At 71.2% G+C, this 46118-nt stretch carries 38 protein-coding genes and 1 other RNA gene; 32 read left to right on the forward strand and 7 right to left on the reverse strand.

Annotation, left to right across the window (positions count from 1 at the left end):
• Nucleotides 1-1766 (reverse strand): FHA domain-containing protein (locus ACFVX6_RS15210; protein ID WP_389691530.1); only part of this gene is annotated, 1766 nt, incomplete at its 3' end.
• A gap of 495 nt (nt 1767-2261) precedes the next feature.
• On the opposite strand from ACFVX6_RS15210, the gene ACFVX6_RS15215 reads away from it, so the two are divergent.
• Together ACFVX6_RS15215 and ACFVX6_RS15220 are read left to right on the forward strand one after the other, a co-directional pair.
• Nucleotides 2262-4049: a protein kinase gene (locus tag ACFVX6_RS15215; RefSeq protein WP_389691532.1), complete on the forward strand. Its 1788-nt coding sequence runs from the start codon at nt 2262-2264 to the stop codon at nt 4047-4049.
• Between the two features lie 196 nt (nt 4050-4245).
• On the forward strand, nt 4246-5493 hold the full coding sequence (locus ACFVX6_RS15220; RefSeq protein ID WP_389691534.1) for a serine/threonine-protein kinase: 1248 nt from the start codon (nt 4246-4248) through the stop codon (nt 5491-5493).
• A 154-nt stretch (nt 5494-5647) separates the two neighbouring features.
• Here the strand turns inward: ACFVX6_RS15220 and ACFVX6_RS15225 are convergent, their stop codons facing one another.
• Nucleotides 5648-6694, reverse strand: coding sequence for an isopenicillin N synthase family dioxygenase (locus tag ACFVX6_RS15225; RefSeq protein ID WP_389691536.1), 1047 nt, complete (start codon nt 6692-6694; stop codon nt 5648-5650).
• Nucleotides 6695-7007: 313 nt separating this feature from the next.
• Between ACFVX6_RS15225 and prfB the strand changes: the two genes are divergently transcribed.
• Nucleotides 7008-8117 (forward strand): peptide chain release factor 2, encoded by a 1110-nt coding sequence (gene prfB / locus ACFVX6_RS15230; protein WP_389691538.1) that lies wholly within the window; start codon nt 7008-7010, stop codon nt 8115-8117.
• A gap of 119 nt (nt 8118-8236) precedes the next feature.
• On the opposite strand, the gene ACFVX6_RS15235 is transcribed toward prfB, so the two are convergent.
• Nucleotides 8237-8431, reverse strand: a complete 195-nt coding sequence (locus ACFVX6_RS15235) for a hypothetical protein (RefSeq protein ID WP_389691540.1) — start codon at nt 8429-8431, stop codon at nt 8237-8239.
• Between the two features lie 225 nt (nt 8432-8656).
• Here ACFVX6_RS15235 and ftsE point away from each other — a divergent pair, with 225 nt between their 5' ends.
• The 5 genes from ftsE to ssrA all read left to right on the forward strand — a co-directional run bounded on the left by ftsE (nt 8657) and on the right by ssrA (nt 12598).
• Nucleotides 8657-9346 carry a cell division ATP-binding protein FtsE gene (gene ftsE / locus ACFVX6_RS15240; protein ID WP_250741064.1) on the forward strand — a complete coding sequence of 230 codons (690 nt, stop codon included), beginning with the start codon at nt 8657-8659 and terminating at the stop codon, nt 9344-9346.
• Between the two features lie 17 nt (nt 9347-9363).
• Nucleotides 9364-10287, forward strand: coding sequence for a permease-like cell division protein FtsX (gene ftsX, locus ACFVX6_RS15245; RefSeq protein ID WP_389691542.1), 924 nt, complete (start codon nt 9364-9366; stop codon nt 10285-10287).
• Between the two features lie 67 nt (nt 10288-10354).
• On the forward strand, nt 10355-11578 hold the full coding sequence (locus tag ACFVX6_RS15250; protein WP_389691544.1) for a S41 family peptidase: 1224 nt from the start codon (nt 10355-10357) through the stop codon (nt 11576-11578).
• A gap of 18 nt (nt 11579-11596) precedes the next feature.
• Nucleotides 11597-12082 (forward strand): SsrA-binding protein SmpB, encoded by a 486-nt coding sequence (gene smpB, locus ACFVX6_RS15255; RefSeq protein ID WP_389691546.1) that lies wholly within the window; start codon nt 11597-11599, stop codon nt 12080-12082.
• 127 nt (nt 12083-12209) lie between these two features.
• Nucleotides 12210-12598, forward strand: a transfer-messenger RNA (tmRNA) gene (gene ssrA / locus ACFVX6_RS15260).
• 82 nt (nt 12599-12680) lie between these two features.
• On the opposite strand, the gene ACFVX6_RS15265 is transcribed toward ssrA, so the two are convergent.
• Nucleotides 12681-13943: an MFS transporter gene (locus ACFVX6_RS15265; protein WP_389691548.1), complete on the reverse strand. Its 1263-nt coding sequence runs from the start codon at nt 13941-13943 to the stop codon at nt 12681-12683.
• An 84-nt stretch (nt 13944-14027) separates the two neighbouring features.
• Between ACFVX6_RS15265 and ACFVX6_RS15270 the strand changes: the two genes are divergently transcribed.
• The 8 genes from ACFVX6_RS15270 to ACFVX6_RS15305 all read left to right on the forward strand — a co-directional run bounded on the left by ACFVX6_RS15270 (nt 14028) and on the right by ACFVX6_RS15305 (nt 24290).
• Nucleotides 14028-15014, forward strand: coding sequence for a LysR family transcriptional regulator (locus tag ACFVX6_RS15270; protein ID WP_389691550.1), 987 nt, complete (start codon nt 14028-14030; stop codon nt 15012-15014).
• Nucleotides 15015-15181: 167 nt separating this feature from the next.
• Nucleotides 15182-16552: a nitrate/nitrite transporter gene (locus ACFVX6_RS15275; protein WP_389691552.1), complete on the forward strand. Its 1371-nt coding sequence runs from the start codon at nt 15182-15184 to the stop codon at nt 16550-16552.
• A gap of 155 nt (nt 16553-16707) precedes the next feature.
• Entirely contained in the window at nt 16708-17868 is a 1161-nt protein-coding gene (locus ACFVX6_RS15280; protein ID WP_389691666.1) for a uroporphyrinogen-III synthase, read from the forward strand.
• Between the two features lie 47 nt (nt 17869-17915).
• The gene (locus ACFVX6_RS15285) at nt 17916-18458 is read left to right on the forward strand and encodes a GNAT family N-acetyltransferase (RefSeq protein WP_389691554.1); all 543 of its coding nucleotides are present in this window, start codon (nt 17916-17918) and stop codon (nt 18456-18458) included.
• A 266-nt stretch (nt 18459-18724) separates the two neighbouring features.
• On the forward strand, nt 18725-19294 hold the full coding sequence (locus tag ACFVX6_RS15290; protein WP_389691667.1) for a CGNR zinc finger domain-containing protein: 570 nt from the start codon (nt 18725-18727) through the stop codon (nt 19292-19294).
• A 128-nt stretch (nt 19295-19422) separates the two neighbouring features.
• The gene (locus ACFVX6_RS15295; protein ID WP_389691556.1) at nt 19423-21753 is read left to right on the forward strand and encodes a HelD family protein; all 2331 of its coding nucleotides are present in this window, start codon (nt 19423-19425) and stop codon (nt 21751-21753) included.
• A 499-nt stretch (nt 21754-22252) separates the two neighbouring features.
• Nucleotides 22253-23677: an NAD-dependent malic enzyme gene (locus ACFVX6_RS15300; RefSeq protein WP_389691558.1), complete on the forward strand. Its 1425-nt coding sequence runs from the start codon at nt 22253-22255 to the stop codon at nt 23675-23677.
• Between the two features lie 331 nt (nt 23678-24008).
• Nucleotides 24009-24290 carry an HU family DNA-binding protein gene (locus tag ACFVX6_RS15305; RefSeq protein WP_007264399.1) on the forward strand — a complete coding sequence of 94 codons (282 nt, stop codon included), beginning with the start codon at nt 24009-24011 and terminating at the stop codon, nt 24288-24290.
• Between the two features lie 242 nt (nt 24291-24532).
• Here the strand turns inward: ACFVX6_RS15305 and murA are convergent, their stop codons facing one another.
• Nucleotides 24533-25876 carry a UDP-N-acetylglucosamine 1-carboxyvinyltransferase gene (murA, locus tag ACFVX6_RS15310; RefSeq protein ID WP_389691560.1) on the reverse strand — a complete coding sequence of 448 codons (1344 nt, stop codon included), beginning with the start codon at nt 25874-25876 and terminating at the stop codon, nt 24533-24535.
• Between the two features lie 274 nt (nt 25877-26150).
• Between murA and ACFVX6_RS15315 the strand changes: the two genes are divergently transcribed.
• From ACFVX6_RS15315 to ACFVX6_RS15390, 16 genes are all read left to right on the forward strand, one after another.
• Complete coding sequence (locus ACFVX6_RS15315; RefSeq protein WP_389691562.1) at nt 26151-26711, forward strand: YqgE/AlgH family protein; 561 nt, start codon at nt 26151-26153, stop codon at nt 26709-26711.
• A gap of 72 nt (nt 26712-26783) precedes the next feature.
• Nucleotides 26784-27071: a DUF3039 domain-containing protein gene (locus tag ACFVX6_RS15320; protein WP_243337322.1), complete on the forward strand. Its 288-nt coding sequence runs from the start codon at nt 26784-26786 to the stop codon at nt 27069-27071.
• Between the two features lie 154 nt (nt 27072-27225).
• Nucleotides 27226-28875, forward strand: a complete 1650-nt coding sequence (locus ACFVX6_RS15325; protein WP_389691564.1) for a beta-N-acetylhexosaminidase — start codon at nt 27226-27228, stop codon at nt 28873-28875.
• Nucleotides 28876-29257: 382 nt separating this feature from the next.
• A complete protein-coding gene (locus ACFVX6_RS15330; RefSeq protein ID WP_389691566.1) occupies nt 29258-30190 on the forward strand; it encodes an FAD binding domain-containing protein in 933 nt (310 codons plus the stop codon).
• Nucleotides 30187-32163, forward strand: a complete 1977-nt coding sequence (locus ACFVX6_RS15335; protein WP_389691568.1) for a 2Fe-2S iron-sulfur cluster-binding protein — start codon at nt 30187-30189, stop codon at nt 32161-32163. Before ACFVX6_RS15330 ends, ACFVX6_RS15335 begins: the two co-directional genes overlap by 4 nt.
• Nucleotides 32164-32252: 89 nt before the next feature.
• Nucleotides 32253-34493 carry a xanthine dehydrogenase family protein molybdopterin-binding subunit gene (locus ACFVX6_RS15340; RefSeq protein WP_389691669.1) on the forward strand — a complete coding sequence of 747 codons (2241 nt, stop codon included), beginning with the start codon at nt 32253-32255 and terminating at the stop codon, nt 34491-34493.
• A 146-nt stretch (nt 34494-34639) separates the two neighbouring features.
• Entirely contained in the window at nt 34640-35140 is a 501-nt protein-coding gene (locus tag ACFVX6_RS15345; RefSeq protein ID WP_389691570.1) for a hypothetical protein, read from the forward strand.
• Nucleotides 35140-36609: a WXG100 family type VII secretion target gene (locus ACFVX6_RS15350; protein ID WP_389691572.1), complete on the forward strand. Its 1470-nt coding sequence runs from the start codon at nt 35140-35142 to the stop codon at nt 36607-36609. Before ACFVX6_RS15345 ends, ACFVX6_RS15350 begins: the two co-directional genes overlap by 1 nt.
• A gap of 48 nt (nt 36610-36657) precedes the next feature.
• Complete coding sequence (gene mycP, locus ACFVX6_RS15355) at nt 36658-37818, forward strand: type VII secretion-associated serine protease mycosin (RefSeq protein ID WP_389691574.1); 1161 nt, start codon at nt 36658-36660, stop codon at nt 37816-37818.
• A 55-nt stretch (nt 37819-37873) separates the two neighbouring features.
• Complete coding sequence (locus ACFVX6_RS15360) at nt 37874-38299, forward strand: hypothetical protein (RefSeq protein ID WP_389691576.1); 426 nt, start codon at nt 37874-37876, stop codon at nt 38297-38299.
• A gap of 16 nt (nt 38300-38315) precedes the next feature.
• Nucleotides 38316-40607: a hypothetical protein gene (locus tag ACFVX6_RS15365; protein WP_389691578.1), complete on the forward strand. Its 2292-nt coding sequence runs from the start codon at nt 38316-38318 to the stop codon at nt 40605-40607.
• Nucleotides 40607-41317: a hypothetical protein gene (locus tag ACFVX6_RS15370; protein ID WP_389691580.1), complete on the forward strand. Its 711-nt coding sequence runs from the start codon at nt 40607-40609 to the stop codon at nt 41315-41317. The genes ACFVX6_RS15365 and ACFVX6_RS15370 overlap by 1 nt, the downstream gene beginning before the upstream one ends.
• A 448-nt stretch (nt 41318-41765) precedes the next feature.
• On the forward strand, nt 41766-42680 hold the full coding sequence (locus tag ACFVX6_RS15375) for a hypothetical protein (RefSeq protein WP_389691582.1): 915 nt from the start codon (nt 41766-41768) through the stop codon (nt 42678-42680).
• A gap of 27 nt (nt 42681-42707) precedes the next feature.
• Complete coding sequence (locus ACFVX6_RS15380) at nt 42708-43244, forward strand: hypothetical protein (RefSeq protein ID WP_389691584.1); 537 nt, start codon at nt 42708-42710, stop codon at nt 43242-43244.
• Nucleotides 43245-43354: 110 nt separating this feature from the next.
• Nucleotides 43355-43801 carry a GntR family transcriptional regulator gene (locus ACFVX6_RS15385; protein ID WP_389691586.1) on the forward strand — a complete coding sequence of 149 codons (447 nt, stop codon included), beginning with the start codon at nt 43355-43357 and terminating at the stop codon, nt 43799-43801.
• Nucleotides 43802-43812: 11 nt separating this feature from the next.
• Complete coding sequence (locus tag ACFVX6_RS15390; protein WP_389691588.1) at nt 43813-44382, forward strand: HD domain-containing protein; 570 nt, start codon at nt 43813-43815, stop codon at nt 44380-44382.
• Here the strand turns inward: ACFVX6_RS15390 and ACFVX6_RS15395 are convergent.
• A complete protein-coding gene (locus ACFVX6_RS15395) occupies nt 44370-44843 on the reverse strand; it encodes an NUDIX hydrolase (protein ID WP_266970533.1) in 474 nt (157 codons plus the stop codon). The two genes, ACFVX6_RS15390 and ACFVX6_RS15395, sit on opposite strands and share 13 nt — an antisense overlap.
• On the reverse strand, nt 44840-45610 hold the full coding sequence (locus ACFVX6_RS15400; RefSeq protein ID WP_389691590.1) for a helix-turn-helix domain-containing protein: 771 nt from the start codon (nt 45608-45610) through the stop codon (nt 44840-44842). Before ACFVX6_RS15400 ends, ACFVX6_RS15395 begins: the two co-directional genes overlap by 4 nt.
• Nucleotides 45611-46118: the final 508 nt, after the last annotated feature.

Below are 46118 nucleotides of genomic sequence, written 5' to 3' on the forward strand. Positions count from 1 at the left end.
TGGGGCGCTCCGGCGTGCCGGCCCGGGGCTGCTCCGGGGTGTGCCGCGCCGTCGTAGGGGCCCGTGGCTCCCGGGGCTGCGCCCGGGTGTGCCGGTCCGCCGTACTGCGCGGGGGCTGCTTCGGGGTGTGCCGCTCCGGCGTGCTGTCCGGGGGCCGCTCCGGGGTGCCGCCCGGGAGTGCCGTCGGGGTGGGGCGCTCCGGCGTGCCGGCCCGGGGCTGCTCCGGGGTGTGCCGCGCCGTCGTAGGGGCCCGTGGCTCCCGGGGCTGCGCCCGGGTGTGCCGGGCCGCCGTACTGCGCGGCGCCGGAACGGTCGGGGACCGCGTGGTGTCCGGCACCCGGGGCGCCGGGCCCGGATGCGGGCCTGGCGATCCGGCCGGCGCGCAGCGGTTCGGCGTCGCCGTCCTGGTCGGCCCCGCCGTACGGCCAGGGGGCCGGGGAAGCGGGGCCGGACGCGGGCCGGCCGCCTCCGGTGTGGTGCTCGGTGCCCCGGGCGGCGGGGACCGCTCCGGCGCCGCCGTCCCGGTGCGCCGCGGGCACGCCCGGGGCTCCGTAGCCGGGCCGGACGGGGTCGGGGGCGGAGCCCCCGTTTCGGGAAGGGGCGGGGTGGGGGATCTGTCCCTGCGCTCCCAAGCTCTGCGCACCGGGGTACGCCCCACGGCTCCTGGCTCCGCCGTCGGAGTGCGACCCCGCCGGGCTGCCGGGCGTAGCGCCGCTCCAGGCTCCGCCGGAGGTGCCGCCGCCGGGGTGCGACCCGGCCGCGGTGCCCGACGTAGCGCCGGCCCAGGCTCCGCCGTCGGGCTGCGACCCCGTCGGGCTGCCGGGTGTAGCGCCGCTCCAGGCGCCGCCGGAGGCGCTGCCCCCGGGATGTGACCCGGTCGCGGTGCCCGACGTAGCGCCGCTCCAGGCTCCGCCGGAGGTGCCGCCGTCGGGGTGTGACCCCGCGGGGGTGCCCGGCGTAGCGCCGGCCCACGCTCCGTCAGGGGCGCCGCCCTCGGGGTGTGACCCCGCCGCCGGGGCCGGCGTAGCGCCGGTGTGGTCGGCATCGGGGTGGCCCGGGAGGGAGACGGAGAGGTGGCCCTCCAGGTCCGGGGTGAGGGGGAGGGGGGTCGGGGCCGGGCCCATGGCCAGGCGGAGCGTGGATTCGCCGACCCGCAGCAGCGCCCCCGGCGCGAGCGCCACCCGCTCCGCGCCGACCACCGCGCCGTCGAGCGTCGTACCGTTCGTCGACCCGAGGTCGGCCACCGCCACCCGCCCGTCGGGCAGCACCGTCACGGTGCAGTGCAGGCGCGATACGTCGGGATCGTCCAGCGGGACGTCCGCGTCGGCCGAGCGTCCGATCCGGATCGCCCCGGGGTGCAGCAGGTGCACGCCGCCGGCGTCCGGCCCGGCCACGACGTGCAGCTGGGGCCCGTCGCCGAGGGCGGTCGCGGCCGCGGTCCCGTCCGTCCGTACGTCGGGGCCGGGCACGTTCAGGGACAGCACCGCCCCGTCCACGAGCGGCGGCTCGCCGAGCGCGCAGCGCGCGGGGTCCAGGCGCTCCGTACCGGCGTACAGCACGACCGTGCCACCGGTGTCGGGTCCGCCGACGGTCGCCGCGAGCCCGGAGGCCACCGCGGACAGGGCGGTGCCGGCGGGCGCGGTGACGAGCACGTCACAGCTCGTCGGTGCGCCTCCTCCGCCGGTACCCCCGCCGGTGGCGGTCGCGGTGGCGGTCTGGTGGCCGCTGCGCGACCCCGACCCAAGGACGGTCAGCCGGATCTGCATCGCCGTCAGCGGTCCCTTCTGCGCGGTGCGCGGTGTGTGCGCCCGGCAGGGACCTGCTGGACGGATCGCCCATGCGGTTCGCATGCGCTGCCCGTCCGTCCGCCCCCACCCGGCACGGACGCGTCGTCCGGTCAGGTCTGCCCGGAAGGCGGGGCTCCCGTCCCGGCCGTTCCGTACGGGTGCATCCTCGCACCTGTCGTCCTCAACACGCCCGCCACCCACCGGTAAGTGATCTTGATCGGTCGCGGACCGGCGCCGGACCTGCAAGCGGGCCGATCGGATATCGACAGGATGGCGGGGAAAATCGCCCCCGGCATAGGCCGCAAACATCACCCTTCGTGCATATGTGCGGCAACCAACCTCCCTCACCCCGCGTCTTCCTTCGGGACAAGCCCTAGAGTGGGCCGGAAAACCATTTCGCAGATCAGGCCTGGATCACGCGCGAATCGTGCGTGGATCACTCGCCGGAATCGACGACAGCAGGGAGCGCGCGACGTGCGGCCAGTCGGCAGCAAGTACCTGCTCGAGGAGCCGCTCGGGCGCGGCGCCACGGGCACCGTCTGGCGCGCCCGCCAGCGTGAGGCGGCCGGTGCGGAGGCGGCGGTGGCCGGCCACCCCGGCGAGACCGTGGCCATCAAGGTCCTCAAGGAGGAGCTGGCCCAGGACCCGGACATCGTCATGCGCTTCCTGCGCGAGCGCTCGGTCCTGCTGCGCCTGACCCACCCCAACATCGTCCGCACCCGCGACCTCGTCGTCGAGGGCGATCTCCTCGCCCTCGTCATGGACCTCATCGACGGCCCGGACCTGCACCGGTACCTGCGCGACAACGGCCCCTTCAGCCCGGTCGCCGCGAGCCTGCTCACCGCCCAGATCGCGGACGCGCTCGCCGCCAGCCACGCCGACGGCGTGGTCCACCGCGACCTGAAGCCCGCCAACGTCCTCGTCGACGAGCGCGACGGCCAGATGAAGCCGATGCTCACCGACTTCGGCATCGCGCGCCTGGCGGACTCCCCGGGCCTGACGCGCACGCACGAGTTCGTCGGCACCCCGGCCTACGTCGCCCCCGAGTCCGCCGAGGGCCGCCCGCAGACCTCCGCCGTGGACATCTACGGCGCCGGCATCCTGCTCTACGAGCTCCTCACCGGCCGGCCGCCCTTCGCCGGCGGTACCGCGCTCGAGGTCCTGCACCGCCACCTCAGCGAGGAGCCGCAGCGCCCGCCGAACGTGCCCGAGCCGCTGTGGACGGTCATCGAGCGCTGCATGCGCAAGGAGCCCTACGAGCGCCCGAGCGCGGAGACCCTGGCGCGCGGCCTGCGCGTGGTCGCCTCCGGCATCGGCGTGCACTCCACGGCCGCCGAGGTCGAGGCAGCCCTCGGCGTCGGCGCGCTCCTCGCGCCCGACCCCTCGCCCGCGCCGGTGCCCGAGACCCCGGGCGCCGCGGACGCGACGCAGATGCTGCCCGGCGGGGCCGGAGTCTCCCCGATGGGGGCCTACGACCCCAACGCCATGACCAGCGTGATGCCGCCGGTCGGCGCGGCCGACGCCACGTCCGTGCTCCCGAGCACCGGTGCGCCCGGCGCCGACCCGACCTCCGTGATGCCGCCCGTGCAGCGGCCGGACCAGCCGCACCCGTGGCAGTCGCAGATGCAGGCGGCCCGCGACCGCAACGAGCAGACGCAGATGCACTACCTCGACCCGAGCGAGGACCCCCTGCGCCGCCGGCCGCAGCGCCAGGGCCCACCGCCGCAGCAGCAGCAGTACCAGCAGCCGCAGCGGCCCCAGCAGCCTCCGCAGCAGCAGCGACCGCAGCAGCCTCCGCAGCAGCAGCCGTACCGGCAGGCGCCGCCTCCGCAGCAGTACCAGCAGCCTCAGCAGTATCCGCAGCAGCAGTACGCGCCGCCGCCCCCGCCGCAGCACTATCAGCCGCCGCAGCAGCAGCACCCCCAGCAGTACCAGCAGCCGCAGGGCCAGCCCCAGTACCGCCAGCCGCAGCAGCAGCCCCCGCAGGGTCCGCCGCCGCGTCAGCAGCCGCCCCAGCGGGAGCCGCGCGAGCCGCGCCGCAGCGCGAACCCGGTGAAGATTCCGGGGCTGGGCTGCCTCAAGGGCTGCCTGGTGATGATCCTGGTGTTCTTCGTCGCGGGCTGGCTGGTCTGGGAGTTGACCCCGCTCCAGGAGTGGGTCGGCACCGGCCGGGGCTGGTGGGACCAGGTGTGGACCTGGGGCTCGGACGTCGTGGACTGGGTCACCGCGATCGGCAACTCCACGGGCGGTACGGGTTCCTGAGCCTTCCCGCCCCGACCGGGCGCGCTGTACCGGAGCAAACCACTCGAACCGGGCCTTGTACCGGTGACTTCGTGGATTTGTCGACTTCCAGGACGTGATTTCGCCCGCAGAAGTGAAGGTCGCCGCGATCCGTGGACTACAACCCCCATCTGGCCGCGTAGCTTTGGCACGTACTCCAGCCGCTGAGGGAGCAGTCGTGGCACGGAAGATCGGCAGCCGGTACACCGCGCACCAGATCCTGGGACGCGGCAGCGCGGGCACGGTGTGGCTGGGCGAGGGGCCTGACGGCCCCGTCGCCGTCAAACTGCTGCGCGAGGACCTCGCGTCCGACCAGGAACTCGTCGGACGGTTCGTCCAGGAGCGCAGCGCGCTCCTGGGCCTGGAGCACCCGCACGTCGTCTGCGTCCGCGACCTCGTCGTGGACGGCAACGACCTCGCCCTCGTCATGGACCTCGTCCGCGGTACGGACCTGCGCACGCGCCTCGACCGCGAGCGGCGGCTCGCCCCCGAGGCGGCCGTCGCCATCGTCGCGGACGTCGCCGACGCGCTGGCCGCGGCGCACGCGGCCGGGGTCGTGCACCGGGACGTGAAGCCGGAGAACGTCCTGCTCGACATGCAGGGCCCGCTCGGACCGGGCGGTGCGCATCCGGCGCTGCTCACCGACTTCGGCGTGGCCAAGCTCATCGACTCGCCGCGGCGGTCCACCGGCGGCCGGGCCTCGGCCCCCACCACCCGGATCATCGGCACGCCCGACTACCTGGCGCCGGAGATCGTGGAGGGGCTGCCGCCGCGCGCGGCCGTGGACATCTACGCCCTGGCCACCGTGCTGTACGAACTGCTCGCCGGTTTCACGCCGTTCGGCGGCGGGCATCCCGGGGCAGTGCTGCGGCGCCACGTGACGGAAACCGTCGTCCCGCTGCCCGGCATCCCCGACGAGCTGTGGCAGCTGATGGTCCAGTGTCTGGCGAAGGCCCCCGCCTCGCGGCTGCGGGCCTCGGAGCTCTCCCTGCGGCTGCGGGACCTGCTGCCGCTGCTGGCGGGGATGCCGCCGCTGGACGTGGACGAGCCGGACGAGCCGGAGCAGGCGGAGTTCGCGGAACCGGAGGCTGCCACCGCCGATCCGGTGCGGCGGCGGGGTGTGGTTCCGCTGGTCCCCGGATCCTCCACCGACTCCAACCGGGACACCCACACCTCGATGCGGGTGCCGGGGCCGGACGAGCTGGCGGGCGGGGCCCTGGGCACGGCCCGGGTTCCGCGTCCCGCCGGCGGGCACCGGCCCGGTTCCGCGCGGCACCGGGCGGAGACCGTCCGCAAGCGGAGGCTCGCGCTGTCCGCTGCCGCGGTTGTGCTGGCCGCGGCGGTGGGGGTCGGCAGCTGGCTGGCGGTGTCCTCCGACTCGGCGCCGCCCCAGGACACCAAGCAGTCGGGCTCGACGGCCCCGTAGCCGGGTGCGGGTGGGGGGCCCTGCGGGGCGAAGTCCCCTACCCGCCCTTCCACCGTTCCCCGGGGCTGTGCCCCGGACCCCCTGGGGCCGTGCCCCGGACCCCGCGTCTCAAACGCCGGCGAGGCTGATTTGGGCCGGCGTTTGAGTCCCCCGGCTACGCGCCCGTCAGCTCCGGGTGCCAGCGTCGGGCCACCGCCGGGTGGGCGCGGACCCAGCCCTTCAGTTCGTTGCGGCCGTACTCCGCGTGCAGCGGGTTCGACGCGTCGTGGGCTATCCCCGGCGCCGCGTCCAGGTAGTCGCCCGGGACCGTCTCGATGACGGCGTCCAGCCGCGGGTTGTAGAAGAACGGCACCGAGAACCGCTCCACGCTCCCCGCCGGGCTCACCACACGGTGGTCCGTCGCCGTCAGGTACCCCTCCGTCGCGATCTCCAGCAGCTCGCCCAGGTTGACCACGAAGGCTCCCGGCATCGGGGGGACGTCCAGGAAGGCCCCGTCCCGGACCACCTGGAGCCCGCCCACCGAGTCCTGGAGGAGGAGCGTGAGGAAGCCGTAGTCCTTGTGGGCCCCGACCCCCTGGTCGGTGCCCGTCGGGGCGGATCCCGGGTAGCGGATCAGCTTCGTGTGCAGGTGGGGCCGGTCCGCAAAGGCATCGTCGAAGAAGTCCGCCGGGGCGCCGATCGAGGCGAGCAGCTCCTGGAGCAGGCGGTGGGCCACCGCCGCCAGCCGGGACTGCCACTCCAGCACCACGTCCCGCAGTTCCGGAAGGGCCGCGGGCCACTGGTTCGGGCCCTCCAGCCACAGGTACGCCGGGTCGTCCGGTCCCACGTCCCGCGCCGCCCGCTCCGCGCCCACGTCGAGCTGGTCGCGCCAGTCGGAGGCGCCGCCGGTCAGCTCGTGCCCGATGCGGGTGTACCCCCGGAAGTGCGGGGAGTTGAGATTGCTCACGGCCAGCCGGTCCGCCTCCGGAAGGGCGAAGAACTCCCTGGTCAGCGCCAGGATGCGGGCGGTCTCGGCGGCAGTGACCCCGTGCCCGGTGAGGTGTAGGAAACCGCTGTCCCGGGCGGCCGCGTGCAGTTCCTTGCGGAAGGAATCGCGCAGCGCCGGATCGTCGGCCTGGGAGAGGTCCAGGACCGGGAGGGAGGGGGCCTGGGGCGCAGCGGAGGAGGAAGCGGAGGAAGGAGAAGGGTGCGCGGACGGCATGACGGCTCCGTTTCGGGATGTCACGGGGTCCTGTCCCCAGGGGTGGCGGGGGCCGCGGCTGGGGAGGGCCGCCGGCAGGGTTGGCGCCGGGACCGCGAGGCCGCGTACAGGACCAAGTCGGATCGGGGTGGATCAGGCTTGGGGATGGTCCGGCGGCGGACAGCTCGTCGTCGTGACACGCATGTGGTCCACATGGCGGCGCTTGACGAGGAAGACGGTCATATCGTGAGCGTACGCCCGTACGACCCCCCATTAGTACGGGTGATTCGGCCTGGCCGGAGAGCGCCCCCCGGGGACCGGCTACGCTGGACCCGTGGCAGTCGTCGATGTTTCCGAAGAGCTGAAGTCCCTCTCCTCGACCATGGGGTCGATCGAGGCCGTCCTGGACCTCGACAAGCTGAGGGCAGAAATCGCCGTGCTCGAGGAGCAGGCCGCCGCGCCGTCCCTGTGGGACGACCCGGATGCCGCCCAGAAGATCACGAGCAAGCTTTCGCACCTCCAGGCCGAGGTCCGCAAGACCGAGAACCTGCGCGGGCGCATCGACGACCTCGCAGTGCTGTTCGACCTCGCCCAGGAGATGGACGACGCGGACACCCTCGCCGAGGCGGAGAGCGAGCTGGTCTCCGTGCGCAAGGCGCTGGACGAGATGGAGGTCCGCACCCTGCTCTCCGGCGAGTACGCCGAGCGCGAGGCGCTGGTCAACATCCGTGCCGAGGCCGGCGGCGTGGACGCCTCCGACTTCGCCGAGCGTCTGCAGCGCATGTACCTGCGCTGGGCCGAGCGGCACGGCTACCCGACCGAGATCTACGAGACCTCGTACGCGGAAGAGGCCGGCATCAAGTCGACCACCTTCGTGGTCAAGGCCCCGTACGCCTACGGCACCCTCTCCGTCGAGCAGGGCACGCACCGCCTCGTCCGGATCTCGCCCTTCGACAACCAGGGCCGCCGCCAGACCTCCTTCGCGGGCGTCGAGGTGCTCCCGGTCGTCGAGTCCAGCGACCACGTCGAGATCGACGAGGGCGAGCTGCGCGTGGACGTGTACCGCGCCTCGGGCCCCGGCGGCCAGGGCGTCAACACGACCGACTCCGCGGTGCGCATCACGCACCTGCCGACCGGCATCGTGGTCTCGTGCCAGAACGAGCGCTCGCAGATCCAGAACAAGGCCAGCGCGATGAACGTCCTCCAGGCCAAGCTGCTCGAGCGGCGCCGCCAGGAGGAGAAGGACAAGATGGACGCCCTCAAGGACGGCGGAAGCTCCTGGGGCAACCAGATGCGGTCCTACGTCCTGCACCCGTACCAGATGGTCAAGGACCTCCGGACGGAGTTCGAGGTCGGCAACCCGCAGGCGGTGCTCGACGGCGAGATCGACGGCTTCCTGGAGGCCGGGATCCGCTGGCGCAAGCAGCAGGAGCAGACCGCGTAGGTCCGTAGGTACCCAAGAACGCGCTGGTCAGAACGGCCGGAAGGGCCCGGATACCGTCAAGGTGTCCGGGCCCTTCCGTTGCTGCGTTTGCGTCTGATCGGGACGTGGCGGCTGAGGAACTACGCCGTCTGCTGAGCCACCAGTGCCAGCGCGGCCACCAGGATCACCAGCAGCGCGATGAGCGCCACCGGGTTGATACCACCGGAGAAGGGGTCCTCCCGCTGGAGGCGCTCCCGATTCGCCCGGCACACCGGGCAGCGGCCCTGGCTGACGGGTGCGGCGCAGTTCGCGCACACGAGCCGGTCATATGTCATGCGCTCCTCCTTTCGTCCCCTCGGTTACAACGGTGACGGGAACCGGTCCGTTCCCCCTCCCACTGTGCCAGCTTCGATGACATTCGGCGCGGCCCCTCCGGGCAATCGCGGTCGCGCACCTCTCGGACCAGGGGATATATCGGGCAACTCCGGACGCCGGGTCCACACCTCGCGCCTGTTCGCGTATGGTCACGCACACCTACTCCCGGCGACCGTGGTGCACCCGTGATCCGATTCGACAACGTCTCCAAGTCCTACCCGAAGCAGAGCCGCCCCGCACTCAGAGATGTCTCCCTGGACATTTCGAAGGGCGAGTTCGTCTTCCTGGTCGGCTCCTCCGGCTCCGGCAAGTCCACCTTCATGCGGCTCATCCTGCGCGAGGAGCGGGCGAGCCACGGCCAGGTGCACGTCCTGGGCAAGGACCTCGCCAAGCTCTCCAACTGGAAGGTTCCGCAGATGCGGCGCCAGCTGGGGACCGTCTTCCAGGACTTCCGCCTCCTGCCCAACAAGTCGGTGGCCGACAACGTGGCCTTCGCCCAGGAGGTCATCGGCAGACCGCGCGGCGAGATCAAGAAGGCCGTTCCCCAGGTCCTGGAACTCGTCGGCCTCGGCGGCAAAGAGGACCGGATGCCCGGCGAGCTCTCCGGTGGTGAGCAGCAGCGCGTGGCCATCGCCCGTGCCTTCGTCAACCGGCCGGCGCTGCTGATCGCGGACGAGCCCACCGGCAACCTGGACCCCCAGACCTCCGTCGGCATCATGAAGCTGCTGGACCGGATCAACCGGACCGGCACCACCGTGATCATGGCGACCCACGACCAGCAGATCGTCGACCAGATGCGCAAGCGCGTCATCGAACTCGAGCAGGGCCGTCTCGTCCGCGACCAGTCGCGCGGCGTCTACGGCTACCAGCACTGAAAGGCTCCTGAGACGCGATGCGCGCCCAGTTCGTCATGTCGGAGATCGGGGTCGGTCTCCGCCGCAATCTGACCATGACCTTCGCGGTCATCATCTCCGTGTCCCTGTCGCTGGCCCTGTTCGGCGGGTCCCTGCTCATGCGCGACCAGGTGAGCAAGATGAAGGGGTACTGGTACGACAAGGTCAACGTCTCCATCTACCTCTGCAACAAGAGCGACGCCGAGGCGACCAACGGGGCCTCCTGCTCCAAGGGCGCGGTGACCCCGGAGCAGAAGCAGGCCCTGGAGGCCGAGCTCAAGGGCATGGACCTCGTCGAGGCCGTCACCTACGAGTCCTCCGACGAGGCCTTCAAGCACTACAAGGAGCAGTTCGGGCACACCGCCCTGGCCGCGTCCATCACCCCGGACCAGATGCCCGAGTCCTTCCGGGTGAAGCTCAAGCAGCCGGAGAAGTACAAGGTCATCACGACCTCCTTCTCCGGTCGTGACGGGGTCCAGTCGGTGGAGGACCAGCGCACCGTACTGGACAACCTCTTCAGACTCCTCGGCTACCTCAACTGGGCCGCCCTCGGCATCATGCTGATCATGCTGGTCGTGGCCCTGCTGCTGATCGTCAACACGGTGCGCGTCTCGGCCTTCAGCCGTCGGCGCGAAACCGGGATCATGCGCCTGGTGGGTGCCTCCAGCTTCTACATCCAGGTGCCGTTCATCATGGAGGCCGCTTTCGCCGGCCTGATCGGCGCGCTGCTCGCCTGCGGGATGCTCGGTGCGGGCCAGTACTTCGTGATCGACCACGGCGCCGCGCTGCGCGACAAGATGGAGCTCATCAACTTCATCGGCTGGGACTCGGTCCTGACCAAGCTGCCGCTCGTCCTGGTCATCGGCGTGCTGATGCCCTCGCTGGCCGCCTTCATCGCGTTGCGCAAGTACCTGAAGGTGTGACGAGCGCCCCGCGAGCGGTACGGCCAACCACCCGTACCGCTGCGGGCCTTGTCCTAGACTCGGCGCCATGCTGGGCTTGCCGAGTGTTCCCGCCTTCTGTCTCCGGCCCCGCGACGTGCGTCGCGGGGCCGTTTTGACGTTGGCCTTCCTCGCCGCCGTGGGTGCCGGCGCGTGCACCGGGAGCTGGGACCGCTCCGGCCCCGAGCCGTTCGCCGGTCCCGCCGCCCTGGTGGTGGGTACGGGGCCCTCCGCGGCCGTGCCGGGGCCGCGGGCACCGGCGCACCGCCAGGCGGCCACCGCCGACCGGGACGAGGTGGCCCGCGCGGCCGCCGAGGCCGTTGCCGAGGGCAAGTCCGCCAAGTCGGCGGCCCAGGACGTGGTCAGCCGCAGCGGGGACCGCTGGGCCGCGGTGTACGACCAGGGCGAGTACGAGGCCTTCGCCGACGACCTGGACGGCCACTGGACGGGCGTAGGCCTGTGGGCCGGGCGGCTGCGCGACGGCCGCATCGAGATCGACCGGGTGCAGCCCGACAGCCCCGCGGCGCGGGCCGGGATGCGTGCCGGGGACCGGCTGCTCAGCATCGACGGGCAGGGCGTGACCGGGCTCAAGGTGGCCGAGGTGGTGGCCCTGCTGCGCGGCGAGGCCGGCACCCCCGTGGAGCTGAAACTGACCCGCGGAGGGGCCGACGTCACGAAGACCGTGCGGCGCGAGAAGCTGCGCAGCGAGCCCGTGACGGTACGGGAACTGCCCGGCGGCATCACGGTCATCAAGGTCGCCTCCTTCACCCGGGGTTCCGGCGACCGGGTCCGCTCCGCGGTCCGCGCGGCCCCGGCCGGCGGCGGGGTCATGCTCGACCTGCGCGGCAACACCGGCGGCCTGGTCACCGAGGCCGTGACGGCCGCCTCCGCCTTCCTGGACGGCGGGCTGGTGGCGACGTACGACGTGCGCGGCGCACAGCGCGCCCTCTACGCGACCCCGGGCGGCGATACGGCCCGGCCGCTGGTGGCGCTGATCGACGGCGGCACGATGAGCGCGGCCGAGCTGGTCACCGGAGCCCTCCAGGACCGCGGCCGCGCGGTGGCGGTCGGCACCCGCACCTTCGGCAAGGGCTCGGTGCAGATGCCGACGGAGCTGCCGGACGGCTCGGTGGCGGAGCTGACGGTGGGGACGTACCGCACTCCGGCGGGCCGCAGCCTGGACGGCGCGGGCATCACCCCGGACCTGGCGGCGGCGGACCGGGTCGAGGAACGGGCCCGCACGGTATTGAGTGGCATCGGAGTGGGTCCGTAGTGCGAAAATGACCGCACTATGGCTAAGGAAACAGGGCGCAAGCTGATCGCCCAGAACAAGAAGGCGCGGCACGACTACACGATCATCGACACCTACGAGTGCGGCCTCGTGCTCACGGGTACCGAGGTCAAGTCCCTGCGTCAGGGCCGTGCCTCGCTGGTGGACGGCTTCGTGTCGGTGGAGAGCGGCGAGGCCTGGCTCTACAACGTGCACGTGCCGGAGTACAGCCAGGGCACCTGGACCAACCACAGCGCGCGGCGCAAGCGCAAGCTGCTCCTGCACCGGGAGGAGATCGACAAGCTGGACTCGAAGACGGGGGAGACCGGCAACACGATCGTGCCGCTCGCCCTCTACTTCAAGGACGGCCGGGCGAAGATCGAGATCGCGCTGGCGAAGGGCAAGAAGGAGTACGACAAGCGGCAGTCGCTGCGCGAGAAGCAGGACACGCGCGAGACGAACCGGGTGATCTCGGCCGTGAAGCGCAAGGAGCGCGGCAAGCTTTAATGTCCTGGCAGAGTGTGGTCCACGTCGCGTACCATGGCGTCAGCACCACGCGCTTGCGAGTGGCGCCGGTCGAGCGGGACGCATGGAGAGCGCCTGCTGGATCTCATAACTGAACAGCGTGAAACATGGGGATGATCGGTTTCGACAGCGGATGTCGTTGTAGGGGAAGCGAGCCGAGAAAGCGGCAATGATCTCGTTAACCATATGTCGCAAACAATAATCGCCAACTCCAAGAGCGATAACTCCCGCTTCACCCTCGCTGCCTAATAACAGTGAGCTGAAGCCTCTGTGAGGAGCGTCAGCCCGGAAGTGGTCCCGGTCCGGATCCTGGCGTCAATTAGGGATCTAAACCTCTAACTCCGGTCACGGGGGATAGAGGGAAATCAAACAGTGACTGAGCCCGTCGGAGACTTGTCCGTGTGATCTCCGGGGCCGAGAAAAGCGCAGCGGAATGCGCTCGGAGAAGCCCTACTTCTGCACCGTTGGACGCGGGTTCGATTCCCGCCATCTCCACAACCCCCATGTTGGGCAAAGGCCCCGCGGCCGTCAGGCTGCGGGGCCTTTGTCGTGTCCGGATCCCGGTCGGTGACGGATCGCCTCAGGCGATCCGGGAGGCTCGCGCGATCCCCGTGCCGACGAAGAGGGCCAGCAGGGCTGCCGCCGCCGGGAGGGCGTACGGGGCGGTCGTGCCCAGGTGGTCGATCGCGGAGCCGGCGGTCGCCGAGCCCACCGAGATGCCCGCGAAGATCGCGGTGACGGCCAGGGTCATCCCTTCGTTGAGCCGGCCCGGCGGGGTCACCGCGTGGATCCGGGACATGGCGGTGACCATGACCGGGGCCGTGGCCACGCCGGCCGCGAGCAGTGCCGCCGCGAGGGCCGGGACCGAGCCGGTGGCCGCCGCCGCCCAGGGCAGTGCCATCGCCCCGGCCAGGACGGCCAGGCAGGCCGGCAGTCCGCGCGGGCGCAGGGTGCCGTAGAGCAGGCCGGCCAGGCAGGAGCCCGCCGCCTGGAGGGCGATGACCGGGCCCGAGAGCGCGCCGAGGCCGTGGCCGCCGAGGTGGGCGACGGAGGTGATCTCCAGCGAGCCGAACATCGTGCCGAGGACGAAGAAGAGCGGCAGCAGCCGTCCCAGGCTCCGCAGCGGGGACTTGCCGCGGACCGGCGCCGCCGGCGGGGGCTCCGTGGCGCGGTGGGCCGTGAAGACCAGCATCCCGGTCAGGAGCAGTGCGGCGCCGGCGAGCGTGCCCGCTTCCGGGAAGACGGCGGTGCAGAGGAACGCGGCGACCACCGGCCCGAGCATGAACGCCAGCTCGTCCGCGGCCTGCTCGAAGGACATCGCGGTGTGGTGCGCCGCGGGGTCGCCCTCCAGCAGGTGCGTCCAGCGGGCGCGCGACATGCCGCCGATGTTGGGGGTGGTCGCGGTGGCGGCGTAGGAGGCGAAGAGGGTCCAGGCGGGCGCTTCGGTACGGACGCACGCGACGAGCGAGAGCGAGCCGAGTACGGCGATCAGGGTGGCGGGGACGGCGACGCGGGCCTGCCCGTGCCGGTCGACCAGCCGGGCCGTCCAGGGGGCCACGACCGCGGTGGCCGCCAGACCGGCCGCGACGACCGCGCCGGCGAGGGCGTACGAACCGCGCTGGCCCGCGATCATCATGACGGCGCTGATCCCGAACATGCCCATGGGGAGCCGGGCGATGAGGTTCCCGGTGGTGAAGCCGCGGGTGCCGGGGAGTGCGAACAGCCGCCGGTACGGGCCGGGGGTCCGGGCCGGGCGGCGTCCCGGACGCCCGGGGGCGGGGGCGGGGCCGGGGGCGAGGACCAGGGTGGTGCCGGTGACGGTCATCAGCGGGGTGGTGGGCATGGATCAAGGCTCCGGCCCCGGGGCCGTACGGGTCCAACACCTGTTCGGGGGTGATTCACCGCTCTGGGTTGTTAGTCTCCGCAGGTGACGCCCCGAGACGTGGAACCCCGCCTGCTGCGCGCCTTCCTCGCCGTGGCCGAGGAGCTGCACTTCACCCGTGCCGCCGCCCGGCTCTACGTGGCCCAGCAGGCCCTCAGCCGGGACGTGCGCCGGCTCGAACAGACCCTGGGCGCGGCCCTCTTCGTCCGCACCACCCGCGCCGTCGAGCTGACCCCGGATGGGGAGCGGCTGCTGCCCCTGGCCCGCGGGGTGCTGCGGGCCCACGAGGAGCTGGCCGCCGCCTTTGCCGGGGACACCGCCGCCCGGCCGCTGCTCGTCGACCTCAACACCGACGGCCCCGGCACCGCCCGCACCGTCCTGGACCGGGCCCGCGAGCTCGCCCCCGACTGCGAGCTGATGGCCCGCTTCGAGTCCGGGCTCACCTACGCCGCCGCCGAGATCGCCGCCGGCCGCCTCGACGTCTCCTTCGGGTACGCCGACGGCCTCGACCCGGCGCTGCGGGCCCGCCTCGCGCAGGCGCCCGTACGGTACGAGCCGCTCGCGGTGGTGCTGTCCGAGGGGCACGCGCTGGCCGGGCTGGAGTCCGTACCTCTGGACGCGCTGCGCGGGGAGACGGTGTACGCCGGGGCCGGGAACCCGCGGACCCTGGAGTGGACCGGGCTGGCGCGCGAACTGTTCGCCGGGCGGGGCATCGAGCCCGCGCCGCCCGCGCCGGTGGCGATGGGCAAGGACGAGTTCCGCCGCGTCATGGTCAAGACGGGCAATCCGGTGCTCGCCACGGTGGACTTCGCCGACATGCCCGGCTGCGTCAAGCGGCCGCTGACCGCGCCGGTACCGCTGTCGCCGCTCGCCATGGTGTGGCGCAAGGGAATGAGCCATCCCGGGCTCGACGCGCTGCGCGCCGCCGCCGCGGAGCTCGGCGCCGGGCGCGGCTGGCTGGAGGTGCCCGCGGACAGTTGGCTGCCCGCGCTCACACCGATCGCGCTCACACAGGACGTGGGCGGTGGGTGAGTGCAAGGTTTCCCGCCGGTCATCCGGCGGGGACCGGGGCTGAAACGAGCCCTTCCTACGGTCATCACCACGGAGGGACGCGACGGGCGCGAAGACGCGACGGGTGCGGCCAGACGCGACGAGACGCGACGAGCGCGACGTGATCGCAGCAGCTGTGGAGGCGTGTGATGACCAGTACGACCGCACCGCGCAAGGGTGGCCGCTGGATCGAGCGGTGGGAACCCGAGGACGAGACCTTCTGGCGGGAAACGGGGGAGAAGACCGCCCGCCGCAACCTGATCTACTCCGTGCTCTCCGAGCACATCGGGTTCTCGATCTGGTCCCTGTGGTCGGTGATGGTGCTCTTCATGGGCCCCAAGTACGGGATCGACCCCGCCGGGAAGTTCTTCCTCATCGCCACCGCCACCTGCGTGGGCGCCCTGGTCCGCGTGCCCTACACCTTCGCCGTGGCCCGCTTCGGCGGACGCAACTGGACGGTCGTCAGCGCCCTGCTGCTGCTCGCCCCGACCGTCGCCGCCTGGCTGGTGATGGAGCCCGGGACCTCGTACAACACCTTCCTGCTGGTGGCCGCGCTGACCGGGGTCGGCGGCGGGAACTTCGCCTCGTCGATGACGAACATCAACGCCTTCTTCCCGCTGCGCAAGAAGGGCTGGGCGCTCGGCCTCAACGCGGGCGGCGGAAACATCGGCGTCCCCGTCGTCCAGCTCGTCGCCCTGCTGGTCATCGGTACGGCCGGGGCCGGGCACCCCCGGCTGCTGCTCGGCGCCTACATCCCGCTCATCGTGATCGCGGCGGCGCTCGCCGCGCTGCGGATGGACAACCTCGCGCCCGTGCGCAACGACACCGGAGCCGTACGGGACGCGGCCCGCGACGGGCACACCTGGATCATGGCGTTCCTGTACATCGGCACCTTCGGCTCCTTCATCGGCTACAGCTTCGCCTTCGGCCTGGTGCTCCAGACGCAGTTCGGCCGCACCCCGCTCCAGGCGGCCTCGCTCACCTTCATCGGACCGCTGCTCGGCTCGCTGATCCGGCCCGTCGGCGGGGCCCTCGCGGACCGCTTCGGCGGCGCGTGGATCACCCTGGGCACCTTCGTGTCGATGGCGGCGGCGACCGGAGTGGTGATCCTGGCCTCCGTACGGGAATCCCTGCCGGTGTTCCTGGTCGGCTTCGTGGGGCTGTTCGTCCTCAGCGGGCTCGGCAACGGCTCCACCTACAAGATGATCCCCGGCATCTTCCAGGCGAAGGCGCTGGCCCGCGGGATGAGCGGTGAGGACGCGGCCGCGTACGGGCGGCGGCTGTCCGGCGCCTCCATGGGACTCATCGGCGCGGTCGGCGCGCTCGGCGGGCTCGGCATCAACCTGGTCTTCCGCGAGGCGTTCCTCAGCTCCGGCTCGGGCACGGCGGCCTTCGTGACCTTCCTCGGCTTCTACGCGGTGTGCTGCGCCGTCACCTGGGCGGTATACCTTCGCCGGCCCGCCCAGGTGATGATCCCCACGGCCGGTGCGGAGGCGAAGCCGCAGCTCACCTCGGTGTAACGGCGAGCACACGTCGGTTAACGGCACCGAAATACGCGTGAACCGAGCCTGATACGCCCCCAGGGCAGGCTCGGTTCACGCGAACGTCACGCATGCGGGTGACCGCGACACCGGACCCCGACACCGGACCCGACCACTGCGCGAGGCAGGTCACCATGCACGACCACGACACCCCCACCGGTCCGGCGGCCGGACCGCTCGCCGGATTCACCGTCGGAGTCACCGCCGCCCGGCGGGCCGACGAGCTCATCGCCCTGCTGCGCCGCCGCGGGGCCACCGTGCTGCACGCGCCCGCCCTGCGGATCGTGCCGCTCGCCGACGACGCCGAACTGCTGTCCGCCACGAAGGAGCTGATCGGCTGCGCGCCCGACGTGGTGGTGGCGACCACCGCCATCGGCTTCCGCGGCTGGATCGAGGCCGCCGACGGGTGGGGGCTCGGCGAGGAACTGCTCGGGCGGCTGCGGGAGACCGAACTGCTGGCGCGCGGACCGAAGGTGAAGGGGGCGATCCGGGCCGCCGGGCTCGTGGAGACCTGGTCCCCGGGGTCGGAGTCGCTCGCCGAGGTACTGGACCGGCTGCTCACGGCCGGGGTGGCCGGCCGGCGCATCGCCCTCCAGCTGCACGGGGAGCCGCTGCCCGGGTTCATCGAGGCCCTGCGGGCGGGCGGGGCCGAGGTGGTCGGCGTACCCGTCTACCGGTGGATGGCCCCGGAGGACCTCGGGCCGCTGGACCGGCTGCTCGACGCGGTGGCCGCGGGCGGCGTGGACGCGGTGAGCTTCACCTCCGCACCGGCGGCGGCCTCCCTGCTGACGCGGGCCGCGGAGCGGGGCGTACGGGAACCCGTGCTCGCAGCGCTGACCGGCGGGTCGGTGCTCTCCGCGTGCGTGGGGCCGGTGACGGCGCTGCCCCTGCAGGCGGAAGGCGTGCCCACGGTGCAGCCCGAGCGCTTCCGGCTCGGACCCCTCGTGCAACTCCTGTGCCAGGAACTCCCGGGCCGGGCCCGCGTGCTCCCGGTGGCCGGACACCGGCTGGAGCTGCGCGGCCACGCGGTCCTCCTCGACAGCGAGCTGCGCCCCGTACCACCGGCCGGGATGGCCCTGCTCAGGGCCCTGTCCCGGCGCCCGGGCTGGGTCGTGGCCCGCTCCGAACTCCTGCGCACCCTGCCGGGCGCGGGCCGCGACGAGCACGCGGTGGAAACGGCGATGGCCCGCCTGCGCGTGGCCCTGGGCGCCCCCAACCTCATCCAGACCGTCGTCAAGCGCGGCTACCGGCTGTCCCTGGACGTGGCCGCCGACACGAAGTACGGGGACACCTGAGGGGCACCGCTCTGGCCGCGGCCCGGGCCGTCCGTTAGCGTGCCCGGATGATCATTGACGGTGTGGAGATGAGGGAGATCCGGGAGGCGGACGCCGCCGGGCTCGCCGAGGTGCTGGACCGGAACCGGGCGTACATGGCCCCCTACGAGCCCCTGCGGGCCGCGAACTTCTACACCGAGGCCGGGCAGCTGGAGCGCATCGAGGCGCTGCTCGAGGACCGGGACGGAGGGCGGGTGCGGCCGTACGTGCTGATCGGGCGCGGGATGCCGATCGGGGCGATCAACCTCGGCTCCATCGTGCTCGGGCCGCTGCGCAGCGGCGGCATCGGCTACTGGGTGGACCAGGCCTGGGCCGGCAAGGGGGTGGCCACCGCCGCGCTGGAGGAGATCTGCCGGATCGCCCGCGACGAGGTCGGACTGCACCGGGTCGAGGCGGGGACCCGCGTCGAGAACCTGGCCTCGCAGCGGGTCCTCGCGAAGGTGGGCTTCGAGCAGTACGGGCTCGCGCCCCGCTACCTGCACGTCGGCGGGGCCTGGCAGGACCACCGGCTCTTCCAGCTGCTGCTGAACGACGAGCCGCCCGCCTTCTAGTGCTGTGACCGGAAAGGTCCACCGGGTCGCGGCGCCCGGCACGGCACCTCGCCGCGTTGTCGGGCCACCGAAGTACGTCCGGTACAAGCGGCGGCCCTCCGCCTTGCGATGCACCGCACCGGACACCGCGACCCGGCAAACCTTTCCGGTCAAAGCACTAGCCGCCCGTGCTCCGGCCGCCCGCGCTCCGGCTGCGCGCCCTCTAGCCGCCGGCCCCGGAGACGGGCACTCTGGGGGCACGCCCCGAGAGGGAGGCGGTGACGGGCATGTGGTTCGACTCCGGGCGGGTCTGCCTGGACCTGGTGGCTACTTTTGCGCCTCTCGCGAAGACCGAGGGCATCCGTGACGGCGACGGGCTGTGCCTGTGGCTCACCGGAGCCGGGCTGGTGCCCGACCGGACGCCGCTCACCCGGGTCGGCGACGACTGGGTGCACGCCTTCCGGGTGCTGCGCGCCGACGTCGAGAGCCTCGTACGGGCCGAGCTGGCCGGAGCCGCGCCGCCCGGGCTCGCGCTGGCCCGGGTCAACGCGGCGGCCGCCGGTGCACCCCCGGGACTGTGTGCAGTGCAGGACCAAGAAGGTCACCTCGTACGGGAGTTGTGCGGCGGCGTCGAATGCGCCGGCCTGCTCGCCGCCGTGGCCCGGGACGCCGTCGAACTGCTCACCGACCCCGGCGAACGGGAACTGCTGCGGGCCTGCGAAGGCGACGGCTGCGCCCGGGTCTACCTCGACACCTCGCGCGGACACCGCCGCCGTTGGTGCTCCAGCGAGCTCTGCGGCAACCGCGAGCGCGTGGCCCGGCACCGGCGGCGCGTCCTCGAATCCCGCCCCGGCTGACCCGGCCCGCGGCCGCCGCCGGGCGTGATCTTCGTCCTGATCCGCGAGCCGTCCTGGAAGGGGCGTGCGCGGGAGGGCCCCTTGGCGTACGGTTGACGGCTGCCCATGCACGTCAGAAAGGGGCCTTGGTGGCCGCGCAGAATGCCGCTGTCGACAGCACGGCGGATTCCGTCCGCGATCGGGAGATCGCGGTCGAGCAGACGCATCTCGATCACGTGTACCGACGCCTTGAGGAGAAGATCCACGAGGCGGAGTTCCTGATGAACGACGCCGCCAAGCGTGGCCAGGTCGGCACGCCCGGCGCCCTCGCGGAACGGGACGCGCAGGTGTTCCGTGCCGGGATCCACCTCAACCGTCTCAACAACGAGTTCGAGGACTTCCTGTTCGGCCGCATCGACCTGGTCCTCGGCAAGGACGGGGAGCGGGGCCCCGACGGCGCCTTCACCTCCGTCGAGCCCGCCGACGACGCGATCCGCACCGATCTCACGGCCGACATCGCCGAGACGCTCCACATCGGCCGCATCGGGGTCCTCGACTCCGACTACTCGCCGCTCGTCATCGACTGGCGCGCCCCCGCGGCCGCGCCGTTCTACCGCTCCACCCCCAAGGAGCCCGGCCGCGTCGTGCGCCGCCGGGTCATCCGCTCCAAGGGGCGCAAGGTGCTCGGCGTCGAGGACGACCTGATGCGCCCCGAGGTGACCGCCTTCCTCGAGGGGAACGAGCTGCCCGTCATCGGCGACGGCGCCCTGATGGCCGCCCTCGGCCGGGCCCGTACCCACTCGATGCGCGACATCGTTTCCTCCATCCAGGCCGAGCAGGACCTCGTCATCCGGGCGCCCGCCGCCTCGGTGGCCGAGGTCGCGGGCGGCCCCGGCACCGGCAAGACCGCCGTCGCCCTGCACCGCGCCGCCTACCTGCTCTACCAGGACCGGCGGCGCTACTCCGGCGGCATCCTGATCGTCTCCCCGACCCCGCTCCTGGTCGCCTACACCGAGGGCGTCCTGCCCTCCCTGGGCGAGGAGGGCCAGGTCGCCATCCGGGCGCTCGGCTCGCTCGTCGACGGGGCCGAGGCGACCACGTACGACGACCCGTCCACCGCACGCATCAAGGGCTCGTCCCGGATGCTGAAGGTGCTGCGCAAGGCCGTACGGGGAGCCCTGGAGTTCGGCGGTCCCGGCGGGGCCCCCGCCCCCGACCGGCTGCGCGTGGTGGCCTTCGGGCGCCGCCAGGAGCTGGAGGCCCCCGACCTCGACCGGATCCGGCAGAACGTCCTGTCCGGCACGGCCCCGGTCAACCTGTTGCGCCCGCGCGCCCGCAAGCTCCTGCTGGACGCGCTGTACTCGAAGTCCGGCGGGGCCGGCCGGCACAGCGACCCCGAGCTCGCGGCCGAGCTGCGCTCCGCCTTCGACGAGGACATCTCGACGGAGGACGCGTTCATCGACTTCCTGAACGCCTGGTGGCCCGAGTTGACCCCGCGCGGGGTCCTGGCCTGCATGGCGGACGAGCGGCGCCTGTCGCGCTGGTCGCGCCGGGACCTGAACCCGCGCGAGACCCGGCAGGTGGCGCGCTCCCTGCGTCGGGTGGGCCCGGACGGCAAGGGCGCCCTGTCGGTGCACGACGTGGCGCTGCTGGACGAGCTCCAGCAGCTGCTGGGCGCGCCCGCACGGCCCAAGCGGAAGCGGGAGCTGAACCCGCTGGACCAGCTGAGCGGGCTGGAGGAGCTGATGCCGACCCGCGAGGAGACCCAGTGGGAGCGGGCCGAGCGGCTCGCGGCGGAGCGCACCGAGTACGCGCACGTCATCGTCGACGAGGCGCAGGACCTGACGCCGATGCAGTGGCGGATGGTCGGCCGTCGCGGCCGGGGCGGCACGTGGACGGTGGTCGGCGACCCGGCGCAGTCCTCGTGGACCGATCCGCAGGAGGCGGCCGCCGCGCGCGACGAGGCGCTGGGTACGCGGCCGCGGCGCAAGTTCACCCTGACGGTGAACTACCGCAACCCGGCCGAGGTCGCGGAGGTCGCCTCGCGGGTGCTGAAGCTGGCGGCGCCGGGCACGGAGCCGCCGACGGCCGTGCGCTCCACGGGCCTGCAGCCGCGCTTCACGGCGGTGGCGCCCAATGAACGGGATCTGCGCTCCACCGTCGTGGAGGAGACCCGGCGGCTGCTGGAGCAGGTGGACGGCACGGTCGGCGTGGTCGTGGCCATGGACCGGCGCGCGGAGGCCGCGGGCTGGCTCGCGGACCTGGGGGAGCGGGCGGTCGCCCTCGGCAGCCTGGAGGCGAAGGGCCTGGAGTACGACGCCACGGTGGTCGTCTCCCCGGCGGAGATCGCGGACGAGTCCCCGGCGGGCCTGCGGGTGCTCTACGTGGCCCTGACCCGTGCGACCCAGCAGCTGACGGTGATCTCCACCGACCGGGACGCCCCGGACGCCGAGGGGGTCGCGGCGCTGCTGCAGCCGTGAGGCCGTCGGGGGGCCGGCTGCCGTCAGGGGGCCGGTGGCCGTCGTAGGGCCGATGGCCGTCATAGGGCCGGTTGGTCGGCGGCCAACGGCGTGGTCCCGCAACCGGTCGCCGGTGGGGGGATCACTTCGCGCGAACCTTTGTTAGCCTGGGTTACGGCACCGACTCGATCCAAGCCCCCGGGCCCAACCTTAGTCGCCTAGAGCGACCACTTGCCGCGAGGCGAGCATGGCGGGTCGGTGTCATAGACGTATGAAGCACCAGGTCCGCGTCCTCCACCCAGTGGGGGGCGCGGACCTTTTTTGTATGGGCCACCCATTCCCCAGACCCCGGTTATCTCGTATGGTGGAAGAGTTCTTCCGAAATTTGTAGCTGGTTACCTTGTACCGGCTGGTAGGTGGGACGATCGGACAACAGGTCCTGCCGCACCTGCCATGTTTCGGCCGGAGCAGTGCTGGGCCCTGTGTACAGAAGAACCAGGGACAGAAGAGGAACACGGCCATGGCAACGGCGCCCAGCGTCTCGTACTCGATGACGGTCCGCCTGGAAGTGCCCGCGAGCGGAACCGCGGTCTCCCAGCTCACCACCGCCGTGGAGTCCTCCGGTGGCTCGGTCACCGGCCTCGACGTGACCGCATCCGGTCACGAGAAGCTCCGTATCGACGTGACGATCGCCGCGACGTCCACGGCGCACGCCGACGAGATCGTCGAGAAGCTCCGCGGGATCGAGGGCGTCAGCCTCGGCAAGGTCTCCGACCGCACCTTCCTGATGCACCTCGGCGGCAAGATCGAGATGCAGTCGAAGCACCCCATCCGCAACCGCGACGACCTCTCGATGATCTACACCCCGGGTGTGGCCCGCGTGTGCATGGCGATCGCCGAGAACCCCGAGGACGCCCGCCGCCTGACCATCAAGCGCAACTCCGTCGCAGTCGTGACGGACGGCAGCGCCGTGCTGGGCCTCGGCAACATCGGCCCGATGGCCGCGCTGCCCGTCATGGAGGGCAAGGCGGCCCTCTTCAAGCGCTTCGCCGGCATCGACGCCTGGCCGATCTGCCTCGACACCCAGGATTCCGACGAGATCGTCGCCATCGTCAAGGCGATCGCCCCGGGCTTCGCGGGCATCAACCTGGAGGACATCTCCGCGCCGCGCTGCTTCGAGATCGAAGCCCGGCTGCGCGAGGCCCTCGACATCCCCGTCTTCCACGACGACCAGCACGGCACCGCCATCGTGGTCCTCGCCGCCCTCACCAACGCACTGCGCGTGGTGGGCAAGGCCGTTGGCGACGTGAAGGTGGTCATGTCGGGCGCCGGCGCCGCCGGTACCGCCATCCTCAAGCTGCTCCTCGCCGCGGGTGTCAAGAACGCCGTCAGCGCCGACATCCACGGTGTCGTGCACGCGGACCGCCCCGACCTTGTCGACGCGGCCCCGGACTCGCCGCTGCGCTGGATCGCCGACAACACCAACCCCGAGGGCTACACGGGCACCCTGAAGGAGGCCGTGGTCGGCGCCGACGTGTTCATCGGCGTCTCGGCCCCCAACGTCCTCAGCGGCGAGGACGTGGCCGCCATGGCGGAAGGCGCGATCGTGTTCGCGCTCGCGAACCCGGACCCCGAGGTGGACCCGGCGATCGCACGCCAGACCGCCGCCGTCGTGGCCACCGGCCGTTCCGACTTCCCGAACCAGATCAACAACGTGCTGGTCTTCCCGGGCGTCTTCCGGGGCCTGCTGGACGCCCAGTCGCGCACCGTGAACACCGACATGATGCTGGCCGCCGCGAGCGCCCTGGCCGACGTGGTCGGCGAGGACGAGCTGAACGCGAACTACATCATCCCGTCGGTCTTCAACGACAAGGTCGCGGGCGCGGTCGCCGGAGCCGTCCGCAAGGCGGCCTCCGCGGCTGTGACGGCGCCCACCTCCGTCTGATCCCCCGGCGCGTCGCGGGATGCGGGCCCCCCGGGCCGCCCATAGGGTTGCGGGGATGCCCGCGTGGCCCGCGGTCCGCGTCTCCGGACGCCATCCGGAGACTCTCCGGACGCCTTCCGGTGCGGACGGAGCGTCACCGCGGCGTGACTGTGGCGCTTTTCGTGTGACCCCGGCGGGTGCCGGATTGGCTTTCCCGCCGGTGGTGGGGGCAGGATGCGTAACCGGGCGAGAGGGTCTGACGTCAGACCCGGGTCCGGGGACTGTCCTAGGGCCCTGGCAGCATCGGCTTCGATCTCACGCCTCTAAGGCACGTTGAACACGGGAGTACAACATGAACCGCAGTGAGCTGGTGGCCGCTCTGTCCGAGCGCGCCGAGGTGACCCGCAAGGACGCCGACGCCGTTCTGGCCGCGCTCGCCGAGACCGTCGGCGAGATTGTCGCCAAGGGCGACGAGAAGGTCACCATCCCCGGCTTCCTGACCTTCGAGCGCACCCACCGTGCCGCTCGCACCGCGCGCAACCCGCAGACCGGCGACCCCATCCAGATCCCGGCCGGCTACAGCGTGAAGGTCTCCGCGGGCTCCAAGCTCAAGGAAGCCGCCAAGGGCAAGTAGTCAGCCCTTGTGCCGAGGGCCCCAGCGGCCCCCGGGACGGCAGTAGTACGTAATACGCCAGAGGCGGTCACCCGGCACCGGGTGACCGCCTCTCGGCGCTTCCGGGGCCCTGAGTGGCCCCCGGGAGCCAGAACGCCCCCACAGGCCCTGTACGGGGCTTGTGGGGGCGTTCTAGGCCGGTCTGTGTGGATCTACGTCCGTCGGATGCGGATCCGCACCCGTCAGGCGCGGATCCGCACCCGTCAGACGAGGTCGCCGCCCGGGAGCTCGACCTTGGCGCCCAGTTCCACGAGCTTCTCCATGAAGTTCTCGTAGCCGCGGTTGATCAGGTCGATGCCGTGCACCCGCGAGGTGCCCTCGGCGGCGAGCGCCGCGATCAGGTACGAGAACCCGCCGCGCAGGTCGGGGATGACCAGGTCGGCGCCCTGGAGCTTGGTGGGCCCCGAGACGACGGCCGAGTGCAGGAAGTTGCGCTGGCCGAAGCGGCAGGCGCTGCCGCCCAGGCACTCCCGGTAGAGCTGGATGTGCGCACCCATCTGGTTGAGCGCGGAGGTGAAGCCCAGGCGGGACTCGTAGACCGTCTCGTGGACGATGGAGAGGCCGGTGGCCTGGGTCAGCGCCACGACCAGCGGCTGCTGCCAGTCGGTCTGGAAGCCCGGGTGGACGTCGGTCTCCAGTGCGATGGCGTTGAGCGGGCCGCCCGGGTGCCAGAAGCGGATGCCGTGGTCGTCGATCTCGAACGCCCCGCCGACCCGGCGGTAGGTGTTCAGGAAGGTCATCATCGAACGCTGCTGCGCGCCGCGCACGTAGATGTTGCCGCCGGTCGCCAGCGCCGCGGACGCCCAGGAGGCGGCCTCCAGCCGGTCCGGGAGCGCCTTGTGGTTGTAGCCGCCGAGGCGGTCCACACCGGTGATCCGGATGGTCCGGTCGGTGTCGACGGAGATGATCGCGCCCATCTTCTGCAGGACGCAGATGAGGTCTTCGATCTCGGGTTCGACGGCGGCGTTGCTGAGCTCGGTGACGCCCTCGGCCAGGACGGCCGTCAGCAGCACCTGCTCGGTCGAGCCGACCGACGGGTAGGGCAGGCGGATCTTGCAGCCGCGCAGCCGCTGGGGGGCCTCCAGGTACTGGCCGCCCTCGCGCTTCTCGATGGTCGCGCCGAACTGGCGCAGCACCTCGAAGTGGAAGTCGATCGGCCGGCCGCCGATGTCGCAGCCGCCGAGGCCCGGGATGAAGGCGTGACCGAGGCGGTGCAGCAGCGGGCCGCAGAACAGGATCGGGATGCGCGAGGAGCCCGCGTGGGCGTCGATGTCGGCGACGTTCGCGCTCTCGACGTGCGAGGGGTCGAGCACCAGCTCGCCCGGTTCGTCACCGGGGCGGACGGTCACCCCGTGCAGCTGGAGCAGCCCGCGCACGACCCGGACGTCCCGGATGTCGGGAACGTTGCGCAGCCGGCTGGGCTCACTGCCGAGCAGGGCCGCGACCATCGCCTTGGGTACGAGGTTCTTCGCGCCGCGGACACGGATCTCGCCCTCGAGCGGAGTTCCGCCGTGGACAAGCAGTACATCGTCACTGATGCCGGTCATGAATCTCGCGTTCCGGAGAGGGGTGGGCAGGGGGCCAGTGAAAAGGGTAAGGGGCATGACCCCCCTGTTCGTAAGGCTGACGGGGCCGTAGGACTGTCATGAATTCGGCACAACACCCTGGGTGCCCGCCAGGTGGCGGAGCGTCTCCTTCCGGCTGGGGTCCGGCCGGAGGGCCGCGCGCGCCCCGTACTGCCGCGGTGCGCCCTGAGCTGCGCACGGTTTCGGATGTGCCGCCCACTCCCCCTCAAGGGCGAATGTGCGAGATCATGGCGCCATGACCGAGGTGTCCTCCCTCACAGGGCGGCTGCTCGTGGCCTCCCCCGCCCTCGCGGACCCGAATTTCGACCGCGCGGTGGTGCTGCTGCTCGACCACGACGAGCAGGGCTCGCTCGGCGTTGTCCTCAACCGGCCCACCCCGGTGGGCGTCGGTGACGTCCTGCTGCCCTGGGCTCCGCTGGCCAAGGACCCCGGAGTGGTCTTCCAGGGAGGCCCCGTGGCGCTGGACTCCGCGCTGGGGCTGGCGGTCATCCCGGGCGAGGAGGGTCCGCTCGGCTGGCGCCGGGTGCACGGGGCGATCGGTCTGGTGGACCTGGAGGCCCCGCCCGAACTCCTCGCGGCGGCCCTGGGGGGCCTGCGCATCTTCGCCGGGTACTCGGGCTGGGGACCGGGGCAGCTGGAGGAGGAACTGGGCGTGGGCGCCTGGTACGTCGTCGACTCCGAGCCGGGCGACGTCTCCTTCCCGGATCCGGAACGGCTGTGGCGCGCCGTGCTGCGGCGCCAGCGCAGCGAGCTGGCCATGGTGGCCACGTACGCGGACGACCCGTCGCTGAACTGAGCCCGGGGCCGGGGCGGCGGGTGCGGCCGGTGCGGATCCCTCGCGCGCGAGGGACTCGGTACCCTGGCAGTCATGAGCACTCTTGAGCCCGATCGCGGGACTGGTACGGGGACCCTCGTAGAGCCGACGCCGCAGGTGTCCCACGGCGACGGCGACCACGAGCGCTTCGCCCACTACGTCCAGAAGGACAAGATCATGGAGAGCGCGCTCGGGGGCACCCCCGTCGTCGCTCTCTGCGGCAAGGTCTGGGTTCCGGGCCGGGACCCGAAGAAGTACCCGGTCTGCCCCATGTGCAAGGAGATCTACGAGTCCATGGGCCCCGGCGGGGACAAGGACAAGGGCGGCAAGGACGGGAAGTAGTCCTCCGGCCCTCCTGAAAGCAGGACGAAGGCCCTCGGTGCGCACCTGTGCGCCCGGGGGCCTTTGCCGTGCCCCGGGGGCGGGTTAGGGTCGCCGCGTCAGCGCCCTGTGAAACGTACGTTGCACCTGATGCAACGGTGGAGGAGTCGAGGCCATGCCCGAGTTGATTCCGGAGCCGCGGTACGCGCGATTCCTGCCCGACGGCGGCACGTACGAGCTCACCGACCCGCTCCTCGACGCCGGGCCCGGCACCGGGGGCACGGCCCGCTGGCTGCGCCGCGAACTCGGGGCGGCCACCGGCTGGGCGCTGCCGGCCCCGGTCCGCGGGGAGGCGTACGGCGAACGCCCGGTGATCCGGCTCGCGCTGCGCCCCGACATCGCGCGGGGGGCCGGGGCGGAGTCGTACGAGCTCCACCTCACGGCGGGGTCCGTCCTCCTGGAGGGCGCCGACGAGGCGGGCCTCTTCTACGCCGCCCAGACGCTGCGTCAGCTGCTCGGGGCCGACGCGTACCGGCGGGCGCCGCTGCCCGGCGCGGTGTGGCGGCTGCCGGTCGGGGACCTCCTGGACGGCCCCCGCTTCGGCTGGCGCGGGATGATGCTCGACGTCGCCCGGCACTTCCTGCCCAAGGACGCGGTGCTGCGGTACATCGACCTGCTCGCCGCCCACAAGCTCAACGTGCTGCACCTGCACCTGACGGACGACCAGGGCTGGCGGGTCGAGATCAAGCGCTACCCGCGGCTCACCGAGGTCGGCGCGTGGCGGGCCCGCAGCCGGTGGGGACACCGGGCCTCCCCGCTGTGGAACGAGACCCCGCACGGCGGCTTCTACACCCAGGACGACCTGCGCGAGATCGTCGCGTACGCGGCGGAGCGGCACGTGCGGGTGGTGCCGGAGATCGACGTGCCGGGGCACTCGCAGGCCGCGATCGCCGCGTACCCGGAGCTGGGGAACACGGACGTGGTGGACACGGCGGCGCTGGAGGTGTGGGACGACTGGGGCATCAACGAAAACGTGCTCGCGCCCACCGAGGCCGTCCTGCGGTTCTACGAGGGGGTCTTCGAAGAGCTGCTGGAGGTGTTCCCCGCGGAGGTCTCGCCCTTCGTACACGTGGGCGGGGACGAGTGCCCCAAGGCGCAGTGGCGGGAGTCCGAGGCGGCGCAGGAGCGGATCCGGGAGCTGGGGGTCGACGGCGAGGACGGTCTGCAGTCCTGGTTCATCCGGCACTTCGACGGCTGGCTCGCGGAGCGCGGCCGCCGGCTCATCGGCTGGGACGAGATCCTGGAGGGCGGACTTGCCCCGGGAGCTGCCGTGTCCTCCTGGCGCGGCTACGCGGGCGGCATCGCCGCGGCGGAGGCCGGCCACGACGTGGTGATGTGCCCCGAGCAGCAGGTGTACCTGGACCACCGTCAGGCGGACGGCGAGGACGAGCCGATGCCCATCGGGTACGTACGGACATTGGAGGATGTATACCGGTTCGAGCCGGTTCCGCCGAAGTTGTCCGAAGAAGCCGCCGCCCACGTGCTGGGTGCGCAGGCCAACGTGTGGACCGAGGTGATGGAGGACCAGAGCCGCGTCGACTACCAGGTGTTCCCGCGCCTCGCGGCGTTCGCCGAGGTGGTGTGGTCCCGGCTGCCGCTGCCCGAGGAGCGGGACTACGCGGACTTCGAGGCGCGGATGACGGCGCACTACCGCCGCCTGGACGCCCTCGGGGTCGACTACCGGCCGCCCGGCGGCCCGTTGCCGTGGCAGCGCAGGCCCGGCGTGCTCGGACGCCCGATCGAGGGAGCGCCCCCGAACGTGTGACGAGCCCCCTGCGGGGTGAGCACGAGCTCCCCGAGGGATCTGCGCGGGCTCCCCGCGCGGAGGGGGAGGGGGCGGCGGCGCCGGGGCGGGAACGCGGCGCCGCCGGCGCGGGATCGAAGCCGGATCGAGGCCGGAGCGAGACCGGATCACGGACCGATCGCGGCCGGATCACGGTGGGATCGCGCGGGTGGTGCGGGGGCCGTGCGGGGGCCCGTGCGTGGGGTCTTGCGGGGGTGGTGCGCCGGTGGTGCGCGGGCGGTGGACCCTCGCGTCCGGTGCTCCGGAAGATGTGCCAGAGTTGCCACGTCCCGGCGGTGAGCACGTACCGTACGGCGGACAGGCGTGAGCGCCGGGACCGGGACATCGGGAAGGGGCAGCTGGGTTGACCACGCACGCACCGCACGCACCGCAGGCACGGGATTCGTCCCAGGGGCCCCGCAGCGACCCGCGGGCGGGGAACGCGGCGCAGTCCGTGACGCTGCCGGCCTCGCTCGACGAGGCCGTGGCGGCGCTCGCGGCCATGCCCGCCGCCGTCCCCGTGGCGGGCGGCACCGACCTCATGGCCGCCGTCAACGCGGGACTCCTGCGCCCCGCCGCCCTCGTGGGCCTCGGCCGGATCAACGAGATCCGCGGCTGGCAGTACCAGGACGGCCACGCGCTCCTCGGCGCCGGCCTCACGCACGCGCGCATGGGCCGGCCGGACTTCGCCGCCCTGATCCCGGCCCTGGCCGCCGCCGCGCGCGCCGCGGGCCCGCCGCAGATCCGCAACGCCGGCACGCTCGGCGGCAACATCGCCACGGCCGCGCCGACGGGTGACGCGCTCCCCGTGCTGGCCGCGCTGGAGGCCGTGCTCATCATCGTGGGGCCCGGCGGATCGCGGCGCGAGATCCCGGTCTCGCACCTGCTCGCCGGCCGGGAGATGCTCCGCCCCGGCGAGCTGATCGGCTTCGTGCGCGTGCCGTTGCTGCACGCGCCGCAGGTGTTCCTCAAGGCCACGGGCCGTACGGGACCGGGGCGGGCGACGGCGTCCGTGGGGCTCGTACTGGACCCCGCGCGCCGGGGTGTGCGCTGCGCGATCGGCGCGGTCGCCCCGATGCCGCTGCGGCCGCTGGAAGCCGAGCAGTGGGTCGCTTCGTTGATCGACTGGGACGGGGACCGCACTCTGGCCCCCGAGGCGCTCGAAGCCTTCGGCGAGTACGTCGCGGCGGCCTGCGTGCCCGACCAGGGGGAGCCGGTGGCTCCCGCAGTACTGCATTTGCGGCGGACGGTGGCCGTGCTGGCACGGAGGGCCCTGGGGAGGGCGCTGAGCTCATGAGTGAGAACGAGAACACGGGTCCCACGGGACCCAACTGGGGCTGGGAGCCGGTGCCGCACGGCGGCGAGTACGACTCCGACGCGACGGCCTTCGTGAAACTGCCGCAGGACATGCTGGACGCGCTCGGCACCGGGGAGCCCCTCGCGGCCCCCGGGCACGGCTACGTGCCGCCCCCGATGATCGTGCCGCTGGGTACGGGGAGTACGGATCCTGCGGCCACGGGCACGTGGACGATCCCGGTGCAGTGGCCGGAGGCGGGCGCGGCGACCCCGGCGGACGCCGGTGCGGGGGCTTCGGGGGCCGCGGCGCGGGCGCCGATCCCGGCGTCGGTGCCCATTCCGGCTTCGGTGGCCGCGGCGTTCGCGGAGCCGGCGGCGGAGCCGGTGGCCGAGCCCGTCGCGGAGCCCTTCGGGGAGTCCTTCGCAGAGCCTTTCGGCGAGCCCTTCGCTGGGAACCGGGCCGCCGCGCACGAGTCGGGGTCGACCGCCGAGTGGCGGTTCCCCGAGGCGGCGGCGAGCGACGTGTGGACCCCGGGAGGCGCCGGCGACACGGGCAGCTTCGGGCAGCTCGCGGCCGCGGCCGACTGGAGCCAGGCCCCCGCGACGCTGCCCGGCGGGGCCGCGGCCCCGTGGGCGACCCATCTGGACTTCGAGGGTGCGCGCGGGTACGTGGCGCAGCAGCCGGGTTCCGACGGGCCGGGTTCCGGCGCGCAGGGTTCCGACCCGCTGGGCTCCGGGGTGTTCCCCGGGGCGTTTCCCGGGGTGTCCGCACCGGCCGTCGGATCCTTCGGATCGGCCCCGGGACGCGGACCGCGCGTGCTGGGCGGCCCGGGAGTCGGTACCCCGCTGGACGGGGAGCCGGGCTACCCGGCCCCGCACGACATCGAAGCCGCCCACGGTCCGGCGCAGGTTCCGGACTCGGGGGAGCGGCAGCATCCGGGGACCGAGGGCGAAGCCCGGGGTGAGGCCCGGGGTGAGGCCCGGGGCGCGGGCGAAGCCGGGGTCGGCGGGGCGGAGCAGGGGTTCGGCGCGGGTGTGCCGGGCTCGGGCGGAGCCGGGGACCAGGGCGCGCACGAGGAGCAGGGCGGCCCCGGAGCCGGGGCCGTGGAGGCGGAGCAGGGTGACGGCGGAGCCGTGCCGGCCGCCGGCGGAGCCGGGGCCGCGCCCGCGCCGGGTACGGACGACGCCGACCCGGCTGTCGAGACGGCTCCGGCGGGGACGGCCGAAGGGGTTCCGGGCGAGGGGGCGACGTACGGGGAAGAGGACGCCGACGGAGCGGACGCCGCGGCCGTCGCCCACCACGAGCACCCGTCGGCCTCCTACGTCCTGCGCGTCAACGGGGCCGACCGCCCCGTCACCGGTGCGTGGATCGGCGAGTCCCTCCTCTACGTGCTGCGCGAGCGCCTCGGCCTCGCCGGCGCCAAGGACGGCTGCTCGCAGGGCGAATGCGGAGCCTGCGCCGTGCAGGTCGACGGCCGGCTCGTCGCCTCCTGCCTCGTCCCGGCCGCCACCGCGGCGGGCAGCGAGGTCCGCACCGTGGAAGGTCTCGCGACCGACGGGGAACTGTCGGACGTACAAGAGGCGTTGTGCAGGTCGGGTGCGGTGCAGTGCGGGTTCTGCGTGCCGGGCATGGCCATGACCATCCACGATCTGCTGGAAGGCAACCACGCCCCCAGCGAGCTGGAGACCCGCCAGGCGCTGTGCGGCAACCTCTGCCGCTGCTCCGGGTACTCGGGCGTCATCGAGGCGGTGCGCGAGGTCGTGGCCGAGCGCGGTTCGGCGGCGGAAGCGGCCGCCGCGGCCTCGGCCGAGGCCCGGATCCCGCACCAGGCCCCGCCGGGCGAGGGCGGCGTGCACGGGATGCAGGGCAATCAGGGGAACCAGGGGAACCACGGGATGCAGGGGAACCAAGGGATCCAGGGCGACCAGGGCAACCAGGGGATCCAGGGCAACCACGAGGGAGGCACGGCGTGAGCGCCCACGACGCGGCGACGGTCCCGGTATCGGTCGCGACACCGGTCACCGAGGGCGCGGAGCCGTCGGAGTCGGCGGTCCCGCGCGGCATCGGCGCGTCCGTCCCGGCGGCCGACACCCGCGCCAAGACCGAGGGCACCTTCCCCTACGCCGCCGACCTGTGGGCCGAGGGCCTCCTCTGGGCCGCCGTGCTGCGCTCCCCGCACGCCCACGCCCGCATCCTGTCCATCGACACCTCCGCCGCCGTGGAAATGCCCGGCGTGCGGGCCGTCGTCACCCACGCCGACGTCCCCGGCGCCACCACGCACGGCCGCCGCATCGCCGACCGGCCCGTCTTCGCGCACGACGTGGTCCGCCACCACGGCGAGCCCATCGCCGCCGTCGCCGCCGACCACCCGGACACCGCACGCCTCGCGGCCGCCGCGATCGCCGTCGAGTACGAGCTCCTCGACCCGGTCACCGACCCCGAACAGGCCTTCGGCGCCCCCGACCTGCACCCCGACGGCAACCTGATCCGGCACATCCCGCTGCGCTACGGCGACCCCGAAGCCACCGGCGACGTCGTCGTCGAGGGCCTCTACCGCATCGGCCGCCAGGACCCCGCCCCCATCGGCGCCGAGGCCGGGCTGGCCGTGCCGCGCCCCGACGGAGGCGTGGAGATCTACACCGCCTCCACCGACCCGCACACCGACCGCGACCTGGCCGCCGCCTGCTTCGGGCTGGAACCGGACCGCGTACGGGTCGTGGTCACCGGGGTCCCGGGCGCGACCGCCGACCGCGAGGACGCGGCGTTCCAGCTCCCGCTGGGCCTGCTCGCCCTGCGCACGGGCTGCCCGGTGAAGCTGGCCGCCACCCGCGAGGAGTCCTTCCTCGGCCACCCCCACCGCCACCCGACGCTGCTGCGCTACCGCCACCACGCGGACGCGGACGGCCGGCTGGTCAAGGTCGAGGCCCAGATCCTGATGGACGCGGGCGCGTACGCCGACGCCTCTTCGGAGTCCCTGGCCGCGGCGGTGGCCTTCGCCTGCGGCCCGTACGTGGTCCCGCACGCCTTCGTGGAAGGCTGGGCGGTCCGTACGAACAACCCCCCGTCGGGCCACGTGCGCGGCGAAGGCGCCATGCAGGTCTGCGCGGCCTACGAGGGCCAGATGGACAAGCTGGCGGCCGCCCTCGGCATCGACGGCGCCGAGCTCCGCCTGCGCAACGTCCTGGCCACCGGCGACCTGCTCCCGACGGGCCAGACGGTCACCTGCCCCGCCCCCGTGGCGGAACTCCTGCGCGCGGTCCGCGACCACGAGCTGCCCGCCCTCCCGAAGGACACCCCGGAGGAGGACTGGCTGCTCCCGGGCGGCCTGGAGGGCGCGGGGGAGCCGGGCGCGGTACGGCGCGGAGTCGGGTACGGGGTCGGCATGGTCCACATGCTCGGCGCGGAGGGCACCGACGAGGTGTCCACGGCCACGGTGAAGATCGTCGGCGGCGCGGCCACGGTCATCTGCGCGGCGGTGGATACGGGCCAGGGCTTCTCCACGCTCGCCCGCCAGATCGTCCAGGAGACCCTGGGCGTGGACGAGGTCGTCACGGCCCCCGTCGACACCGACCAGCCGCCGGCGGGCCCCTCCGCCCACGGCCGCCACACCTGGGTCTCGGGCGGCGCGGTGGAACGCGCCGCAAAGATGGTCCGCACGCAGCTCCTCCAGCCGATGGCGCACAAACTCGGCATGTCCACCGAACTCCTCCAGATCGCGGATGGCCGGATCACGTCGTACGACGGCGCCTTCTCCACGACGGTCGCGGAGGCGATGGAGGGCAAGGAGCTCTGGGCCACGGCCCAGTGCCGCCCGCACCCGACGGAGCCGCTGGACGGCGACGGCCAGGGCGACGCCTTCGTGGGCCTGGCCTTCTGCGCGATCCGCGCGGTGGTCGACGTCGACATCGAACTGGGCTCGGTACGCGTCGTCGAACTCGCCGTCGCCCAGGACGTGGGCCGCATCCTCAACCCCCGCCAGCTGGAAGCCCGTATCGAAGCGGGCGTCATCCAGGGCGTGGGCGCGGCCCTGACGGAGAACCTCCGCACGGCCTCGGGCCTGATCCGCCACCCCGACCTGACGGGCTACGCCCTGCCCACTTCCCTGGACGCCCCGACGGTCCGCATCGTCAAACTCGTCGAGGAACGCGACGTGGTGGCCCCCTTCGGCGCGAAGCCGGCGAGCGCGATCCCGGTGGTCACGGCCCCGGCAGCGGTGGCCTCGGCGGTCCGCGCGGCCACGGGCCGCCCGGTCAACAGGCTCCCGATCCGGCCATCTGCGGCAGTGGCGGCGCCCAACTCGTAACCTTGTGACCCCGATTGCACCTGCAACCCGGAACTTGGGCCTGTCGGACTCTCTCGATAGAGTGTTTGTGGACACTGGCGGCGTGCGGGTGCGAATGCGCACGAAGCGAGTGCGAACGGGGACGACGGGGAGTCGGGGAGGCCATCGTGGCAGTGGATTATGGGCCGGGCGTGTTCGGGCTGGACTTCGGCGTGGGCGTGGCCTCGCCGGCGGCTCTGGGCGCGCTCCAGGTCGAATACGAATCGCTGACCGACTACAAGAAGCGGGTCGACGGCCTGCTGGAGAAGCTGGACGGCTCCCCGGCGAGCGACAAGAAACTGGCGGACGGCACCCTCCCGGAGAACTCCCTCGGCGAGGGCTTCGCGGAGGCCAAGCGGCTGTTCACGGCCTACACGAACGTGCACACGCAGTTGCTTGCGCTGTCGAAGGGGCTGGCGGATCAGATCGAGGGGCTCAGCATCGCGATCCAGACGAGCGGCCGTGGTTTCGAGGGCGTCGACGAGGACACGAAGCGGCGGATGCTGGCGATCAGCAAGCAGGCCGACGCGAACTACGTCCCGGAACGGGACCCGTTGGCGCCTCCGCCCCCGCACAGTTCGGCTTCGCAGGGAAGTGCGTCGGCAGGAACGCAGGGGGAGGGCTTCTGATGGCGACGAACTTCGAGAGCCACACGCACCAGCAGCTGCTGGCCATGCTCGCCTCGGCCAATGCGGAGACCCTCAAGGCGCGCGGCGCCCAGCTGACGGACGCCGCGGCGACCATCAAGGAGATCGGCGAAAGCCTCAAGGACCACCGGGTGACCGGCTGGGAAGGCGAATCGGCCACGGCCTTCCAGGACTGGGTCAGCCGCACGGGCAACGCGACGCTGCGCTTGAGCGAGTACAGCGCCGAGGGCGGCAAGCAGCTGACGCAGGCCAGCCAGGTCGTCATCGAGGTCAAGGCCAACATGCCGACCTATGACAAGGGGGCCGCGGCCAATCTGGAGGCGGCCCGCGAGTACCACAACGACCCCGACGCGCAGCAGATCGGGCAGCAGGCGCACTCGAAGCTGAGCGGCGACCGGCAGCAGGCGATCCAGCAGATGACGAAGCTGGCGCAGGGGTACGAGGCTTCGGCTACTGGGATGGAGACGGCGGAGGTTCCGACGTTTCCGCGGCTGCCGGACACGTTCGTCCCACTGAATGTCGACAGTGGGGAGACGGTGGCGCGTCCCGCAGAGACCGCTGGCGCGGGAGGCTCCTCATCCGGGCCCGCGACGCAGGGTCCCAGCGGCTCATCGTCGACCTTCAGCCCTCCTTCCGGTGCGCCGGCAGAGAAGGGCGGCACCTCGACGGGGGTGACGGGGCCTACACCGGGACCCACTCCGGTGCCCCCCGACCGCAGCATTGGCACCGGTCTCGACACCGTCGGCCCGACGCCGAGTACGACCCTTCCCCCGGCCCCGGGAGTACCCGGAGGCCCGAGTCCGGTTGGGCCGGGCGGTGGCGGTCCGGGTGTCACGCCTGGCGGGTTCGTCCCGCCCCTGACGCTGCCGCCGGGTGTCGGTGTACCCAAGCCGATCGGCGGTGTCGGCCCTGGCGGCTTCGGTCCCGGCGGGACCATTCCAGGCCCCGGCGGGGTTGGCGGGAAGGGCGGCGGACTGGGCGGTGTTGCAGGGCTGCCCCCGCGCGACAGTGGCATTACGGGTGGTCGGCCGGTCACGCCCGGTGGGCCGGGCGCGAGCATCCCCCGTGGCACGGTCATCGGTGCCGAGGGCGCCCAGGCGGGCGGTCGCGGCATGGGCATGGGCGGTGGCGGAGCGCACGGCAGTCTCGGCAATCCCATGGCCGGTCGCCGCCTCGCCACCGAACCTGGCGGCGTCTTCGGTGGTGGGCAGCCAGGTGCGGGTGGTCGCTCTATCACTGGTGGTCAGCCGTTTACCCAGGGCGGTTCCGGGCTGGTTCGTGGTGGATCGGGCGCCGGTCCGGTGGGTGGTCCTATGGGCCACGGCGGCGCTGGTGCGCAGGCTCCGGGCCGACGGGGCGATGGTCGGCAGGGCGAGCGCCCTGACTACCTGGCTGAGGACGAAGAGACGTGGCAGAGCGATGGTCGTGTCGCTCCGCCGGTGATCGACTGAGTGGAGCGGACGTTGCACGGGATGCGTATGCGTAGGGCGACGGCGGTCTTGGCGGGCTTCCTGCTGGCGGGGGTCGCGGCGACCCCCGCCCATGCGGAGACCATTCGGTCGCAGCAGTGGCATCTCACGTCGATGAAGGCAGAGGACATCTGGAAGACCAGTACGGGCAAGGGTGTCACGGTTGCCATCATTGACAGCGGTGTTGACCCCATCCCAGAACTGGAAGGCCAAGTCGTACCGGGCAAGAACTACGCCACGGCCTACAAGGGTGATGAGCGAACGGATTGGAACAACCACGGTACGACTATGGCGGCGATCATCGCGGCTAGCGGGAAACACCCCAGCGGCGACGGATCATTCGGACTTGCCCCCGGAGCCAAGATTCTCCCGATCCGTGTGCCGCAGGGCGAGAACGCGGCCAATCCGATCTGGACCGAAGCAATTCGGTATGCGGCCGACTCGAGCGCAAAGATCATCAACATCTCCATGGCTACATCGGTAGAAGACCCGGCACGCCTCGAAGCGGTGAAGTACGCCATCTCCAAAGGGAAGCTGATCTTTGCTGGCGTGGGTAACAACGGGGATGCAGGAAACAGGGTCCTTTACCCGGCTGCAACGCCAGGCGTGGTGGGCGTTGGCGCCGTGGACAAAAATGGGAAGGTAACTGCAGAGTCACAGCACGGTTCCCAGGTCGACTTGACTGCCCCGGGTGCTGACATCGTTACGGCTTGCGCCAGCGGGACTCAACTGTGCAAGAACCACGGCACTAGTGATGCCACCGCCCTTGCTTCCGCCTCTGCCGCGCTGATCTGGTCCGCCCACCCCGACTGGACCAACAATCAGGTGCTTCGCGTCCTCATGAATACCGCCGGCAAGCCCGTCGACGGCGCCGAGCGCAGTGACTTCATCGGCTACGGCACGGTCCGCCCCCGCATCGCGGTACCCAACCCCGGTGACCCCGGCCCCGCGGACGTCTACCCGCTCCCCGACCTCGCCGCAGCCGGCGGAGGGACGGGGACGAAGGCTCCCTCGGCCTCCTCCCCGTCCAGCCCCGAGGCTCCCGCCCCCGCTCCTCAGGCCGACGTGAAGAAGGACGACGGCGTCGGCGGCAGCAATCTCCCCTATGTCGGGCTCGCGCTCGGCCTCGGGGCCTGCGTGCTCATCGGCGGAGCCGTCACCGCCGTTGTCGTCCGGCGCCGGAGCCGCTGACTCGCGCGAAGCTCCGTAGCCGCACACCACCAGAGCCGGAAGGGAAGGCCACCGCATGTCGTTCGACGAGGAATGGTCCACGGCACGGAACACCGCCGCCGCCAACGTCTCCACGCGGCTCAACAGTGTCCCGGCCGCGCCCGGCCCGGGCGGCGGCAGCGCCGATCTGGAGCTGAACCAGGACCAGATCGGCGAGGTCGGCTCCGAGGCCTACAAGCTCCACACCCGGCTCTCCACCGACGGCAAGCACGCCGCCGCCTCCACCGCCGAGGCGGCCGGCGCGCTCACGCGGGAGGGCTTCGCGAGCGGCGCGGCCCTGCTCAAGGTCAACACCCGCTGGGAGAGCCAGCTCAAGACCCTCGTGGCCGCCTGCGCGAACATCTCCAACGGCCTGAACTACTCGCTCTCCTCGCACAGCAAGGAAGAGCAGCAGCTGCACGCCGATTTCACGGCCTCCAGGATCGACCAGCTCCTCAAGTAGCGAAGGCAGCGAACACGTGCTGACGTACGAGAACGTGATGAACGCGCCCCTGGGCCCGCTCCAGACCGCGATCACCGACTGGGCCACGATGGTCAAGAAGCTGGACGAACTGGCGGAGTCGGCCCGGAACGGCATGAAGGCCAAGTCGGACAAGGCCCAGTGGAACGGCGTCACGGCGGGCGTCGCCCGCCCCTTCGTCGACAAGACGGCCAAGGAGTTCGAGGACGCGGCCCGGGAGGCCAAGGGCATCCACCTCCTGCTCGCCGACGGCCACGCCACCATCAAGGCGGTCCAGGAGCAGATCAAGAAGCTGGTCGCGGACGCCCCGGCCGCCGGTTTTCGAATAGACGAGAGCGGGCGGGTGTCCGCCATCCCGCTCGCCGATGCACAGGACCGCTACGCGGCCCAGCATGATCCGGACTACCAGGCGACGCTCCGCCAGAATCAGGGCCTGTGGCAGGACCGGGTCGACCGGGCCGTCGAGGACGCCCAGGACGCGGACGACTCCCTCGTCCGCGCGCTCCAGGCCAATGTCACGGACGACAACGACTTCACCGCGCCGAAGTACGGCACCCTTGACGCCGAACAAGCGGACCGGGCGGCCGCGCTGATGAAGAAGGTCACGGGTGACGGCGGCACGGCCCGCAACCCCGAGGCGCTGCGCGAGCTGGAGGACCTGCTCGACGACAACCGGGAGGACCCCGAGTTCGCGACGGGCTTCTACCGGACGGTCGGCGCCGAGGGCACGTTGGAGGCGTACGCCACCATGTCGCTGGATGCCACGAGCCTCGGCGTCGCGGGCAAGGACCGTGCGCTCATGGTCGCGAACATCCAGAGCGACATGGGGGCGATGCTCGGCCTGGCCACGCACAAGGACGTGCCGAACCACCTCGACGCCGCGTGGACGACTCAGCTGATGAAGGCCGGCCGCAAGGAGATGCAGGTCACCGGCGGTGTGACGACGATCTACGGCTATCAGGCGCTCGGTGCGCTGATGCGCGAGGGGAAGTACGACACGGAGTTCCTGACTTCGGTCGGCCGCGACATGGTCGCGATGGACCGCAAGGATCCGAAGGCCTGGGAGTACCACACCCCGTACGGCCTCGACTCGGTCCTCAACCAGGGCGAGGGCGGCGGGCGGGGCTTCTACCCGCTGACGGGTCTGATGGAGGCGCTGGGCAACAACCCGGACGCGGCGACGGCCTTCTTCAACGAGCCGGTCCGCGAGGACGGCAACCACGACGGCATCGTCACGAAGGACGACAAGCCGGTCGGCGGTCAGCACGGCAAGGACCAGGGCATGGTCGACTACATGCTCGACAAGAAGCCGTACGCGGACAGCTTCGACATCGCGAAGACGGGTGACGTGCACCCGGGGCAGGAGGCGCTGGGCGGCGCCCTGGAAGCGGCGGTATCGGGTCGTGCGGTGGGCGACGAGGACGCGAAGCCCGTACCGCACACCGGCCCGATGACGGATGTCATGGAACGGGTCGTCGAGAAGATCGGCGACGACCCGTCCCTGGTGGCGCAGGATCCTGACGACGAGGACAAGAAGCCGAGTCTCGGCTCCATGGCCGGCCACTTCGGCAACATGGCGGCCGAGTACGTTCCGGACCTCCAGGCGGCCGCCGAGAACGGCGGCAACCAGATCAAGGTCGCCGGATCCATGGCCGAGTTCGACGAGGCGACGGTGGCCCGGTTCCTCGGCTCGGTCGGCCAGGACCCCGGGGCGTACGGTGCGATCACCAACGCGAACCAGGCGTTCACGGCGGTGCTCGTCAACGATGTGATCCAGCACCGGGGCGAAACCACCCTGTTGGGTGAGGCGGTGGAGGTCGCGGTGCAGCCCGGTGGCCAGATCGCCGGAATGATGACGGAGGCCCGCGCCCAGGGCATGCACGCCGCGACCGCCCACACGAACGAGGAGTACGTGAAGGGCGTCGAGGACGGAGCGAAGTGGATCAACCGCGGCATCACCGCCGCCGGTGGCAAGTACCTGGAACTGGTGCCGCTCGCCGGTGACGTCGTGGAGTGGGTCCAGGAGGACGTCACCGAGCACTTCGTCGAGGAGGCCAAGGACAAGGGCAAGGAGAAGGTCGGCGACACGGAGAAGGCCGTGGCGGAGATGTACTCCCGGAGCGATGCGAGTACCAGTGGCGCTGCCGCGAACGCGGTGCGCAACGCGGCCGCCGACTCCGGACTGTCACAGAAGGACATCGACACGCTGGCCGGTGCGGCCTCCGCGCAGTCCTCGGTCGCCCATTCGGTCGGCCGGGACCTGGTGGACAGCTCGAAGGGGACATCCTGATGACCACGAAGAAGAACGCCCCGATGGCGCACACCGCCCGGTCCACCCGCACCGCCCGCGTTGCGGCACTCGCGGCACTGGCGGTGCTCGTGGCGACGATCGCGGGATGCGGCTCGTCGGACCCCGAGCCGAAGCCGTCCCGTTCCTCGAAGCAGCGTCCGGAAGTGGAGCGGACGGAGGCCTGCCCCGGGTTGATCACCGATGCTGCCGGTGAGGCGCTGATGCACGTGCTGCAGTCCTCGCAAGTGGTCAACAACGCCGCGCAGACCGTCGGTGTCGCGGCGATGGGCAAGGCTCTGGAGGAGGCCTACCGCGAGGGTGCCGGACCCCGGGAGTTGACCGCTCCCGTGTGCACGATCACCGGATCCGTGGGCCTGGGGAAGCGAGTCGGGGAGATCCGCATCGCCGCCGGGAGCGCGGCCCCCGGGGACCCGGGAGCCGCGGGGACGGGGGTCCGGGTGGTGCGCGCAGACAAGCAGCGCGGCGTGTCCTTCGACTGCGTGAGCACCCGTGTCGGCTCCACGCGCGCCGTACCGCTGCGGATCACCGCCTCGTACGAGGACAAGTACCAGAACAGCAAGGGCGACGCCGCTCTGGGTGAGGACTACCTGGTCCTTGCCCACTCCGCCGCGCTCGCGATCGCCAGGGAATCGGGATGCGAGAACACCGGCGGCCTGCCCGCTGAGGCCGCTGCCTTCCCGAAGCCCTGACGCACGACAGCAAGAAGGCCGCTCAGGAAAACGTCCTGAGCGGCCTTCTTTGTAGAAGCCGTGACCGGAATCGAACCGGCGTAACTCGCTTTGCAGGTCTGTCTCGGCTAGCCAGGGTGCGGGCCGTGGGCGTTCACCACGGTTCAACACCGTGCGGTCGCAGGCCAGGAGGGACTCGGCAGACGCGTTCGGACGGCGGCGTACGTCTATGAACGAGACGGGAACTGAGACGGATCGACGCCAGGAGGTCCACGTCACGCAGGCGGAGTTCACGTGCCGGCGGAATCTGGTGTTCGGGAGCGTGGGGCGCCTGGGAGTCCGAGATGGAAGAGGTCTGGGTGGCGCCGGTCTGTCGGATTCCGCATAGCCCCTGACCGGAACCGACGGATGCGGCACTATATGTGATCAGAGCCGAGCTGGGTCGGCTTGCCAGCCTGGGAGGTTCCTGATGCCGTCGTTCCAATTCTGTCTGTACGAGGTATCGGTTCGGCAGTTCCAGAAGAAGGACACACGTCGGCTTGTTGCCGAATTCAACCCGCGGCGACACGATTTGTTCGACATTCTTCAAGGCTTCATGAATGACAAGCTAGGCTCCAAGGGTGTTTCTCTCCAAAAAAGTGAGCATTATATTCGCCTCCAGAAACTTGAGGGCAAGTCGCGCATTCTCTGGGCAACGGTTGAAGCGGGGAGGTTTGGCAACCCGGGAATTGTTGTGGCGACGGATACCGGGGATAATGAGTTTGATATCAAATCCACCGATGCTCCGACGTACCCATTGAGGCAGTGCTTTGTTGTTCCGAGATCCGGTGAGTCTGTCATCTGGGCGACTGAAGTGATCGGGCAGTCTACAGCGATCACGTCGTTCTGGACGCCATTTAGCGACTGGTTCAAGGAAGAGTACGATTCGGATCGGCTTGTCGTGGATAGGGATCCCCTTCAGAGCACTAATGCCTGGACTGCTTTTATTGAAGAGTCTGCGCTGCAAGAGATCAACTTTCTTGTGCGGGTACAAGACTCGGATGGCGCGGTCGGGGTTCGTACGCAGGAATACAAGGTGAAGAGCGGTCGCGGCACACGGCTCAGGAAAGACTGGCTTGACAGGGCCCTCAAGCGAGATCTCCCACCCTCTGCCGTTTTCACTGCCACGGGCATCCCTGACCCGGATGAGGTGCACCTCAGCATTGAACGAGAGGGGAAGAGTCGAACCATCGTTGTGGGTAGGGAGTTCCCTCGGTTCATGTATCAGATCGAATCTCCGGATGGGGTTCGCCCTGATGACGCCACATTTCAGCGGGAGGTACTGTCAGAGGTAGGTGCTTCACTTGACCTCATGGGGGTCAGCCGCGGCGATTGGCAGGCATGACCTGAAGCTGCGTGAGCGGAGGGTCGCATGAGTGCCAAGTGGAGCGTAGCTAAGATCGCTGCTGCTCACTTCAAGACTTACTGGGATGCCAGCAAGGGGCGCGTCATGGTGTCCGACTATGTGATGTTCGTCGGCCTGCCTGTGCTACTCGCACTCTTCGCTGGCGTGATGACGCATCGGGGTCATTTCCATGTTCGTGACGTCTCGAAATTGATTGGTGGAATTGGAGTCTTTACGGGGCTTCTTTTCGGTCTCCTCACGAACGTGTTCACGCTTAGCTTGCGTGTTCGTCGGGATGAGGGATTGGATCCTGAACATGTCGTCGTTAAGCAAGTTCGCGAATTGTTCTTCAATGTGTCCTGGGCGGTTGTAATCGGGTGCTGCCTGGTTATCGCATTAGTTCTGGCTGCCGCCACTCACTCAACGACATCGGCCCTCGGGCCGGTTTGGGCCAGCCTGCTGGCCTTCCTTTTTCTGCACCTTATGTTCACCATCTTCATGGCACTCAAGAGGCTTTGGTATGCCCATGAAGCGGTTGCCAAGCTTCCGGCGAAGCGAAAGTAGACGGCTGTTGAGTCGGGTAGCGCCTATCTGTGTAGGGATGGGCGCTTGGCGCTGTTCGGGGGAGTCGTGGCACCCTTGGTAGCGAAGTTGTAAGACAGACAGGAGTGCAAGTGCCTGAGGCCAGTCCCCGAGGTACCTACTTGGTCATCTCGGAAGTGTTGCGCAAGGGGATCGAATTGGGTGAGATCGTTTACGCGCTCCCCTCCGAGGCCGATCTCGTCCGGGTGCATGACGTCTCCCGCAACACGGTCCGTCGAGCCCTTAAGGTCCTCGAAGCCGAGGGTGTGCTTGAGTCCGTACCCGGCACCGGGTGGCGTGTCGTCCGGGGTGGGGACCGGCGATCCCTCGTTGAGCGGATGACTGATGTGATCGCAGAGGACTCGCTCGCGATCGGTGATACCTACCCGTCCGAGGCGAAGCTCTGTGATCGCTTCGGTGTATCCCGCACAGCGGTGCGCCGTGCCCTTGGTCAGATGGAGGGGACCGGGTTGCTCGACACGGTTCACGGCAAGGGGCGTACCGTGCGCGCTCTCCCCACTCCCAGCGGCCGGCCGTAGCCTTGGCCGTCATGGGACTGACTACTTGGGCCTACTCGCTCTCCGAATCGCTGCTGTCCGATCCGCTGCCGCGCCGCTGGGTGCACTCGCTCGGGGTTGCCGAGCGTGCCCGCTCCCTGGGGCCGATTCTCAGCGCCGACGCGGAGCTGCTGGAAGCGGCCGCGGTGCTCCACGACATCGGCTACTCGCCGAGTCTGGCCACGACCGGGTTCCACCCATTGGACGGGGCTCGGTTCCTCCGGGATCAGGAGGGTGTCGACGACCGGGTCGTGCGCCTCGTGGCCCATCACTCCTGCGCCCTCCTGGAGGCCGAGGAGCGAGGGCTCCGGCAGGAGCTGGAGAGCGAGTTTGAGCTGGAACGCCCCGAACTCGTGGACGCGCTGCTGTTCTGTGACATGACGACGACGCCGGATGGACTCCACACCACACCGGCGCGACGGCTGGCAGAGATCGTGGAGCGTTACGGGCCGGACACGATCGTCGGCCGCTTCATCCAGCGGGCGGCACCCGAGATCCATGCAGCCGCAGAGCGGGTGGAGTCCCGTATGGCCAAGGCAGCCGCCAGGAATCAGCCGATGTAGGGCTCAGACCGCGAGTCGTCCAGGCCGTGCTGGATGCGCAGCCTCATGGACGGGTGGATGTCTAGGTCATCGAGGTCCGCCGGATCCATCCATCGGACCTCTTTCGACTCGCTGCTCGTCCGAAGTGAACCGCCGGTCGGGTGGGCGCGGAAGCAGATCGAGAACTGCTGCCGCACCTCGCCGTCGTCGTACGCGAGCACGTGCTGAGGGTCGGTGTAGAGCCCCGAGATGCCGTCGATCTCGACCGTGATCCCCGTTTCCTCCTCCACCTCCCGTACGACCGTGTCGCCGATGCTCTCGCCGATGTCGTGACCGCCCCCGGGGAGCGCCCACAGGTCGTTGTCGGTCTTGTGGATGATGAGCAGCCGTCCGGCGTCGTCACGGACGACTGCAGTCACCGAGGGGACTACGGAGTTGGCCGCTGGCGCGTTGGGATCGCGGAAGTAGTCGATTCGGCTCATGCGTGCGGACCTCCGAAGTCGACAGGTGAAGCGATGGGCCTGGCTGACTCCCAGACCCGTTCGATGCTCTCAGCGTACGCATCGAACAGTTCACCCCCTGGCACCCGCTGGATGTGCAGGACCGGGGCCATGTACGCGCCGACCCCGTACAGGTGGCCGTTGGCCAGCATCTCGTCGTCAGCTCGGTAGATCGAGTTGTAGAGGGTTGTGGAGTGGAGCCTGAACTCGACCCCGGGGAGACCGAAGAGGGGGCCGTAGTTGACGAGCGCGTTCCGAACCTTGCTGGCCATGGCGGGGCCGATCCCCTCATCTGTGCCGCGCACCGCGACGGCGGAGCTTTCCGGCTCGCCGAGCATGAAGCGGATGGAGACGCCGGCCGCTGACTTCTCCTTCACCACCTGGTGGAACGCAGGGTCCTCGGTGAGCCAGAAGCCCGAGTAGACGAGCACGTCGAAGTCCTGTTTCGCCTTTGCGTAGAGCTGCGGCCACAAGTGGTTCGGCACGACAGAGCGGTGTGGATACAGCTTGATCAGCTCTGCATTCCCCGCCTCGGTCACCTCGGCAGACGTCCGTTCCTCCGGCCACAGGTAGGACATCTCGCACTGGAGAAGGGAGGCGGCGGCGTACTGGAAGCGGCGGTAGGGCTTCCGCTTCGGATCGCCGATCCAGCGTTCCACTGTTTTCGCCGACACCCCCAACCGAGCCCCGACTTGATCAAGCGTCAGGCCGCTTTCGATGATCGCGCCACGCAGTCGTTCGTTGGCCATGCCGCGCTCTCCCCCCTGGGACGACTTGGTGCGACTTCACCGTAGCGAAGTCGTCCACAAGTCGTACATGTGCGGGGTCGATCGTCTTGGGTACTCAGGCCAATCTGTAAGCAGATCGAGCGAGGGACTCGCAGAACCCCAAACAGCCGAAGGGCTTGACGGAGCGAATCCTTCTCTGCAAGATGAGGAACACGTAATACATGTACCTCATGGAAACGCCCGGAAGGCCCCGTGAAACGGGTTCGAAGGAAGCGTCCGTCGGTTGAGAACTGAACAGCGTGCCGACCCAGCCACATGCACAGGTGTGGTCGATGGGTGCAGGTCACCACCCCGACCGCCCATGTCGGGCCAGGTGCCTGCCCGGATCCGCCTTCTCGGCGGGTCCGGCATTGCGTGATCGGAGGGCTCGGCCCTCCGTGTTGCTCCGATGGTCGTAGGTCGGGTTCGACTCCCGGCCGGAGCGCGGCCCCGCCTGCTGGGGCTCTCGATGCGCCCTCCGGGGGGGGGG

The sequence above is a fragment of the Streptomyces sp. NPDC058289 genome (assembly GCF_042880975.1).
GTDB lineage: Bacteria > Actinomycetota > Actinomycetes > Streptomycetales > Streptomycetaceae > Streptomyces > Streptomyces stoeckheimensis.

Bases quoted from the DNA above. Each gene is read 5' to 3' on its own strand.
- ACFVX6_RS15390 (WP_389691588.1), top strand. From the start codon at position 43,813: ATGGGACTGACTACTTGGGCCTACTCGCTCTCCGAATCGCTGCTGTCC.
- ACFVX6_RS15375 (WP_389691582.1), top strand. From the start codon at position 41,766: ATGCCGTCGTTCCAATTCTGTCTGTACGAGGTATCGGTTCGGCAGTTC.
- ACFVX6_RS15360 (WP_389691576.1), top strand. From the start codon at position 37,874: ATGTCGTTCGACGAGGAATGGTCCACGGCACGGAACACCGCCGCCGCC.
- ACFVX6_RS15380 (WP_389691584.1), top strand. From the start codon at position 42,708: ATGAGTGCCAAGTGGAGCGTAGCTAAGATCGCTGCTGCTCACTTCAAG.
- ACFVX6_RS15335 (WP_389691568.1), top strand. From the start codon at position 30,187: ATGAGTGAGAACGAGAACACGGGTCCCACGGGACCCAACTGGGGCTGG.
- ACFVX6_RS15400 (WP_389691590.1), bottom strand. From the start codon at position 45,610: ATGGCCAACGAACGACTGCGTGGCGCGATCATCGAAAGCGGCCTGACG.
- ACFVX6_RS15280 (WP_389691666.1), top strand. From the start codon at position 16,708: ATGCACGACCACGACACCCCCACCGGTCCGGCGGCCGGACCGCTCGCC.
- ACFVX6_RS15225 (WP_389691536.1), bottom strand. From the start codon at position 6,694: ATGCCGTCCGCGCACCCTTCTCCTTCCTCCGCTTCCTCCTCCGCTGCG.
- ACFVX6_RS15305 (WP_007264399.1), top strand. From the start codon at position 24,009: ATGAACCGCAGTGAGCTGGTGGCCGCTCTGTCCGAGCGCGCCGAGGTG.
- ACFVX6_RS15250 (WP_389691544.1), top strand. From the start codon at position 10,355: ATGCTGGGCTTGCCGAGTGTTCCCGCCTTCTGTCTCCGGCCCCGCGAC.
- ACFVX6_RS15320 (WP_243337322.1), top strand. From the start codon at position 26,784: ATGAGCACTCTTGAGCCCGATCGCGGGACTGGTACGGGGACCCTCGTA.
- smpB (WP_389691546.1), top strand. From the start codon at position 11,597: ATGGCTAAGGAAACAGGGCGCAAGCTGATCGCCCAGAACAAGAAGGCG.
- ACFVX6_RS15285 (WP_389691554.1), top strand. From the start codon at position 17,916: ATGATCATTGACGGTGTGGAGATGAGGGAGATCCGGGAGGCGGACGCC.
- ACFVX6_RS15315 (WP_389691562.1), top strand. From the start codon at position 26,151: ATGACCGAGGTGTCCTCCCTCACAGGGCGGCTGCTCGTGGCCTCCCCC.
- ftsX (WP_389691542.1), top strand. From the start codon at position 9,364: ATGCGCGCCCAGTTCGTCATGTCGGAGATCGGGGTCGGTCTCCGCCGC.
- ACFVX6_RS15290 (WP_389691667.1), top strand. From the start codon at position 18,725: ATGTGGTTCGACTCCGGGCGGGTCTGCCTGGACCTGGTGGCTACTTTT.
- ACFVX6_RS15395 (WP_266970533.1), bottom strand. From the start codon at position 44,843: ATGAGCCGAATCGACTACTTCCGCGATCCCAACGCGCCAGCGGCCAAC.
- ACFVX6_RS15275 (WP_389691552.1), top strand. From the start codon at position 15,182: ATGACCAGTACGACCGCACCGCGCAAGGGTGGCCGCTGGATCGAGCGG.
- ACFVX6_RS15350 (WP_389691572.1), top strand. From the start codon at position 35,140: ATGGCGACGAACTTCGAGAGCCACACGCACCAGCAGCTGCTGGCCATG.
- ACFVX6_RS15370 (WP_389691580.1), top strand. From the start codon at position 40,607: ATGACCACGAAGAAGAACGCCCCGATGGCGCACACCGCCCGGTCCACC.
- ACFVX6_RS15235 (WP_389691540.1), bottom strand. From the start codon at position 8,431: ATGACATATGACCGGCTCGTGTGCGCGAACTGCGCCGCACCCGTCAGC.
- ACFVX6_RS15265 (WP_389691548.1), bottom strand. From the start codon at position 13,943: ATGCCCACCACCCCGCTGATGACCGTCACCGGCACCACCCTGGTCCTC.
- murA (WP_389691560.1), bottom strand. From the start codon at position 25,876: ATGACCGGCATCAGTGACGATGTACTGCTTGTCCACGGCGGAACTCCG.
- ACFVX6_RS15300 (WP_389691558.1), top strand. From the start codon at position 22,253: ATGGCAACGGCGCCCAGCGTCTCGTACTCGATGACGGTCCGCCTGGAA.
- ACFVX6_RS15325 (WP_389691564.1), top strand. From the start codon at position 27,226: ATGCCCGAGTTGATTCCGGAGCCGCGGTACGCGCGATTCCTGCCCGAC.